General features: G+C 61.4%; 59 protein-coding genes (2 of these 59 cut by a window edge). 21 read left to right on the top strand and 38 right to left on the bottom strand.

Going from position 1 to position 57671, the window contains the following annotated elements; genetic code table 11:
• Positions 1-353, top strand: the 3' end of a protein-coding gene (locus tag CAY35_RS03190) for an aspartate dehydrogenase domain-containing protein (protein WP_109303256.1). It extends 538 nt beyond the left edge of the window; only the last 353 of its 891 coding nucleotides appear in the window; its start codon lies off the left edge, out of view; the stop codon is at positions 351-353.
• A 29-nt stretch (positions 354-382) separates the two neighbouring features.
• Here the strand turns inward: CAY35_RS03190 and CAY35_RS03185 are convergent, their stop codons facing one another.
• The 5 genes from CAY35_RS03185 to CAY35_RS03165 all read right to left on the bottom strand — a co-directional run bounded on the left by CAY35_RS03185 (position 383) and on the right by CAY35_RS03165 (position 4339).
• The gene (locus CAY35_RS03185; protein WP_109303255.1) at positions 383-1165 is read right to left on the bottom strand and encodes a hypothetical protein; all 783 of its coding nucleotides are present in this window, start codon (positions 1163-1165) and stop codon (positions 383-385) included.
• Positions 1166-1215: 50 nt separating this feature from the next.
• On the bottom strand, positions 1216-3147 hold the full coding sequence (locus CAY35_RS03180) for a heavy metal translocating P-type ATPase (protein WP_109303309.1): 1932 nt from the start codon (positions 3145-3147) through the stop codon (positions 1216-1218).
• Between the two features lie 261 nt (positions 3148-3408).
• Entirely contained in the window at positions 3409-3681 is a 273-nt protein-coding gene (locus CAY35_RS03175; RefSeq protein WP_109303254.1) for a type II toxin-antitoxin system Phd/YefM family antitoxin, read from the bottom strand.
• Positions 3678-3983, bottom strand: coding sequence for a helix-turn-helix domain-containing protein (locus CAY35_RS03170; protein ID WP_109303308.1), 306 nt, complete (start codon positions 3981-3983; stop codon positions 3678-3680). Before CAY35_RS03170 ends, CAY35_RS03175 begins: the two co-directional genes overlap by 4 nt.
• 5 nt (positions 3984-3988) lie before the next feature.
• Entirely contained in the window at positions 3989-4339 is a 351-nt protein-coding gene (locus tag CAY35_RS03165) for a type II toxin-antitoxin system RelE/ParE family toxin (protein WP_109303253.1), read from the bottom strand.
• A 205-nt stretch (positions 4340-4544) separates the two neighbouring features.
• Here CAY35_RS03165 and CAY35_RS09560 point away from each other — a divergent pair, with 205 nt between their 5' ends.
• Entirely contained in the window at positions 4545-4703 is a 159-nt protein-coding gene (locus tag CAY35_RS09560) for a hypothetical protein (protein ID WP_181377466.1), read from the top strand.
• Between the two features lie 42 nt (positions 4704-4745).
• The gene (locus CAY35_RS03160) at positions 4746-5159 is read left to right on the top strand and encodes a hypothetical protein (RefSeq protein WP_109303252.1); all 414 of its coding nucleotides are present in this window, start codon (positions 4746-4748) and stop codon (positions 5157-5159) included.
• Between the two features lie 9 nt (positions 5160-5168).
• On the opposite strand, the gene CAY35_RS03155 is transcribed toward CAY35_RS03160, so the two are convergent.
• From CAY35_RS03155 to CAY35_RS03130, 5 genes are all read right to left on the bottom strand, one after another.
• A complete protein-coding gene (locus CAY35_RS03155; protein WP_181377469.1) occupies positions 5169-5438 on the bottom strand; it encodes a Txe/YoeB family addiction module toxin in 270 nt (89 codons plus the stop codon).
• A 15-nt stretch (positions 5439-5453) separates the two neighbouring features.
• A complete protein-coding gene (locus CAY35_RS03145; protein WP_109303249.1) occupies positions 5454-5771 on the bottom strand; it encodes a PIN domain-containing protein in 318 nt (105 codons plus the stop codon).
• Positions 5768-6001 carry a FitA-like ribbon-helix-helix domain-containing protein gene (locus CAY35_RS03140; protein WP_109303307.1) on the bottom strand — a complete coding sequence of 78 codons (234 nt, stop codon included), beginning with the start codon at positions 5999-6001 and terminating at the stop codon, positions 5768-5770. Before CAY35_RS03140 ends, CAY35_RS03145 begins: the two co-directional genes overlap by 4 nt.
• 149 nt (positions 6002-6150) lie before the next feature.
• Positions 6151-7182: an LLM class flavin-dependent oxidoreductase gene (locus CAY35_RS03135; RefSeq protein ID WP_109303248.1), complete on the bottom strand. Its 1032-nt coding sequence runs from the start codon at positions 7180-7182 to the stop codon at positions 6151-6153.
• A gap of 79 nt (positions 7183-7261) precedes the next feature.
• Positions 7262-7744, bottom strand: a complete 483-nt coding sequence (locus CAY35_RS03130; RefSeq protein WP_146191904.1) for a hypothetical protein — start codon at positions 7742-7744, stop codon at positions 7262-7264.
• Positions 7745-7962: 218 nt separating this feature from the next.
• Here CAY35_RS03130 and CAY35_RS03125 point away from each other — a divergent pair, with 218 nt between their 5' ends.
• The 3 genes from CAY35_RS03125 (at position 7963) to CAY35_RS09995 (ending at position 9154) form a co-directional block, all read left to right on the top strand.
• A complete protein-coding gene (locus CAY35_RS03125) occupies positions 7963-8106 on the top strand; it encodes a ribbon-helix-helix domain-containing protein (protein ID WP_109303246.1) in 144 nt (47 codons plus the stop codon).
• Entirely contained in the window at positions 8103-8675 is a 573-nt protein-coding gene (locus tag CAY35_RS03120; RefSeq protein WP_109303245.1) for a hypothetical protein, read from the top strand. The genes CAY35_RS03125 and CAY35_RS03120 overlap by 4 nt, the downstream gene beginning before the upstream one ends.
• A 311-nt stretch (positions 8676-8986) precedes the next feature.
• The gene (locus tag CAY35_RS09995) at positions 8987-9154 is read left to right on the top strand and encodes a ribbon-helix-helix domain-containing protein (protein ID WP_219930437.1); all 168 of its coding nucleotides are present in this window, start codon (positions 8987-8989) and stop codon (positions 9152-9154) included.
• A 172-nt stretch (positions 9155-9326) separates the two neighbouring features.
• On the opposite strand, the gene CAY35_RS09990 is transcribed toward CAY35_RS09995, so the two are convergent.
• Complete coding sequence (locus tag CAY35_RS09990) at positions 9327-9443, bottom strand: HepT-like ribonuclease domain-containing protein (RefSeq protein ID WP_181377465.1); 117 nt, start codon at positions 9441-9443, stop codon at positions 9327-9329.
• Between CAY35_RS09990 and CAY35_RS09550 the strand changes: the two genes are divergently transcribed.
• Positions 9430-9714: a hypothetical protein gene (locus tag CAY35_RS09550; RefSeq protein ID WP_181377464.1), complete on the top strand. Its 285-nt coding sequence runs from the start codon at positions 9430-9432 to the stop codon at positions 9712-9714. The genes CAY35_RS09990 and CAY35_RS09550 overlap by 14 nt on opposite strands.
• On the opposite strand, the gene CAY35_RS09985 is transcribed toward CAY35_RS09550, so the two are convergent.
• The 8 genes from CAY35_RS09985 to CAY35_RS03070 form a co-directional block, all read right to left on the bottom strand.
• Positions 9647-9799 (bottom strand): hypothetical protein, encoded by a 153-nt coding sequence (locus CAY35_RS09985; protein ID WP_375231746.1) that lies wholly within the window; start codon positions 9797-9799, stop codon positions 9647-9649. The two genes, CAY35_RS09550 and CAY35_RS09985, sit on opposite strands and share 68 nt — an antisense overlap.
• A gap of 213 nt (positions 9800-10012) precedes the next feature.
• Positions 10013-10321, bottom strand: coding sequence for a HigA family addiction module antitoxin (locus CAY35_RS03100; protein WP_219930436.1), 309 nt, complete (start codon positions 10319-10321; stop codon positions 10013-10015).
• A complete protein-coding gene (locus CAY35_RS03095; protein WP_109303242.1) occupies positions 10308-10589 on the bottom strand; it encodes a type II toxin-antitoxin system RelE/ParE family toxin in 282 nt (93 codons plus the stop codon). The genes CAY35_RS03100 and CAY35_RS03095 overlap by 14 nt, the downstream gene beginning before the upstream one ends.
• A gap of 349 nt (positions 10590-10938) precedes the next feature.
• Positions 10939-11625 carry a DUF305 domain-containing protein gene (locus CAY35_RS03090; protein ID WP_181377462.1) on the bottom strand — a complete coding sequence of 229 codons (687 nt, stop codon included), beginning with the start codon at positions 11623-11625 and terminating at the stop codon, positions 10939-10941.
• A 48-nt stretch (positions 11626-11673) separates the two neighbouring features.
• Positions 11674-13908: a copper-translocating P-type ATPase gene (locus CAY35_RS03085; protein WP_109303240.1), complete on the bottom strand. Its 2235-nt coding sequence runs from the start codon at positions 13906-13908 to the stop codon at positions 11674-11676.
• A 51-nt stretch (positions 13909-13959) separates the two neighbouring features.
• A complete protein-coding gene (locus tag CAY35_RS03080) occupies positions 13960-14286 on the bottom strand; it encodes a heavy-metal-associated domain-containing protein (RefSeq protein ID WP_109303239.1) in 327 nt (108 codons plus the stop codon).
• A 114-nt stretch (positions 14287-14400) separates the two neighbouring features.
• Positions 14401-15528, bottom strand: a complete 1128-nt coding sequence (locus CAY35_RS03075; protein ID WP_109303238.1) for a sensor histidine kinase — start codon at positions 15526-15528, stop codon at positions 14401-14403.
• Positions 15525-16247 (bottom strand): response regulator transcription factor, encoded by a 723-nt coding sequence (locus tag CAY35_RS03070; protein ID WP_101630591.1) that lies wholly within the window; start codon positions 16245-16247, stop codon positions 15525-15527. Before CAY35_RS03070 ends, CAY35_RS03075 begins: the two co-directional genes overlap by 4 nt.
• A gap of 403 nt (positions 16248-16650) precedes the next feature.
• Here CAY35_RS03070 and CAY35_RS03065 point away from each other — a divergent pair, with 403 nt between their 5' ends.
• The 3 genes from CAY35_RS03065 (at position 16651) to CAY35_RS09945 (ending at position 19545) form a co-directional block, all read left to right on the top strand.
• Positions 16651-17226, top strand: coding sequence for a CueP family metal-binding protein (locus tag CAY35_RS03065; protein WP_035755524.1), 576 nt, complete (start codon positions 16651-16653; stop codon positions 17224-17226).
• A 71-nt stretch (positions 17227-17297) separates the two neighbouring features.
• Positions 17298-18773, top strand: a complete 1476-nt coding sequence (locus CAY35_RS03060; RefSeq protein WP_035001090.1) for a multicopper oxidase family protein — start codon at positions 17298-17300, stop codon at positions 18771-18773.
• A 334-nt stretch (positions 18774-19107) separates the two neighbouring features.
• Complete coding sequence (locus CAY35_RS09945) at positions 19108-19545, top strand: type IIL restriction-modification enzyme MmeI (protein WP_309136521.1); 438 nt, start codon at positions 19108-19110, stop codon at positions 19543-19545.
• A gap of 102 nt (positions 19546-19647) precedes the next feature.
• On the opposite strand, the gene erm is transcribed toward CAY35_RS09945, so the two are convergent.
• Together erm and CAY35_RS09800 are read right to left on the bottom strand one after the other, a co-directional pair.
• Positions 19648-20502: a 23S ribosomal RNA methyltransferase Erm gene (gene erm, locus CAY35_RS03050; protein WP_065422277.1), complete on the bottom strand. Its 855-nt coding sequence runs from the start codon at positions 20500-20502 to the stop codon at positions 19648-19650.
• 349 nt (positions 20503-20851) lie between these two features.
• Positions 20852-21064 carry a recombinase family protein gene (locus CAY35_RS09800; protein WP_232219261.1) on the bottom strand — a complete coding sequence of 71 codons (213 nt, stop codon included), beginning with the start codon at positions 21062-21064 and terminating at the stop codon, positions 20852-20854.
• A 344-nt stretch (positions 21065-21408) separates the two neighbouring features.
• Here CAY35_RS09800 and cmtR point away from each other — a divergent pair, with 344 nt between their 5' ends.
• A complete protein-coding gene (gene cmtR, locus CAY35_RS03040) occupies positions 21409-21768 on the top strand; it encodes a Cd(II)/Pb(II)-sensing metalloregulatory transcriptional regulator CmtR (protein WP_034973773.1) in 360 nt (119 codons plus the stop codon).
• Entirely contained in the window at positions 21765-23657 is a 1893-nt protein-coding gene (locus CAY35_RS03035) for a heavy metal translocating P-type ATPase (protein ID WP_109303237.1), read from the top strand. The genes cmtR and CAY35_RS03035 overlap by 4 nt, the downstream gene beginning before the upstream one ends.
• A 78-nt stretch (positions 23658-23735) precedes the next feature.
• On the opposite strand, the gene CAY35_RS03030 is transcribed toward CAY35_RS03035, so the two are convergent.
• On the bottom strand, positions 23736-24776 hold the full coding sequence (locus CAY35_RS03030) for an NAD(P)/FAD-dependent oxidoreductase (protein WP_258265602.1): 1041 nt from the start codon (positions 24774-24776) through the stop codon (positions 23736-23738).
• A 12-nt stretch (positions 24777-24788) separates the two neighbouring features.
• A complete protein-coding gene (ychF, locus tag CAY35_RS03025; protein ID WP_109303236.1) occupies positions 24789-25868 on the bottom strand; it encodes a redox-regulated ATPase YchF in 1080 nt (359 codons plus the stop codon).
• A gap of 249 nt (positions 25869-26117) precedes the next feature.
• On the opposite strand from ychF, the gene CAY35_RS03020 reads away from it, so the two are divergent.
• A complete protein-coding gene (locus tag CAY35_RS03020) occupies positions 26118-30752 on the top strand; it encodes a lamin tail domain-containing protein (protein ID WP_109303304.1) in 4635 nt (1544 codons plus the stop codon).
• A gap of 170 nt (positions 30753-30922) precedes the next feature.
• Positions 30923-32125: a DNA recombination protein RmuC gene (gene rmuC, locus CAY35_RS03015; protein WP_181377461.1), complete on the top strand. Its 1203-nt coding sequence runs from the start codon at positions 30923-30925 to the stop codon at positions 32123-32125.
• Between the two features lie 22 nt (positions 32126-32147).
• Here rmuC and CAY35_RS03010 read toward each other — a convergent pair whose 3' ends face one another.
• Complete coding sequence (locus CAY35_RS03010; protein ID WP_101630596.1) at positions 32148-33233, bottom strand: 4-hydroxy-3-methylbut-2-enyl diphosphate reductase; 1086 nt, start codon at positions 33231-33233, stop codon at positions 32148-32150.
• Between the two features lie 3 nt (positions 33234-33236).
• A complete protein-coding gene (locus tag CAY35_RS03005) occupies positions 33237-34136 on the bottom strand; it encodes a hypothetical protein (RefSeq protein WP_109303234.1) in 900 nt (299 codons plus the stop codon).
• 126 nt (positions 34137-34262) lie between these two features.
• Between CAY35_RS03005 and xseA the strand changes: the two genes are divergently transcribed.
• Positions 34263-35597 carry an exodeoxyribonuclease VII large subunit gene (gene xseA, locus CAY35_RS03000; RefSeq protein ID WP_109303233.1) on the top strand — a complete coding sequence of 445 codons (1335 nt, stop codon included), beginning with the start codon at positions 34263-34265 and terminating at the stop codon, positions 35595-35597.
• Between the two features lie 68 nt (positions 35598-35665).
• Entirely contained in the window at positions 35666-35935 is a 270-nt protein-coding gene (locus CAY35_RS02995; RefSeq protein ID WP_109303232.1) for an exodeoxyribonuclease VII small subunit, read from the top strand.
• 22 nt (positions 35936-35957) lie between these two features.
• On the opposite strand, the gene CAY35_RS02990 is transcribed toward CAY35_RS02995, so the two are convergent.
• Both CAY35_RS02990 and CAY35_RS02985 read right to left on the bottom strand, forming a co-directional pair.
• Positions 35958-37187: a pyridoxal phosphate-dependent aminotransferase gene (locus CAY35_RS02990; protein ID WP_109303231.1), complete on the bottom strand. Its 1230-nt coding sequence runs from the start codon at positions 37185-37187 to the stop codon at positions 35958-35960.
• A 100-nt stretch (positions 37188-37287) separates the two neighbouring features.
• Positions 37288-38118: a hypothetical protein gene (locus tag CAY35_RS02985; protein WP_109303230.1), complete on the bottom strand. Its 831-nt coding sequence runs from the start codon at positions 38116-38118 to the stop codon at positions 37288-37290.
• 180 nt (positions 38119-38298) lie between these two features.
• On the opposite strand from CAY35_RS02985, the gene CAY35_RS02980 reads away from it, so the two are divergent.
• Complete coding sequence (locus CAY35_RS02980) at positions 38299-38949, top strand: 5-formyltetrahydrofolate cyclo-ligase (protein ID WP_181377460.1); 651 nt, start codon at positions 38299-38301, stop codon at positions 38947-38949.
• 99 nt (positions 38950-39048) lie between these two features.
• The gene (gene cpaB / locus CAY35_RS02975) at positions 39049-39789 is read left to right on the top strand and encodes a Flp pilus assembly protein CpaB (RefSeq protein WP_109303228.1); all 741 of its coding nucleotides are present in this window, start codon (positions 39049-39051) and stop codon (positions 39787-39789) included.
• Positions 39790-40050: 261 nt separating this feature from the next.
• Here cpaB and CAY35_RS02970 read toward each other — a convergent pair whose 3' ends face one another.
• The 4 genes from CAY35_RS02970 to CAY35_RS02955 all read right to left on the bottom strand — a co-directional run bounded on the left by CAY35_RS02970 (position 40051) and on the right by CAY35_RS02955 (position 47345).
• On the bottom strand, positions 40051-44061 hold the full coding sequence (locus CAY35_RS02970) for a DUF4011 domain-containing protein (RefSeq protein WP_146191903.1): 4011 nt from the start codon (positions 44059-44061) through the stop codon (positions 40051-40053).
• A gap of 189 nt (positions 44062-44250) precedes the next feature.
• A complete protein-coding gene (gene guaA, locus CAY35_RS02965) occupies positions 44251-45798 on the bottom strand; it encodes a glutamine-hydrolyzing GMP synthase (RefSeq protein ID WP_219930440.1) in 1548 nt (515 codons plus the stop codon).
• A 90-nt stretch (positions 45799-45888) separates the two neighbouring features.
• The gene (locus CAY35_RS02960; RefSeq protein ID WP_109303302.1) at positions 45889-46401 is read right to left on the bottom strand and encodes a DUF3817 domain-containing protein; all 513 of its coding nucleotides are present in this window, start codon (positions 46399-46401) and stop codon (positions 45889-45891) included.
• A gap of 2 nt (positions 46402-46403) precedes the next feature.
• Positions 46404-47345, bottom strand: a complete 942-nt coding sequence (locus tag CAY35_RS02955) for an SURF1 family protein (protein ID WP_181377457.1) — start codon at positions 47343-47345, stop codon at positions 46404-46406.
• Between the two features lie 110 nt (positions 47346-47455).
• Between CAY35_RS02955 and CAY35_RS02950 the strand changes: the two genes are divergently transcribed.
• On the top strand, positions 47456-48166 hold the full coding sequence (locus CAY35_RS02950) for a YoaK family protein (protein WP_101630607.1): 711 nt from the start codon (positions 47456-47458) through the stop codon (positions 48164-48166).
• A gap of 46 nt (positions 48167-48212) precedes the next feature.
• On the opposite strand, the gene CAY35_RS02945 is transcribed toward CAY35_RS02950, so the two are convergent.
• The 4 genes from CAY35_RS02945 to groES form a co-directional block, all read right to left on the bottom strand.
• On the bottom strand, positions 48213-49355 hold the full coding sequence (locus CAY35_RS02945; RefSeq protein ID WP_109303225.1) for a GuaB3 family IMP dehydrogenase-related protein: 1143 nt from the start codon (positions 49353-49355) through the stop codon (positions 48213-48215).
• 108 nt (positions 49356-49463) lie between these two features.
• On the bottom strand, positions 49464-50978 hold the full coding sequence (gene guaB, locus CAY35_RS02940; RefSeq protein WP_375231740.1) for an IMP dehydrogenase: 1515 nt from the start codon (positions 50976-50978) through the stop codon (positions 49464-49466).
• 167 nt (positions 50979-51145) lie between these two features.
• Positions 51146-52741: a chaperonin GroEL gene (gene groL / locus CAY35_RS02935; RefSeq protein ID WP_101630610.1), complete on the bottom strand. Its 1596-nt coding sequence runs from the start codon at positions 52739-52741 to the stop codon at positions 51146-51148.
• 74 nt (positions 52742-52815) lie between these two features.
• Positions 52816-53112: a co-chaperone GroES gene (gene groES, locus CAY35_RS02930; RefSeq protein ID WP_101630611.1), complete on the bottom strand. Its 297-nt coding sequence runs from the start codon at positions 53110-53112 to the stop codon at positions 52816-52818.
• Positions 53113-53397: 285 nt separating this feature from the next.
• Here groES and CAY35_RS02925 point away from each other — a divergent pair, with 285 nt between their 5' ends.
• Together CAY35_RS02925 and CAY35_RS02920 are read left to right on the top strand one after the other, a co-directional pair.
• Positions 53398-54714, top strand: coding sequence for a class I SAM-dependent methyltransferase (locus tag CAY35_RS02925; protein ID WP_181377456.1), 1317 nt, complete (start codon positions 53398-53400; stop codon positions 54712-54714).
• A 36-nt stretch (positions 54715-54750) separates the two neighbouring features.
• Positions 54751-55899, top strand: coding sequence for a glutamate--cysteine ligase (locus CAY35_RS02920; RefSeq protein ID WP_109303223.1), 1149 nt, complete (start codon positions 54751-54753; stop codon positions 55897-55899).
• 25 nt (positions 55900-55924) lie between these two features.
• Here the strand turns inward: CAY35_RS02920 and tsaD are convergent, their stop codons facing one another.
• The 3 genes in view from tsaD to tsaB are tightly spaced (each overlapping or abutting the next) and all read right to left on the bottom strand, a layout consistent with a single transcriptional unit that may run on beyond the window.
• Positions 55925-57037 (bottom strand): tRNA (adenosine(37)-N6)-threonylcarbamoyltransferase complex transferase subunit TsaD, encoded by a 1113-nt coding sequence (gene tsaD, locus CAY35_RS02915; RefSeq protein WP_109303222.1) that lies wholly within the window; start codon positions 57035-57037, stop codon positions 55925-55927.
• Positions 57034-57588: a ribosomal protein S18-alanine N-acetyltransferase gene (gene rimI / locus CAY35_RS02910; RefSeq protein WP_109303221.1), complete on the bottom strand. Its 555-nt coding sequence runs from the start codon at positions 57586-57588 to the stop codon at positions 57034-57036. Before rimI ends, tsaD begins: the two co-directional genes overlap by 4 nt.
• Positions 57585-57671, bottom strand: partial view of a tRNA (adenosine(37)-N6)-threonylcarbamoyltransferase complex dimerization subunit type 1 TsaB gene (gene tsaB / locus CAY35_RS02905; RefSeq protein ID WP_181377455.1) — the final stretch only. The gene runs 651 nt beyond the window's last position; only the last 87 of its 738 coding nucleotides appear in the window; its start codon lies off the right edge, out of view; it ends in the stop codon at positions 57585-57587. Before tsaB ends, rimI begins: the two co-directional genes overlap by 4 nt.

The following is a 57671-nucleotide window of genomic DNA, read 5'->3' as shown; positions in this document are numbered from 1 at the left end:
CCGAACAGCTCCGGGGCGGTTCCGCGATCCGGGACGGCAAGACCACTGAGCCGATCGTTCTCTACGAGGGTGACGTGGCCGGGGCTATCGACAAGTTCCCGGCGAACCTCAACGTCGCCGTAGCCCTCGCCCACGCAACCGGAATGTGGGAAGACACAGTCGTGAAACTCATCGCTGACCCAGCCGCCAACCAAACCAAACACACCATCACAGCTGCTGGCGCATCGGGCACCTACCAATTCGAGATCACCAACAATCCCCTACCGGATTCCCCGGCAACCAGCGGGATCGTGGTGGACTCAGTCATCACAGGCATCCGGACCATCGCCGGCGAGTCCGGAGTCAGCGTCTAAGCGGCGGGCACCGTCACCTGCCGGCACACTCACCAGCCGTAGTCCTTTAAGCGTTGCTCGTTACGCTCAACGATCTCGAGCATGTACCGCACCGCTTGTTGCTCTTCGCGGAAATCCCGCACGGCTTGGGTACGGCCGCGCTCCACAACGTACACGTGGTAGGCCCCATCAGACTTTTCGAGCACGGTAGCCCCCTCGTGCGGCTCACCATCCACCACATAGGCATCCGGCCGGGACGCGTGCTTGTCGATGTAGCGGCGCAAGTCATACCTGTCCGAGCAAGTGAAAGCATCGACCTCGAACTGATCCCGCAGCAGCCGCAAACGCTTTTTAGCCAAGCCGTCCCGGTACACGATCGTAATCATCGCCGTGTATTCGCCCGTGCTGCGATCAACTGAGACAACATCCTCACGGCGCAACTCCATCCAGCCACGAAACGCGCGGTACACCACCAGTTCGTTCATGCCCGCATACAGCCTGAACGAAGCGAACATATAGGCGAGCAAGATGAGCGCGACCCCGAGCGCCAGATAACCAGCGCCCGTGAGCATGTGCGTCGTCGGGTCCTCCCCCTCGGGACCGAGCAGATACATCCACACAACTTGCACTACTTGCGCTGCGCCAAACAGCCCCGGTAAGAGAACAAAGGGCAGCCGGTACTTCTGTTCCTCACCCGCATCAGGTTGTCTACCGACGGTCGGCTTACGATGCCTGATGTACAGCAAGAATGCGATCGTCGCGGCCGGGATCCCGGCCGTGATCAACAGGTGCGGCACCAGAGCAGGCCAGACCTCGCGCAGAATGTCGTTCACGAACCTCACTCTAGCGAGCGTTCGTGGGTTGCGACCAGGTTTGGCGTACCCTACGAAGCTTGCGTGTGCGCGTGACCGTGGCTGTGGCCGTGATTGTGGATGTGCGGCTGGTGTGCGGCCCGCAAGCCGTTCAAGATGACAAGCACCTCGGTGAGTTCGTGTGCGAGCACCACCGCCGCGAGGCTCATGACCCCGAAGAACGACAGCGGCAACAACAGCACGATCAACGCAAGCGACACCGCAAGGTTCTGGTTCATGATGCGCCGGCCGCGGCGTGCATGAGCGAAAGCCCGCGGAAGCAACCGAATATCCGTGCCGGTGAAGGCGATGTCAGCGGACTCGATCGCAACATCGGCACCGCCCACGCCCATCGCAATACCGATGTCAGCCACGGCGAGCGCAGGAGCGTCATTGATGCCGTCGCCGATCATCGCAACCTGGCTGAGCTCCTCAACCGCCGCGACCTTGTCTTCCGGACGCAGTTCAGCACGCACGTCCGTGATGCCAGCTTGGGCCGCGATCGCTTTTGCGGTGCGAGCATTGTCGCCGGTCAGCATCGTGATCCCGATGCCCTGCTTCTTCAACGCGGCCACCGCATCGGCCGCCCCTTCACGGAGCTCATCGCGCACGCCGATCACCGCAACAGCCTCGCCGTTGACATGCAGGACCACGGTGGTCATGCCGGCCTCTTCCAGCTCGGCGGTGTCAGTGGCGAGCGGACCGGGGCTCAGCCATCGTGGGCTACCGATGGCGATGCGGTCGCCGTCAACCCAGCCTTCGATGCCGCTGCCGGCTTGCTCCGTGACGTCCGTCGCGGTGGGGACGACTGGCGCGGCGGTGGTGATGGCGGTGGCGATCGGGTGGGAGCTGTGTTGCTCGAGGGCGGCGGCCCATTCCAGGGCGACGTCCATGGTCACGCTCGGGACGGAGCGGACAGCGGCGACCTGTGGTTTGCCGCGGGTCAGGGTTCCGGTCTTGTCGATAGCGATGTGGCGGATGGTTCCGAACCGTTCAAACGCGGCACCGGATTTGATGATCACGCCGTACTTGCTGGCCCCGCCGACAGCGGCGATCACGGTGAGCGGGACGGCGATCGCGAGCGCACACGGGGACGCCGCCACGAGCACGGTGAGTGCGCGGGTGATCCACAGCTCTGGGTCGCCTAGGAGTGAACCGACTACGGCGATGAGTGCCGCGAGGATCAGAACACCGGGGACGAGCGGGGTGGCGATACGGTCTGCGATGCGGGCGCGTTCCCCGCGTTCGCTTTGCGCTCCCTGCACGAGGGACACGATGGTCGTGAGCGAGTTGTCGGTTCCTGGCGCGGTGGCCTGGATTTCGAGTGGCGTTGTGGTCGCGATGGAGCCGGCGCTGACGTGTTCGCCTTGTTCGACGCTGAACGGCATGGATTCGCCGGTGATGGCGCTGGTGTCGATGTCGGTGCGGCTGGTGAGTAGGAGGCCGTCGGTGGGGACGCGTTCGCCTGGGCGGATGAGGATGTGGTCCCCTACCGCGAGGTCTGTGGTGGGGATGGTGATGGTGGCTTCGCCCCGGCGGATGGTCGCTTGGTCTGGGGTGAGGTCGAGGAGGGCGCGCAGGCTGCCTTGGGCTTTGGCCATCGCTTTTTCTTCGAGCGCTTCAGCGATGGAGAACAGGAATGCGAGGGCCGCGGCTTCGCCGACGTAGCCGAGGATCACGGCACCGACGGCGCTGATGGTCATGAGGAGCGCGACGCCGATCTTGCCTTTGATTAGGCGTTTGAGGGCGTCGGGTACGAAGGTTGCCGCGCCGATGATGAGGCTCGCCCAGTAGAGGGCCTGTTCGGCGGTTTCGTGGCCGAGTAGGCCGGTGATGAAACCTGCGACGAGGAGCAGGCCCGAGGTGAGTGGCACGAGGATTTCGATGTCCCGCCACCACGGGACAGTTTTGACCTCGATGCCTTCCATGACGATGTCGCCATCGCAACCGCACGCTGAGCTCATGTCACCCTTCTCCTTGACGAAAACCGGCTGAAGAACCTGGACGGGCATCCGGTTCTTAAACAGCCGGTGAACCTGATTTCAGGATAGCTCCGAAGAGGTGTGGAACGGGCATTTATACGTGATGCGAGGCACATCGTAAGAAACATGTGTAACTTACTTTTTTGCGCGAGTTACAGCTGAAAATGACAGTGATTTTCAAGACAGTGATTTTCAAGAGGGGTTTGCGGGGTGCTTGCGGGTTAACCCCATGAGCGTAGTGAGTCACCAGTCGAGCTGCTCTGCCCCGACGTCGATGCCTTCCTTACGTGCCGTTCGGATCGATTCAGCTAGGGACGGGATCGAAAGCAAGAACAAGCTCTCCTGGAGAGATCGCCAGTCATCATCCCCTAGCAAAACAGCCCTGTTAGGCCTCCCTGTGGCTGTCAACGGTTCGGACGATTCGTTGACCTGAATGATCAGGCTATCCAGGTTGTCCCTATCGACGAGACCAAAGGCAGGCGCGCGGTCGACGGCAGGCCGATCAGGTTCAGTCATGCCACCCGGAAGTGCCGGTCACCCAACACGTATTCAAGCGTCAAGCTGCCCCCAACAGCTTCCAAATACTTGCGAACCGTTCCGACTTTCGCGCTATCGATATCGCCGTTCTCTATCTTGGAAACCTGACGTTGTCCTACGCCGATGCGCTCAGCAAGCTGAGCCTGCGTCAAACCGGCCTGCTCCCTCAACTCACGAAGCCGATATGCGCGCATCTCATGAATCATGCGTGACTTATGCGCTTCAACAAGCTCGCGATCTACAGGATGATCGGCTAGAAATTCCCTCAACGACAGAGCCATCTTGCTCACTCTCTCCTCAAATTGCGCAGGTGTTCGTCAAACATATCGTCGGCCAGCGGGATATTCTCCTTATACCAACGCGTCCATTTGCCTACCTTGTTGTCAGCAAGCAACATGATGGCCTTACGCTTCGGGTCAAAGGCGAAAATAATACGTAACTCAGAACGACCCGACGATCCCGGCCTAAGCTCTTTCATGTTTCGATGCCTAGATCCGGACAAGGTATCGACCAATGGCCGCCCAAGGTTAGGCCCTTCCCCTTCGAGCAGCTCGATCGCAGCGACCACTTGCGCGCGCGAATCGGTGTCCAGCGTAACGAGCCATTCCTTAATTCGCTCAAGATCTACGCTCCACATGAAACAACTATAGACCCTACATGGTCTATCTGTAAAGCGCCCCCTGCCGATACACCCCTCATCAGCGACCGCGATACAGATCGAAAACGCTTCGTTGAGTATTAGAAGGATCGTATGTAGGGTCGGTCACATCGCTCTGTGCGCTGCGGACTAGACCTAGCCCGCGCTCTGACCAGTTGACCGAACCGATAGCCCCGGAGTACACGTGTCTAAGAAACTCGCATCTGCTTTCCTCCTCAGTGGCGCCCTGTTGCTTACTGCCTGCGGCGGCGGCTCAGGTGACGCTTCCAACGATGGCGGCAATGCATCCGCTGAAGCCACCACGGAAAACAAAGCGGCGGAAGAGAACAAGAGCGACAAGTAGCTCTTCGAGATCGGCGAAACCGTCGACATCGATGCAGCTGTTATGGACTACTCCATCATGGTGAAGTCGGTTGAGTTCACGAAAGAGTTCCAGGGCGTGGCCTATGACGAATTCGTCATCAACGCACCTGATGACTTGAAGCTTGTAGTCGCCAACGTGGTCATCACCAACACCAGCGATGAGCCGATCATCCCCGAAGAACGTGTCCTCAACCCCAAGCTCACCACAAAAATCGCGCATGAGCAGGACATGGGGCATGCCCCCGGCGATGACTTCGTGTTCGACTTCGCAGAAGAAGAGCTTTCCAAGGAGCTCACACCGGGCGAACAAGTAGAAGTCCCATTAGTGACGACTATCCGCGAGGATGAGATCACCGACCCTGAGGGTCGTGTTTTCATCCAGTTGGACGTCATCTCTATGGAAAACTCGCATTCCGTCGTAGTACCGAAGCAGTAGTTCGGAACCTTAATAGTGGTAGCGCGCTTGAAGGATCACAAGATCGCCGCCACCCACGAGGTAAACCAGACGATGCTCGTCGGTGATACAACGTGGCCATGAGCCTTGCGCTCCATACTTCAGCTGTTCGGGCTTACCAATTCCAGAAAAAGGCTCGCGGAGATACACATCAATGAGAGTGTTGATGCACTTCAGCGCCTTGCAATCGGTAGCCTGCCAATGCTTATAGCCCTCCCAGGCCAACTTGCCCCAGGCGAGACGATCTCGACAGCTTCGCAGTCGAGATTCACACGCTCAATGAGCGGGAACAACGTCTTCCGCGCCTGCCGCCTCACGCAAGGCCAGCACCTCCGCGTACTGCACCGCCGCATCGGCATCGAACGCGAGAATCGAGCGGCTCCCCTTGTACGGCGCTACCGCTTCCTCGACCCCGCGTGCCAGCTCGTCTTTTCGCTGCCCCTCCGGCAACCTCCGGATACCAGCAAGCAATTCAGCAAGGGTGATGGACGTGATCGCCACCTCTCCTGCCAGCGACGCGAGCCACTCGAGAACACGAGGGTCCGGCGAGGGCGGGAAGATCTCCGAGACAACGTTCGTATCAAGGATGATCATTCAAAGTCCGCCGCCCGTGCGACATCATCGCGCGTCGGAATCGGTAACTCATCGACCCCATCGACATCCCGCGCCACATTCAGAAGGGTCACGCCGATGTGCATCCTCAGCGCCGCTTTCGTCAGGATGGCGCGAACCTCAGCTTCCATGGATCGTCCGTTCGCCTTCGCCTGGGCCGCGATTTGCTCCTTCACATGGTCACCAAGACCACGCACGATAATAGACGCCATCAGCACCACCCCTTCTGCTATCAACACTGAGAGCGCGAGCGGTGTGCCATAGAAAGAGAATAAGAGGCGCCGGAGGGACCATGCTGTCCAGTCTGCCGCGCCATGACCTCCTGCATGTCGACGTTGACGCAGAAGGTCTGCGGGCGGCATCAAGGATTCGACGGTGCGTTCGCCGGCTCCCAGCCAAGTTCAGGCGCAACATACTTCGCGAACGACTCGAGCACGTGCAGGTTGTACTCGGTGCCGACCTGGTTGGGAATCGTCAACATGAGCGTGTCCGCCGACATCACCGCCGCGTCCGCCCGCAACTGCTCAACGAGCTTGTCCGGCTCGTCCGCGTAGGTACGGCCAAACGTCGACGTGAAGCCGTCAATGACACCCACCTGGTCACGGCCCTGGCCACCCCTGCCGAAGTAACGACGGTCAAGGTCGCTCACGATCGGGAACACCGAACGGCTAACCGACACGCGCGGCTCCCACCCGTGCCCGGCCTCGGCCCAAGCGTCGCGGTACCGCTGGATCTGCTCAGCCTGCAGGTCGCCCAGGCTCGCGCCGGTCGCCTCGGTGAGCAGCGTCGAGCTCATGAGGTTGACCCCCTGCTGCGCACTCCACACGGCAGTGTCCCGGCTTCCGGCACCCCACCAGATGCGACGATCCAAGCCCGGCGAATGCGGCTGGATACCGAGCCGGCTACCGACGGGGAACTGCTTCGGATCGGCATCGACCACCTTCTCGCCGCGGATCGCCGCCATGAACAGCGGGAACTTCTCGCGCGCGATGTCCGCACCTCGCGGGTCGGTCGAGCCGGTGTAACCGAATGCTTCCCACCCACGATGGGCGGGCTCCGGCGACCCGCGACTCACACCCAGGGCGACGCGCCCGTCGGCAATGAGATCGAGTGCGGCTGCCTCCTCGGCGAGGTAGAGCGGATTCTCGTAGCGCAGGTCGATCACGCCGGTGCCGACCTCGATGTGCCTCGTCCGCGCCGCGATCGCCGAGAGCAGCGGCATCGGCGAGGCCGCCTGCCTGGCGAAGTGGTGCACCCGGAAGTAGGCGCCGTTAACACCCAGCTCATCGGCTGCGACGGACAACTCGATGGCGCTGTGCAACGACGCCCGAGCGTCGAACGGGTCACCTTCCGGGCCGTGGTGACCAAAACTCAGGAATCCAAAGCGCTTCACGATCCTCCTAGTTGAATGCCCAACAGCATAGCGGGTACGCCTCACCAGACCGGTCGCAGCGAATCCGCGCTAAGCAGCATTAATAGGCAGACCCAGAAAGCGACGTCCGTTCTTTAGCGGCACCCCTGCGTCCTATCACCGCGACAACAACTCCCACGATGTAGGACACAATCACCCCAAGGGCACACAGCAAAAACAATAGTGAGGAAAGCTCTAACGCCTCCCGCCCAACAAACTGGGTGAAGGCGGATTTCACGCTCTCTTCGGTGTCACCGCCATCGACCAGAAAGAATCCAGCAAGGAAGAGAAACACCGTCATCGCGATGAAGACCCAAGACTCGCGCCATCCGAAGGTCTTATACGGCCTTTCCTTCACGCTGCGCACGGGGATAAACCACAGAGCAAGAAGCGCAACTGCAACGATCACCCCAAGTGGAACTGTATAGAACACCATCCAGCCACCCACCCCAAACATCACCCGCCCCAGGGCAAAGAACGCCGCCCCTAACAGACTCAGGACAAGCGCCGCAGCGGAGCTGATGTGGACATTCCTGTAGCTCATGCACCACATCTTACTTACTAAACCAGGCGTAACCCGTCCCTACTCAAACAGCACTCCCACCGAGCATGGTTCGTACCTGACTTCGGTGGCAGGGCACCACGAGGATGCCGTCGCGGGTCCGAACAGCCTGCGTCCCCGTGGCGAGCGTTAGCCCGGCAGCCGAGGCGCCACTCCAGTGCAGCGCCCACGCCATAACCTAGTATGCTAGCATCCTATCCATGGCCGAGAAGTCCCAATTCAACGTCTATCTGCCGCGCGAGCTCGTCACACAGGTGAAGCACCGCGCCGTAGATGAGAACACCAGCCTGTCCGCGCTCGTCGAGAAGGCACTGACCGAATACCTGCAGAAGGAGCAGTCATGATCGTGCACCCCGTCATCACCACCCCGAACCCGGAGCGATGGATCGCACTGCTGAAGGCGCTCGGCGCCTCGGTGTCCACGCACGACGACGGCACTCACCTGGCCGAGTTCGCCGGCGGTCGGCTCTCGGTCGCCTCCGGAGACTCCCCCAGCGTGGAGTTCGGCCTCGAAGAGGTCCGAGGCGAGCGGCCGGTGAAAAGCGGCGCCGTGCAGGTGGCCCCGCTACTGTGCACACCGCAGGTCGAGAAGACCGCGCAGATGCTCGCGGGCCAGGGGCTGCAGAGGCGGCTGACCTCGGACAGCGGCGACTGGGCAGACCTGGTCGGCGACGGGATCGTGGGTGTGCACATCGGCAGGGAGGAGTCCACGGTGATTGCCTTTGAGGCCGCGGATGTGGGGGCCTTGAAGGAGCCGCTGGAGGGGGCCGGGTTCCGCGTGGCCCTGGTGGATGAGGCCTACGGCCGGACCCTGCACATGGAGCATCCGGACGATCCCCGCCAGGAGGCTGAGATCTGGATCAACGAGACTCAGACCGACACCTACGGGTACACGCGGCACGAAGAGGACTGAGCCGGCCGCCGTCGAAAAGCCCTCAGGGACAAGGACTCACACGTTAAAGCGGAACTCCACCGAGCTTCGACACTGAGAAGTGTCTGCAGTCAGCGACTGTCAAGCCAGTCCGCCTGCTATCAACAGTCCTGGCGTGAATGGGGTGCGCTGGAAAGATAGAAGCGAGGCGCCTGATACTGAAGAAGCGACGTCTCACTAGCCGGCGCACTCAATTCCGTATCACGATTAAGAATATGAGGACGATTAATGGGCAACAGGTTAGCGAAGAACAAATCGATGAGTGGGTAGCGGAAGCCGAGGACGGCTAAGATGTGGAGACGCTTCGCCGTCGAGGCAGGAAACCTCGCCACGAAAATGCGGCTAAAGTTATCTCCATTCGCCTTTCACCCAGCGAAATTTCAGACCTGGATAAATACGCGGCCGCCCACGGATGGTCGAGATCCCAAGCAATCCGAGAAGCTTTACGGAATGCTGTCTGAATGGAAGTCCGCCCAAGCGCCACAAAACACGGAATCAAACCAGAAGACTCCATAACTACTGCAACAACAGGATGCGTCTTCGAAGCTCCACCGGGTTGAAGCAGCAGGTAGAGCTTCTCGATCATGGTGCGTCTGGGTCGTAGTCCTCTTTGGTCACGATTCCGGGGCCATGTCAGGCCTCGAGCAACACCGCCAACCTGGCAGCGAGAGGAGACGGCCGTGCATCCACCACCACCCAAACGATCTCGTGGTCCACGGTGCCATACTCGTGGGCGATGATGTTGCGCATCCCAATGATCCGCTCAAGGTCCGGTACTTCGGCAGTGGCCTTGGCATCCCATAAGTGGGCCTTAGACGTCGGCAACATAGACAGTCTCCGCCCGACCGAGGGCCGACTCACGAAAGTAAGGATTGCGGATTGCTCGCTTCACGACCAGATCGACATCGCGCCTAACGATGGCGCGAAGATCGTGATGCAGCGCGCAGAAGTCCTCAAACGGATCGGGCCGGCCGGGAAGGAAATCGACGAGGAAGTCGATGTCGCTGTCCGCGCCAGTTGACGACGAGACGCTCCAGCCGATTCCCGGGCGGGATTCGCAGATCATCGAGGTCTCTCGCCGCGTGGATCAGCTCGAGCTTCCGCATGGCCGCCCGCGAATAGCTTTCCAGCAGACTCAATAACGCGAGGGTGAAAGTTCTTCAACAAAACTCTGCAGAAGGAGGACATCGATTCGTTCTTCGCTGAGCGAGGAATGAGCTTGATGCTCGCGGTATGACCATCAGGTCAGTGGATGATTACAGCTAGAAGCGCAGGCGTCAAAGACGAAACTCATTAGGGCTTGGATTGAATTGCCAAAGCTACGCCGAGGCAGCTTGGACCGGCTGAATCTGCTCAACCTCGGCACGGACTTTGTCCTCGGCCACATCTAGGTCGTACTGCGCTTGCAGCCCCAGCCAAAACTGCGGGCTCACCCCAAAATACTTCCCTAAACGGAGAGCAGTATCGGCAGTAACAGCCCGCTTCCCGTGAACGATCTCATTGATCCGGCGCGGTGGAACACCGATGGAAACAGCGAGTTTGTGCTGCGTGACCCCCATCTCCTTGAGGAAGTCCTCCATGAGAATCTCACCAGGGTGTACTGGTGGAAGCTTGTCAGTGATAGTCAACGACCTCGGCCTCCTCTGGACCAGCTGCCGTCCACCGAAAGCAGATCCGCCACTGGCTGTTGATGCGAATACTGTGTTGACCCCGCCTGCCCCCTTTCAACGCCTCGAGACGGTTTCCCGGCGGAATCCGCAGCTCCTCGAGGCTTTGCACGTACGCAAGCTGCCGCAGCTTGCGCAGTGCCACCGAATGGATTCTGGAATCAATCGAGCGCACCCGCTCTCGATTCCACAACCGCTCGGTGTCCTTGTTGGCGAATGACTGGATCATGCTTCACCCTACCCCCCATAACGCCACACGTCAATAACGCTACACGTTAAACCGGAACTCCACACCAACGCCGTGTCCACTACTCGGGGGACACCCCCAACAAACAATGCTGCCCTGCCGGCAGACCAGGGCGGCCGTGTGAGTATCGGACAATAATGCGTAGTCCTCCAAGGGTCTGGACACAGGAGCTTTCCCTTCCTCAGTGGTGCGACCAGAGGGAGAAAAAACATCCACCCCGGTGCACCCGCTGCGGTGACAACGACCCATCGCCCACAGCAGGTGGCAATCGTCACGGTTATCCCTCTTTTTCAGATGCCTGTCCTCGGGATCAGAAAAAGACGGGGACCTGTCATAGGTCAGTGAGCATCTGCTGCATCTGGGCGATCTCGGCCTCCTGGTCGTTGATAATTTGTTCGGCCAAGGTGATCGCATGGGGATTCTGGCCGTCAGCAACCTCGTCACGGGCCATGTCGACCGCACCTTCGTGGTGGGCGGTCATCTGCTCCAGGTAGAGGCGGGCAGCCTCGGTGCCCTGGGCCTCCTCAAGGGCTGTCATGTCCTCCTGGCTCATCATCCCGCTCATGCTACCCATCTCGCCGTGATCCATTCCACCCATCTCGTCCATGGCCCCCATGCCCCCAGAGTCGGTGACCGGCTGCTGGCCCCAGGCCTCGAGCATGGCGTTCATCCGGTCAATCTCCGGTCCCTGGGCGTCAATAACCCCTTGGGCAAACTCCACGACCTGGGCGGGGATACCCTCCTTGACCAGGAGCATCTCACTCATCTCTACGGCCTGCTGGTGATGGGGGATCATCATCTGGGCAAACATGATGTCCGCGTCGTTGTGATCGGCGGAGGTCTCCCCGTCCGCCTCAGTCGTCGCCGTGGTGGTCTCGGTCGTCTCAGCGGTAGTCGTCGCAGTGCTGGTGGCCGAGATGGTGGCGTCGGTGTTGTCTGACTCGGTGGTCTCACCGCAGGCGGCCAGCGCCAGGGTGGAGGCCACGGCGAGAGCGGAAAAAACAAGGGTGCGCTTCATGGTGGAGCCTTTCAGGGTCATATGGGGGTAGTGGAAAGAAGTGGTGGATCAGCGGACGGCGGTGGATGCCGGAGTAGGCGTGGTGTTTTCCTCCTTCGACTCGGTCGGAGCCAGGTGGGCCGGATCCAAATCAATGCGGCGCAACAGCTGGGCGTTCAGGGCCACCACAATGGTCGAGGCAGACATCAAGATCGCGCCCACGGCCGGGGACAGCACGAACCCGATCGGGGCGAGCACGCCGGCGGCCAGCGGCACGGCGAGGATGTTGTAGCCAGAGGCCCAAATGAGGTTCTGGATCATCTTGCGGTAGCTGGCCTGCGAGAGCTCAATCATCGACAGCACTGCCCGCGGGTCATCACTGGCCAGGACCACCCCGGCAGATTCCATGGCCACATCCGTGCCGGCCCCGATGGCGATACCGACCTCCGCGCGGGTCAGAGCGGGGGCGTCGTTGACACCGTCGCCGACCATGGCCACGCTCAGGCCACGCTCCTGTAACTGGGTGACCTTGGTGTCCTTGTCCTGGGGCAGGACCTCGGCGAAGACCTCATCGATCCCCAGGTCCTGGCCAACTGCCTGGGCCACCTGCTGCGCGTCACCGGTGATCATCGCGACCTTCACCCCGCGGTCCTGCAGGGCTTTCACGGCGGCGCGGGATTCGGGGCGGATCTTGTCTTCGACGGCCACCGCACCGATGATCTGACCGTCGCGGACAATATGGAGCACACCGGCCCCACGCCCGGTCCAGGCGCTGGTGGTGTCGGTGAGCTCGGCCGGGGTGGTGAGGTTGAACTCGCGCAGCATGTTCGGCCCGCCCACGAGGATCTCAGCGCCATCGACAGTGGCCCGGACTCCCCTGCCGGAGGCGGCGCTGAAACCAGTTGCACGGATTTGCCGACGGGAGGCCTCGGGATGGGCGGCCGCGGCCGCCACGATGGCGCGGGCCACGGGGTGCTCGCTGTCGGCCTCCGCGGCGGCAGCCAGGGCCAGCAGCTCGCCCTCGGTGACGCCGACAGCTGCCGCGACATCGGTGACCGCGTGTGCATCCTCGGTCAGGGTGCCGGTTTTGTCGAAGAGCATCACGTCGATGGTGCGCATCTGCTCGAGCGCCATTCGGTCCTTGATGAGCACCCCGGATTTCGCGGCCCGCTCGGTGGAGATCGCAATGACCAGCGGAATCGCCAGGCCCAGGGCGTGCGGGCAGGCGATGACCAGTACCGTGACCGTGCGCGCCACGGCATCGTCCGGGCTGCCGATGATGGCCCATACCACCGCGGTGATCAGAGCGGAGATCAGCGCGAACCAGAACAACAACGCCGCCGCCCGATCCGCCAGGGCTTGGGCCCGGGAGGAGGACTCCTGGGCGTCGGCAACCAAGCGTTGGATTCCGGCCAGGGCGGTGTCCCCGCCGGTAGCCTCCACCCGGATGCGGACGGTGTTGTCGGTGGCCACGGTACCGGCGACCACCTTGTCACCAGTGTCGCGGAAGACGGGACGGGATTCGCCGGTGATCATCGCCTCATCGAATTCGGCGGCTCCGTCGAGGATGGTTCCGTCGGCCGGCACCCGGGCACCGGCCCTCACCAGCACGACGTCGTCGACGACCAGCTCGGAGATGGCCACGGTGCGGGTGGTCCCGTCGATGACTTTCTCGGCCTCATCCGGCAGCAGCGCAGCCAGCGCGTCAAGCGCGGAGGACGCGGCCCCGAGAGCGCGCATCTCCAGCCAGTGGCCCAGCAGCATGATGGTCACCAACAGGGCCAGCTCCCACCAGAAGTCCAGGTCAAAACCGCCCAGCCCCAGAGTGGTGACCCAGGAGGCAACAAACGCCACGGTGATGGCCATGGCGATCAGGAGCATCATCCCGGGTTGGCGGGATTTCAGTTCGTTCCATCCGCCCTTGAGGAAAGGCGTTCCGCCGTATACAAAGATGATCGTGCCCAGCACCGGGGGGATCCAGGTGGACCCGGGGAATGCCGGGAGGTGGTAGCCGAGCAGCTGGGCGACCATGGGGCTGAAAATAACGACGGGAATGGACAGAATCAGCGACCACCAGAAGCGTTCCCGAAACATTGCGGTGCTGTGTCCGGCGTGTTCGCCGTGACTATGAACGTGGTGGTCTTCGTCCATGGCGGAGTGCGGGTGATCGTGGGGCATCGCCTGGCCGTGGGTGTCGGCATCTGCGTGGTGTTCGTGGCTGGCATGATGCGGGTGGTGGGTGTGGTCTGTTTCCGGAGCGGGGTGATCACCATGGTGATCACCGGAATGGTGGGGAGTGCTCATGAGGTTCCTTCCGCTCAACCCGGTCGGGGTCGAGATGATGGGTAAAACTGATCAGGATAAGACGGTGCAGCCGGCCTCTTCGATGGCCCGGCGAACCATCTCCGGAGGTACGACACCGGTGACCGTGACGGTGGAAACACCACCAGCAGCGAGATCAACCTGGACGTCGTCGACCTGGGGGAGGCCCTGAAGGGCCTGGGTCACGCTTTTCGCGCAGTAGCCGCAGGTCAGGCCGGTGACCTGGTAGCTACGGGAGGCCCCTCCTGCTGACGAGTCGCTGGCGGCAGGGATGGAGGCGGTGTCGGCATCTGAGGCGGGTCCGCAACAGCTGCAGCCGCGGGAGGCCATCGGCAAGAGACGGGGCGGGAAGGTGATCATGGGAAGGCTCCTTCGGTTCGGTGGGGTGCGGCAATTCCGCTCTCCAGCATATACCCCCCCGGGGTATATTTTCAAGGAGTGGAGGGCACGGCTCTCACGCGGGGCAGGGTGTGGTCACCGAGCAGCCCCCTCACTGTCGGGAGAGGACAGCGGGAGGCGGAGGGCAAACACCGCTCCGCGACCGGGTCCGGGGGAGGTGGCTGTGAGAGTGCCGCCGTGGGCCTCGATCAATGCCTTGGAGATGGTCAGACCGATACCGGACCCGCCGTTGTCCCGGCTGCGGGCGGCATCCCCCCGGTAGAAGCGTTCGAAGATGTGTCCGAGCTGGCCAGGTGGGATGCCCTCGCCGTCATCGGCGACGTGGATGAGCGCGGTGGACGCCCCCTGGCGGTGGACGCTGATCCGGACCTGCCCGCCGGCCGGGGTGTGCCGTAGCGCGTTCGACAGGAGATTGCTCATCACCTGGCCGAAGCGTTGCCGGTCCACGAGCACTCGGGCGGTGTCCGTAATGGTCTCGACGTGTAAATCGACGCCTTTGTCAGCATAAGCTTCCCCCGCGGCAGCAGCGGCGGTATGGAGCAGATCCCCGAGCCCTTCCTCCGCCAGGTCCAAATCGATCCGGTGTTCCTGGGCCCGGGAGACATCGTCAATGTCCTCCATCAACCGGGTCAGGCGGGTGAGTTGGTCAGCCATGATCGTGTGGTTGGCATTATTCCAGTCCACGACCCCGTCCTGGAGACCATCGAGGTAGACCGTGAGCACCGATAAAGGGGTGCCCATTTCGTGGGCCAGATCAGAGAGCATCTGGCGGCGGACCTGTTCGGTGTGTTCCAGCCGGTCGGCCATGGTGTTGAAGGCATGCGCCAGGGTGGCGACCTCGGGGCCTGCTTCTCCGTCGGGCACGCGGATACGGGAGTTACCGGCCGCCAGGCTGGTAACGGCGCGAGTGAGATCCTGCAGGGGGGTGCGCAGACGACGCGATGACCACAGGCTGGCCAGTAGGGCGCTGATCAAGGCAGTGGGCAGGGCGACGGCCAGGGTGATCAGGTTGGCGTCCCGGTAGGCCTGCTCGGCATGGAATAGCTCCAGCGAGGGGTCCTCCCGGCCGGCCATCAACATATGATCATGGAACAGGGGCGGGCCCACCGTCGTGGCCACGGCCGCGGCCACCAGCAGGCTAATCACCACAACCAACACCTGAGCGGCCAGGAAGCGGAAGGTCAGGCCGGGTCCGTGATTCATGGCTGCCCCACCCGGTAGCCCACGCCACGTACGGTGTCGATAAACCCCCGGCCCCGGGTGTCGGTGCCGAGCTTGCGACGCAAGTTGCCGATGTGGACATCGACGATGCGTTCATCACCGACCCAGGTGGTGTCCCAGACCTCGGTGACCAGATCGTGCCGGGTCAGCGCCTGGCCGGGGCGCAGGGCCAGGGCAACCAGCAGCTCGAACTCCGTGCGGGTGAGCTCCACGGTCGTCTCCCCCACCCGCACCTGATGGGCGACGGGGTCAAGAATGAGGTCACCAACGATCAAGGGGCTGGTCACCTGCGGTGGGGTGATGCTGGTGCGCGGGCGGCGCAGCACCGCATGCACCCGGGTCACCAGTTCCCGGATGCTAAAAGGTTTGGTGATGTAGTCATCCGCCCCCAGGGTCAAAGCGCTGATCTTGTCGTCCTCGCTGCCACGCGCGGTGAGCATGAGGATGTAGCAGTCCGAGAAGGTGCGGATCCGTCGGCATACCTCCAGACCGTCGAGTTCGGGCAGCCCCAGATCCAGCACCACAACATCGGGGGAAAAGCGACGGGCCTCGTCCACGGCCTGGGTGCCGGTGTGCGCCTGGCGGGTATCGAAGCCGGCCCGGATGAGGTACGAGGCCACCATCTGAGCCAGGGGTTGTTCATCATCGACGACCAGCACCCGCCCCAGGGACGTGGCGGTGGTCGGTGTGCGGTCAGCCATAGACCCCAGTATCGCTCGGGGCAGGGGGAATACCACCCTCGCTCAGTGCCCGGCGGGGAAATCTTCATCAAATCTTCAAACATCACCCTTCAACCGCCGTCACCCCTGTGCCCCACCCCGGGCCGGTGGCATCGCCTCTCCTCGTCGGTTCAGCAGGCGCCACCAGGGATTTCACTGCCTGCACCGCATACCTGAGGCGGGTAGAAGGACATCACCCACGGCTGTGGAGAGGTGTCCCGGTGGTGACCCAGCCCACCGAACTCACCCCCTTTTCGCCCTGTTATAAGGCTGTGAGCAGGGTTTTTGATTTCTACTCCGTCAGGCGCCCGTGCAAGATAAAGGTATGGCACCGACCTTGAGGTGGTGTCTTCTCACAGTGTTACCACGATCCAAGGAGATTGACGTGAAACGAGCAGCGATCGCAGCCGCCGCCCTTGCCCTCGCCCTCACGGGGTGTTCGGCCGCCGACCCGGAACCCACGGCCGACGGGACGGTGTCCCAAGATACATTCTTGACTACCCATGGCCTGGCCGACTTGGACGCGGTGGAGATCATTGATCACCTCGACCGGCAGAAGGTCACTGAGCGTCCCACGGATCTGATCGCCTCAGTACGTGCCGATGAACTGCTGCTCTCGAGCGGTGACCAGGAAGTCGTGGTCGATCTTCCCGACAATCAGACGTATGTCTCGATCGCACCCTATCTCAACTCCACCCACGACTGCTTCTACCACAGCCTCACGACCTGCCAGGGGGAACTCGACAATAAGGACATCCAGGTCACGATCACCGATGAGGCGACCGGTGAGGTGCTGGTGGACGAGGCGACAACCACCTTCGACAACGGGTTTATTGGCTTCTGGCTTCCCGATGATGTCACCGGCCTGATTGAGGTCAGCTACCAGGGGCGTACCGGCACCACGGAGTTTTCCACCACCGACGACGGTGCTACCTGTTACACAGACCTGCGCCTGACGTGATAGCTCAGCAGGGTCCTCGCCTGCGCCTGTCTCCCGTGTCACTGAAATCTTGCACCAAGAAAGGTTAAATCATGACGAACACGTTTTCCCGACGACAGTTTCTGCTCGGCGGGCTCGTCCTCGCCGGCACCGGGGCCTTGGCCGCCTGCACCAGCGACCCTGGACCCGCTGCCTCGGCACCAGGTTCCTCCCTTCGCCCCACCCCCACTGCGCTCGGTGAGCCGACGGTGCGCCGGACACTGACCGCCCGGCCCCTCTCCCTGGATATCGGCGGCATCGAAGCCAAGACGTGGGGATACGTCTCTGACACCGGGGATGCGGCCATTGAGGCCACTGCCGGCGACGTCCTCCAGGTCGATATCACTAACGAACTGCCTGAGAGCACCTCCATCCACTGGCATGGCATCGCACTCCACAACGCAGCCGACGGTGTGCCCGGCATGACCCAGGACCCCATTGAACCTGGCGCGTCTTTCTCCTATGTTTTTGAAGTCCCCCACGGTGGCACCTACTTCTACCATTCCCACACCGGCCTGCAGCTTGATCGCGGCCTCCACGCCCCACTGATCATCCGTGACCCGCAAGACGCTGAAGACCAGGACGTTGAGTGGACCATCGTGCTCGACGACTGGGTCGATGGCATTCAGGGCACTCCCGACGATGAGCTCGACAAGCTCACCGGAATGGGTTCGGGCGACCATAACGGGGGTATGGGAATGGGAGGTCACGGCCAGATGATGCACGGCACCCCGGACCGGGTACTGGGCGGGGATGTCGGCGATGTGATGTATCCGCACTACCTCATCAACGGACGTATCCCCCGTGCTCACCGGACCTTCGAGGCTCGCCCGGGCGACAAGGCCCGCCTGCGGTTTATCAACTCCGGCGGTGACACCATCTTCAAGGTGGCCCTCGGTGGTCACCGCATGACCGTCACCCACACCGACGGCTTCCCCGTCCAGCCCCGGGAGACCGAATCGATCTACCTGTCGATGGGCGAGCGTGTCGACGTCGAGGTCATCCTCGGCGACGGCATCTTCCCGCTCACGGCTTTGGCGGTGGGTAAGGACGACCGCGCCTTCGCCGTCATCCGCACCGCCGGCGGCCAGGCCCCCCACCCCGATGTCGACTTCCCCGAGTTGTCGTCCACCGGACTGCTCCTGTCCTCCCTGAAGCCAGCAGACCGTGCACTCCTACCCGAGGACACACCAGACCGAGAAGTCAGCATCGACCTGGGCGGGCAGATGATGCCGTATGAATGGAGCATTCTCACCGACGGCCAATCCTCCTCCGCGACCGTGCAGGAGGGCCAGCGCCTGCGGATGGTCATGCGCAACAGGACCATGATGCCCCACCCCATGCACATCCACGGCCACACGTGGGCGCTGCCCGGCAGCGGCGGACTACGCAAGGACACCGTCCTTCTCCGCCACGGTGAAACCATGATCGCCGACCTGATCGCTGACAACCCCGGTGAGTGGGCATTTCACTGCCATAACGCCTATCACATGGAAACCGGGATGCTCAGCTCGCTTCGCTACGAGTAACCCCCACAGCAGGGTATCGAGCGAGATGCGAAGGTAAATGGCAGCACGTGTTGTTATACGACTAACACTAGCGCGCCTTAGGTTACGTTGAACTTGAACTCCACGGAGTGTCGGCGATAACTAACCATTTGATGCGCGCGTGCGGAATTAACAACGAAATACCGCTAAAACAGACAACATATGGGGTGCACAGAAACACATATAGGTTCTGCGGAAAACCTATAGGGCGCGTCGCTAAAAACCGCTGTGCGCGGAAAACATAAAGGGTTTACGGACCCGGTCCCAGACCCCTCAATACTCTGAGCCGGAAGAATGGAAAGTGGAAGGTTGATGTATCCCCGCTATTTATTTTTTCCGTTTTTCGGAGTACATCGGGAGCTACAACTGCGGACCAGCTCTGTGTGAACTAGATGAGAAGGCGCAGCAGCGAATCATCGACGCTGGACAGTTGGTGCTGCGGGCACGCGAGCGGCACCCCCGGCGGTCACTCGCGGAGCACTACAACCCGTTATCGATGGACCCAATTCTGCTCAAGGCTCACAACAACTTGGACCAGGAAGTCGATAAGGCTTTCGGTGCGGCACGCAAACTCACCAACGAGCGCCACCGCCAGGAGCTACTGTTCGCCAGCTACGGGGAGTTGGCGAGGGGCTATGTCTCCTCGCTTTCATCAAAATCGAAACCACCAGCAGGGTCGTTCCCCGTGCGGGTGATTTTGATCGGCCCGCTGCCGGGTGTAGAACCCTGTCGCTGGCAACGCCGGGAACTATGACTGTGCCCGACGAGAACACGTCACTGTCATAACGCGGTTCACGGTAGACGAGCATGGGTCGTTCACTACTACTGGTGGATTTCGGTTTTGGTGGTGGGGGGATTACCGCCGCCGGCCTCGTTTTTTCCGTTGAGGAGGGCGTTGACTACTTCCCGATTGTGAAATGGGCCGATGGCGCGGTGGAGAGAAACCAGTCACCTGGAAGAGATCGATCCAGTCGCTGGTGCGCAATCTGGGAGGTAGGGTTGCGGGGTCGATTCCTCGCGAGCGCAACCATGATTGTGTCTCTGAACGTGATGAAAACAACCCTGCCCTTCGGAGAATTTCCCCTATCCCGCGTCCCCGGGCGGTGAAAACGGTGTGCACCATCGCCTGAAAGGCTTTGCGCTGCTCTATCGGGATCTTCGGGTCACCCACCCGGCGGATCACTAAGATCCCCCCGTCAACGTTTGGCTGTGGCCGGAAAGCAGACCTTGGTACTCGGGAACCAAGGTGAAATGTGAACCATGGGGACCACTGAGCCGTCATCATTGTGCTTGCGCCTACCCCGGCCCGGCGGCGAGCGACTTCCCACTGCATGAGGAGTACAGCGTCAGTCCATGCCGGCGCATGCAACAACTTTCGAAGAATGGCAGTAGTGAGGTGAAAGGGAATGTTTCCCACAATGACGCAGGGAGTGGCGGGTAACGGGAAGTTAAGGAAATCATCATGGACCACTTCGACCGACGCCGAGGCGGTCTTTTTTGTGAGTTTGGCAGCTAGTTTTGCGTCTACCTCAACTGCCGTTATTGGCCTCCCCAAGCGGGATAGCGGGTGAGTGAGGGCACCGCTTCCTGGCCCGATCTCAATGATGGGGCCAGAGGATTGTTTTACAAGATCGACGATGGAGTTGATGATCTTGTGGTCTGTGAGAAAATTTTGGCCATGTTCGTGACGGCCGTATCCGTATGTAGACATCAGGTGTGCTCCGTGGAGTTGAAACGAAGCCGGGCATGGCAAATGGCCGCCCGGCTAAAGGACCGGAGCGGTTTCTAACCTGCGGGAGGGAGAAAACCGCCTTAGCGGCTGGTGAGCGGCCGCATGAAAACGGAACCTGAAATCAACATGGGCCTATCGTATCCAATTAATCTCGCAGGGTCCAATACGGTGAGAAAGAAGACAACCGCACCGCAACAGTGCAAGACCTCTCTGGATTGGAATTTGTCCTACTTTCGGCTCGTCGTACAGACGCCACTGGCGTATTTTGTCTCTGGGCAACGAGGGGGAGTTACCCCCACCTCCGGATGTTTTTAAGGTGCACCCCTGATTACGCTGTGGTGCGGGAGTAATTTTGTCCGACCGATCGGACTATCCACCGACGTGGGGCGGGTAGTTCGAGGTCCCAGCAGATGATCGCGTCGATTTCGCCGCGTTCAAAGGACGCCACCATGGCGTCGTAGTCGGGGCGAGCCACATTCTTCTTTGACGCGGAAATGGACTGATCGACGTAGTTATGTCCTATGTCCAACGTGCAAGCCACGCTGCTTTGCAATGGCTTCACAGTCCTGACGCTGCCGGTCGATGGTGAGGCCATCCACGTCAGCGTCTCGTGAGATACGAAGGTAAATAGGAGCGCGTGTTGTCAAACGCTATTAATAAGGCCCTTAGCTACACATTGAACTTAAACTCGACGGTATGTAGTTGCAAAGTTACTTTCTCGAGAACCTCGCCGCCCACGTCGCTCCCGCGTTGGGTGGCAGCCGAACCACAAAGGATCAGTCATCTGCTATCCCATCGACTAATTCTTGCAGGTCGCAGGACCTTCGCGTAACTGTCAGTTCAGCGCATTTTGAATAGTTCAGCACACGATGTATTGTTCAGCACATGCTGACCATTGTTTCACGCCTCGACGTCATGAACCGGCTCGGCCGGGCCATGGCGGATCCGACGCGCTCCAGAATCCTGATGACACTACTCGACGGCCCGAGCTACCCGGCCGTGCTTTCGCGCGACCTGGACCTGACCCGCTCGAACGTCTCGAACCACCTGACCTGCTTGCGTGACTGCGGCATCGTCGTCGCCGAGCCGGAGGGCCGCAAGACACGCTACGAAATCGCCGATCCGCACCTCGCGACAGCGCTCAACGCGCTAGTGAACGCGACGTTGGCTGTCGACGAAAACGCCCCGTGCATCGACCCTGAGTGCTCGGTGCCCGGCTGCGACGGAAAAGGAGCGGACGCATGAGTTCAGCATGTGGATGCGAACACGAACCAGCCACGGAGATCGAAGATCTCGATCGGCCATGGTGGAAGGACCCCGAGTTGCTACTGCCGATCTTCTCCGGCGTAGCCCTCTGCATAGGATTGGCACTGGGCTGGTCCGGGCTAGAGACACCCGCGACAGTACTGTTCTGGGTCGGCCTGCTGCTAGGGGCGTATACGTTCGCGCCCGGCGCTATCCGGAACCTTGCCACGAAGCGCAAGCTCGGCATTGGTTTGCTGATGACGATCAGCGCGGTCGGCGCGGTGATCCTCGGTTACGTCGGGGAGGCCGCGGCGTTAGCGTTCCTGTACTCGATCGCCGAGGCACTGGAAGACAAGGCGATGGACCGGGCCCAGGGCGGACTGCGGGCACTCTTGAAGCTGGTACCGCAAACCGCGACGGTGCTGCGCGACGGCACGGCGGTCGAGGTCGCCGCGAAGGACCTCGTGGCTGGCGAGCTGATGCTCGTGCGCCCCGGAGAGCGGATCGCCACGGATGGCATCATTCGGTCCGGGCGCTCCAGCCTTGACACCTCAGCGATCACCGGAGAATCCATTCCGGAGGAGGTAGCGCCCGGCGACGAGGTGCCCGCGGGAGCAATCAACTCCGCCGGTTCGCTGGAGGTCGAGACGACCGCAGCTGGAACGGACAACTCGCTGACCACACTCGTGGACCTAGTCGAGCAGGCGCAGGCGGAAAAGGGCGACCGCGCCCGGATCGCCGACCGGATTGCCCGCCCCCTCGTGCCCGGGGTGATGATCCTGGCGGTGCTGGTCGGCGTGATCGGCTCGCTGCTCGGCGATCCTGAGACGTGGATCACCCGTGCACTGGTGGTCCTGGTCGCAGCGTCGCCGTGCGCGCTGGCAATCTCCGTGCCGCTGACGGTCGTGGCCGCGATCGGCGCGGCCAGCCAGTTTGGCGTGGTCATCAAGTCCGGCGCGGCGTTCGAGCGACTCGGTGGCATCCGTCACCTGGCGGTGGACAAGACCGGAACCCTTACCCGCAACCAGCCCGAGGTTACCGGCGTGGTCCCGGCAGACGGATTCGATCCGGCGCAGGTGCTTGCTTTCGCGGCGGCAGTTGAGCAGCAATCGACGCACCCCCTCGCTGCGGCGATCGCGGCAGCGGTGCCCGAAGCGCCCGCCGCCCAGGACATCAGCGAGGAAGCCGGACATGGCATCGGCGGCACTATCGAAGGTCGACGGGTGCTGGTGGGCAGCCCCCGGTGGATCGACGCCGGGCCACTAAAGGCAGACGTTGAGCGCATGGAGTCCGAGGGCCAGACCTGCGTCCTTGTCACCGTCGATGACGCCCTTGCCGGGGCGATCGGGGTCCGCGACGAGCTGCGGCCCGAGGTGCCCGAGGCCGTGCAGACCCTGCGCACCAACGGCGTGGAAGTAAGCATGCTCACCGGCGACAACACTCGCACCGCCCGGGCGCTGGCTGAAATCGCCGGAATCGACGACGTGCGCGCCGAGCTGCGCCCGGAGGACAAGGCGAGCATCGTCGCCGAACTCTCATCCAAGACGCCGACGGCGATGATCGGCGACGGCATCAACGACGCGCCGGCACTGGCGGGCGCTACGGTGGGCATCGCGATGGGAGCGACTGGCTCCGACGCCGCGATCGAGTCCGCTGACGTCGCCTTCACCGGGCACGACCTCCGACTGATCCCGCAGGCTCTGCAGCACGCCCGCCGAGGCAGCAGGATCATCAACCAAAATATCGTGCTGTCTCTGGCCATCATCATCGTGTTGATGCCGCTGGCGATCAGCGGCGTGCTGGGCCTGGCCGCCGTCGTGCTGGTCCACGAGGTCGCCGAAGTCATCGTGATTTTGAACGGTCTGCGGGCTGCGCGAGCGAAGCGCTGAGCCACACTTTCGCCCAGCGCGCTGGATCTCCAATGCGGATCTTGGAAGGATCGAGCTACTCAGGGACCAAGCGTCATCTCAAAACTTTTGACGCCCAGCTTCATCGACACGGCCCGCGACTACCTGGGCGGTGTGTTTGGTAAACGGCCCGACACCCATCAGGGTTGCCGAGCCGTCGCCGGTCCAATTGCCGTAGCCGACGAGATGCAGATTCTGCACCGCGGTTTCGCGGCCACGCATGAGGTGACGGAATGGGCCGAGAGCCGGACGGAAACCAGTGCACCAGATCAGATGGTCGTGGTCGAGCTCGCTCAAGCTATCGAAGATGGGGGTAGCGGTGAGTTGGCCGGAGTTGCGGAGCTCACGGAGATGAGGAAGCGCGACAATGTCCCCGAGGTTCGGGCCGGAATCGCCGCCGAGAATCCGGCGGCGGCTGCGGAGAAAGAGATCGCGGCCATCGACATCATCAGGCATCCAGCGCGGTTGCTCACGTGTGAACCATGTGACCTCCGACGTCCCGAGGAGGTCCGCGGCGATCTGGGCCCCCGAGTTCGCCCCACCGACCACCGCGACCTTCGCGCCGCGGAATGGTTCGGGACCGGGGTAGGTCGACGAGTGCCACTGGCGTCCTTGGAAGGTACCGGGATAGTGGGGTACGAAGGGCGCGGACCACGTGCCTGTGGCCGCGATAACGTGTTCCGCTGTGAATTGACCGGCGCTCGTATCTAGGTAGAACATCCCTTCGTCACGGGACACGCTGTGAACGTGCACTGGACGCCGAGCCGGGAGGTCATAGCGTTTTTCGTAGCTTTCCAGATAGTCGATGACATGACTTGCCGGCGGGTACCCCGGGTACCGCGGCATAGGCCAGCCGGGCAGGTTGGAGAACTCCGCGGCGGAGAAAAGTGTCAGTGAAGGCCACGTGTGCAACCACGCTCCACCGGGTTCCTCTTGGTTGTCCAAGATCAGAAAGCCCACTTTGAAGCGCCGCAGGTAGTATGCCGTGGCTAGGCCGGACTGGCCACCGCCGACGACGATGGCAGTGTGATGCTCCGTGGTGCTTCTCACCTCATCGGGCAAATGCCCACCCAGTTGTGTATCCGCGACTGCCTCCTCCACAACCGTTCCTCGCTACACGTTAAACCTAAATTCAACGACGTCGCCGTCCTGCATAATGTATTCCTTGCCCTCGAGGCGCACACGGCCCGCGGCCTTCGCGGCCTGCATCGAGCCGGCCTCGATCAGGTCGTCGAACGAAACAACCTCGGCACGGATGAATCCGCGCTGGAAGTCCGTGTGAATCACGCCGGCCGCCTCAGGTGCGGTAGCGCCCTGCTTGATCGTCCACGCGCGCGTCTCCTTCGGGCCCGCCGTCAAATACGACTGCAAACCAAGCGCCTCATAGCCAGCCTTCGCGAGCTGTTCCAGGCCAGACTCCTCAATGCCGGCGTCAGCGAGCATCTCCGCCGCATCGTCCTCATCAAGTTCCGCAAGCTCCGCCTCAAACTGTGCGTTCAAGAACACCGAAACCGCAGGCGCAACCGACTCCGCAAGCGAAGCCTTCAGCTCCTCATCGGCAAGCCCATCGTCATCCAGGTTGAACACGTAAATGAACGGCTTAGCGGTCAGCAGCTGCAGCGGCTTCAGCTCGTCCAGATCCACCTCATCGCGGGCAGAGAACAGGGTGCGGCCATCGGACAGGATCTTCTCCGCCTGTTCAACCGCCTCAACGTAGGCCTTCTCGACCTTCTTGTTCGTCAGCTCCTTCTGCAGACGAGGCAATGCCTTCTCCACAGACTGCAAGTCAGCCAACGCAAGCTCAGTGGTGATGACGTCAATGTCCGATGCGGGGTCAACTTGCCCGGAAACGTGGACGACATCGGAATCCTGGAAGCCGCGGGTCACCTGGCAGATCGCGTCAGCTTCACGGATGTTCGCGAGGAACTGGTTGCCGAGGCCTTCGCCCTCGGACGCACCCTTCACGATGCCCGCGATATCAACGAAAGACACGGTCGCCGGGAGGATCTTCTCCGAACCGAAAATCTCCGCGAGCTGAGGCAAACGCGAATCCGGGAGGGGCACCACACCCACGTTCGGTTCGATCGTCGCGAACGGGTAGTTCGCCGCCAAAACATCGGCACGGGTCAAAGCGTTAAACATAGTGGACTTGCCCACGTTCGGGAGTCCAACGATTCCAATAGTAAGAGCCACGCCCTCCATTCTACGTGGCGGTGAGCAAATGGACGGCCGCGACGGCCCTAAGCGCCCTGAAACCGCCCCGAGCTCCCCCCACCGACGGAAGCTAATAGCCCTTCCAGGTTGCTTTCAGGTTACGCAGAGCTGTCAGAAAATACGGCAAGTAGTCACCAGGAAGCACGTTCGGTTCACCGCGGGGTAAGGAACGGCGAGTACAGCTAGTCGTGTCCACTGAATATGACACTCGTACCGAAAGTGAAGGACATGACACCCTCGAGGTTCACCGAACACCGCAGCAACGGTAAAGCCAACAAGGTTCTTGCCGCAGCGGTCCTCAGCTTCTCACTCGCTTCTGCCCCGATCCTCGCGCCGGCCACCGCATCCGCTGCACACAACGCAGCACACGCGGCCCGTGCCGATCGCTCAGTCCAGACCGACACCGCCACTGCCCCGCTCGCCATCACCGAGCTCGACAGCGGCACCGACAACAACACAACACACAACTACCCATTCGTTGAGCTCACCAACCCAGGCACCAAGCCCGTCACGATCGGCGAAGACGGCCTCAAGCTCAGCTACATCACCGAAGACACCGCCGAAACCGCCGACGATGTCGAACTCACCGTCAGCGAGCCAGTCACCATCAAGCCAGACGAAAAGGTCGTGCTGTGGCTGACCCCAAAGCGTGAAGACGCTTCCGATGAGGCTGCTGATGCTAAGGCTAACGACGGGGCTGCAGCATCCGCTGAAGCAGAAGTCACTGAGAAGGAGATCGCGGACTTCAAGAAGGCCTGGGACCTCAAAGACTCGACCCGCGTTGAAGTCGCTAGCGGCCTCGAAGAGGACGCAGAGAAGGACTTCGGTCTCCGCATCTCCAACGCCGACGGCAAGGAACTCACCCGCGCCTTCACCGCAACTGAATCCGCGGAACCGACTGAGAGCGCAGAGCCGACTGAATCTGAAAAGCCATCCGACACCGAGGCGCCTTCCGAGAACGAGGCGCCTTCGGAATCTGAGGCACCATCCGAGTCCGCTACCCCATCGGAATCCGCTACCCCATCGGAATCAGCCACCGCATCGGAATCCGCTGAAGCCAAGCCACAGGCCGCACCGTCAGAGGCACACCTCGGCCAGCTGCTGATCACCGAGCTCGTCCCAGACTCCACCAACGTAGGCGGAGCAGACGGATACGAGTTCATCGAGATCTACAACCCAACCAACCGCGCCATCAACCTCCGCGACTACCAGCTGCACTACCTGTACATCCTCAACGACCTCACCATCACCAGCTCCGCCGAATGGCCCATGGAGCCACAGGATGCGGTGGTTGAACCAGGTAAAACCGTTGTCGTCTGGGTCAAGAACGGCCCTAACGACAACCTCACCGCGGAAGACTTCGCGAAGAACTACGGCGTCAACGTTAAGGACCTCACCCTCGTAGAAGTCCACTCCGCCGGCATGGCCAACGGCGGCCCGCGCGGTATGGAGCTGCGCACCCGCACCGGTGAAAAAGTCCACCGCGTCAACTACAACACCACCGACAAGAAAGACCCGGCCAAAGACCAAGGCCTCCACTACGGCTACAACACTGAGGACCCAGGCAACTCGACCATCCTCGAGAAGAGCCCTGCAACCCCTGGCAGCGTCAAGCCAGAACAAGTTCCTGGCAGCGCCATCGAGGTACCCGAGGACACCGAAGCCCCGGTCATCAAAGACCAAAGCCCTAAGTCCCTGGCACCAAACACCGACGCCGAACTCAAGTTCAGCATCACCGACAACGTTCAGGTACGCCGAGCAGAGCTCAGCCTCTCCAACAACGCGGACAAAGAGCCACAGGTCCACAACCTGACCACCAACGGCGACGGAACCTACACGTTCACCATCCCGCAAGCAGACCTCGTCGGTAAGCGCTACTTCGAATACACCGTCACCGCAACCGACGGCACCAACGAAACCACCACCGAAAAGGTCCGCGTACCGCTCGACGGCGTCAACACCGACCCGCTGCGGCTCAACGTTGAAGACGGCCAGTTCGTGCGCGGAACCGTCCCGATCTCCGTCGCATCCGACAACCCAGGCGAAAAGCTCGGACTCTGCGTAAACGACACCGACCTGACCGAAACCCACGCATCCCTCGAAAAAGAACCAGTCTTCGCTTTCGAAACCTCCCAAACGGACACGTTCTTCCGTAACGGTGTGCTCGTCGACGGCGAAATTCTGAACATCTTCGACGAAGGCACCTACTCCGAGTGGGCCACCATCTCAACTGACATCCCACTCAACCACGTAACCGCCGGCAAACCACTCCAGGTCGACATCGCTGCCGGCACCAAAGCCGCGCCAGGCCCGGACCCGAACGAAAACAACGACGACTTCGTGGTCCGCAACGTACGGCTCATCCTCCCCGACGGCCGCACTCTGCGCGCACCAAACTGGGACGACCCCGCCAAGATCATCCAGATGGGCGACTCCTCCGGCAAAGTCGAAGTGCTGGAAGCGCTCTTCACCATCCCAGAAGACGCCTACAACGCCCACGCGGCACAATGGGACTCCACCACCGTTGCCGACGGTGAACACACCGTATGCGGCACCGACTCCAACGGCGAGCGCGTAGAACGCACCATCAAGGTCGACAACACCGCACCCGCCATCACCACATCCGTGAAAGACGGCGAAGAAAAACGCGGCGCGTTCACCGTCGACTTCGAAGCAACCGACGCAGGCTCCGGACTTGACAGCATCGAAGCGACCCTCGACGGCGAAAAGATCGGCACCGGCACCGAGCTCTCCAGCGTGACCATGCCAGCCGGCACCCACACCCTGGAAATCACCGCCAAAGACAAGATCGGCAACGTCTCCAAGCGCACGCTGACGTTCACCACGCCAGTCGAACAACCTAACGGAGCGATCTCCAACCGGGCCGGCGCAGTACTGAGCATCTGCACCCCAGGTTCACTCTCCGCCCGCGTCTCCGACCCGAGCGGCGACCCACTCACCGTGTCCTTCCGCGAAGGCCACACCGTAAGCCTCGAAAACGAGACCCTCACCGCAGTGAGCGGAACCGTCAACAACGCCAACCAGACCGAACGCGAAGGCGACGCGCTCAAGGCTGGCGGAACCACCTCATCGGACTCCGAGCTTCCATTCCACGCGTTCACCACTGACGTACCGGGAGGCGCAAGCGACGACTCCCTCGTGCGCGTCGCATGGGAAGGCACCACCGACCCAGGTGCACGCGTCCGCCTGCTCGTATGGAACACGGCGGCCAACGCATACCAAGAAGTCGATGTGGCACTCACCGACAAAGAAACCGGCGAAGCCACACTCGAAGCGATGGTGCCGCTCGGCGAGCACGCAGTGGACGGCGAAATCCGCGCAGTCGTGCAGCACTCCGAAGGCTGGGCCGGACCTAACCTCTCCGGACGCGACAGCGCCGTAGAGCCATACCACCCAGAAGACACCCCACGCGACCAGTACGACTTCACGTTCGCATGGGAAACCGACACCCAGTACTACAACGAGTCCTTCTACGACCACCAGATCGCAATCCACAACTACCTTCTGGAACGTCGCGAAGCACTCAACCTGCAGTACCTCTTCCACACCGGTGACATCGTCGACAAGGCCGAGCAGCAGTTCCAGTGGGACAATGCCAACAAGGCATACAAGATGCTCGACGAAGCCGGCCTCCCATACGGTGTGCTCGCCGGTAACCACGACGTGGGCCACATGAGCAACGACTTCACCGAATACTCGAAGAACTTCGGCGAAGACCGCTACGCACACAACCCGTGGTACGGCGGTTCATACCAGAACAACCGAGGCCACTACGACCTCATCACCGCCGGCGGGCACGACTTCATCATGCTCTACATGGGCTGGGCCCCAGGCGATGCCGAGATCGAATGGATGAACGAAGTGCTCGAGGCCTACCCAGAACGCACCGCGATCATCAACCTCCACGAATACATGCTCACCACCGGTGGCCTCGGCCCGATCCCACAGCGGATCTACGACGAAGTCATCACCCCGAACGCCAACGTCCGCGCCGTCATGAGCGGCCACTACCACGACGCCTACACGCGCGTGGACCGCTTCGACGACGACGGCGACGGCAACCCAGAGCGCACCGTGACCCAGATGCTGTTCGACTACCAGGCACTGCCAGAAGGCGGCCAGGGCTTCCTGCGGCTCATGCACTTTGACAACAAGGGCCAGCACGTCAAGGTCCGTACCTTCTCGCCATCGTTGAAGCAGTACAACGCCGACGACGCAACCCTTGAACCAGAGCACCAGGAATTCACGATCAGCTACGACGCGCTGGGGCTTGAGCAGACCACCAAGTCTCTCACCACGGCCAAGGCACGCGTCGACGTGCTCACCGCCAAGGAACTCGGCTCCGTTGAGGACGTGGAGTCCGGCACCGAGGCCAAGGTTTCCGTTGAGAACCTCGCTGAAGGCGAGCACACCATCTACGTTCTGACGACCGACCCATACGGCGCTAAGCACTACTCCGCGCTACAGCGCGTCACCATCGAAGGCGGCGACTGCCACGTAGAGGAACCAGAGAACCCAGGCACCGACGTGGATCCGAACAAACCAGAGGATCCAAACAAGCCGACCAAGCCGAGCGAACCGGGCGTTCCAGGCCAGCCGCGTCAGCCGGGCCAGCCAAGCCAACCGGGCCAGCCTGGGGCTCCGGGACAGTCTGGCCAGACGGGCGTTCCGGGCTCCAACAACGGTGCCGGCTCACACACCATCGGGCACTACCGTCCGAACCAGCCGGCCCCTGGGCTCGCTGCAACCGGCGCGAACGTCATGACCCTCGGCCTCGCTGCTGCCGCCCTCACGATGGGTGGCATGGCCATGGCTTGGATGCTGCGCCGTCGCACGCGCTAACCCTGCGACATAGGCGGCCCGCCAGGGTTAGCCGATAACAACGCGGTGGCTCCTTCCATGCGGAGGGAGCCACCGCTGTTTTGTGGGGTGTTATGGGCGTCTTTCACGGTTGAGGCTCTGCTCAGTTTCAAACTGTCAGGGGGTCCTGAGAAGCTCGATGCATGGAGGTTATGTCTGTACTTGTCGCAGTTTTCGCCCTGCTGATCGGGCTCGTGTTGGGTGCGTTCGCAGCGTTGCGTTGGGGACCTGGCTCTGCGGAACGGGGCGAGGTGGAACGTTTGCAAGCGAGCGTGAATCAGTTACAGCGCGGGCTCGATGAAGCGCGTGCTGCGGAGTCTCGCGCGCGGGAAGAAGCTGCGGGTGCGCTCGGGCGTGCGAACGTATTGGAACGTGCCCAAGCCGAATACGAGGCGCAGAAGGCGGAGCAAGAGCAGACCGAAAACCAGATCCTGCGCACGCTCGCGCCGATGACGACCAAGCTCCATGAACTTGGGATCACGGTCAACAGCATGGAGAAGCAACGCAACCGGCACGATGCAACCCTCCAAGAGCAGTTGCGCAGCCTCATGGAGCACGACCAGAAACTGCTCACAACCACAACGGCCCTAGCCGGTGCGCTCAAAGACAGCTCCAAACGCGGAACTTGGGGAGAAATCCAGCTGCGGCGCATCGTCGAGCTGGCCGGGATGGCCCGCTACGTCGACTTCACCGAGCAAGCCTCGGTACGGGCAAGTGGTGAAGCGCCCGGTGGGCGTCCCGACATGGTCGTGCACCTGCCAGGCAACGGCAACATCGCCGTCGACGCGAAAGCGCCGTTCCCAGACGCCGCATCATTCGCCGATCAACGTGAATACGAACTCAGCACCGCGAAAGTGCTCGAAGACCGGATCAAAGAACTCAGCAAACGCTCCTACGAAACCGTGCTCGACGGCAGCCCGGACGTCGTCGTGTGTTTCGTGCCAGCAGAGTCAATGCTCTCCCGCGCACTTGACGCACGCCCGCAACTACTCGATACCGCGTTCGCGAACAACGTTGTACTGGCCTCCCCCAACACGTTGCTCGCCATCCTCAAGGGCCTCGCCGTGTCATGGCGTCAGCACCAGCTCACCGATAACGCGACCGCCCTCTATAAAGAAGCGAAAACGCTGCACCAGCGCATCGGAGTGGTCATCGGCCACTTCAACGAACACGGGAAAGCACTCAACCACAGCGTCGAAAGCTACAACCGGATCCTCAGCTCAATGAACGTCCGGCTCATCCCAAGCCTGCGCCGTATCCAAGAACTCGATCCCGCCATCGGAGCATCCAACGCCGAACAGGACCTTACAGCCCTCGGCACCAGCGCAAACCCGGCGCCACACATCAACGACTAAGTGGTTGGGCGTGTGTCAAAAACTACGTGGTCGGGCGTGCTCCACGGCCACCCAGAACACGGGAATCATCGCCGTCCTCACGCAACTTAGCGCGAAGCTCCTTAGGCAACGAGAACAGAATGTCCTCCTCCGCCGTCACAACCGGCTCAACATCGGAATAACCGTACTCAGCCAGAAGATCCAAAACCTCCTGAACCAAAACATCAGGAACAGAAGCGCCCGAAGAGACACCCACCGTGGCGACGCCCTCAAACCAGGACTCATCCACCTCACGAGCGAAATCCACCAACTCCGCACGCTTAGCGCCATACTGCAACGCAACCTCAACCAACCGCACCGAATTCGACGAATTCGTAGAACCCACCACGATCACCAAATCAGCGCGCGGCGCCAACTCCTTAATCGCAGACTGACGGTTAGTCGTCGCATAACAAATATCGTCCGACGGCGGATCCTGCAGATTCGGGAAACGCTCCCGCAAAACCTCAACAATCTCCATCGTCTCGTCAACCGACAACGTCGTCTGAGACAACCAACGCAACGAATCAGGATTCTTCACCTGAACCGTGCGCGCCTCCTCAACGTCATTCACCACCGTCGTCACTTCAGGGGCCTCACCATACGTGCCCTCAACCTCTTCGTGACCATCATGACCAATCAGCAAAATCTCCTGACCAGCCTTCGCGAAACGCACAGCCTCACGGTGAACCTTCGTCACCAACGGGCACGTCGCATCAATCGTGCGCAGATTCCTCTCCGCAGCCTCCTGATGCACAGCCGGCGAAACACCATGCGCAGAGAAAATCACCATGGCACCCTCAGGCACCTCATCGGTCTCCTCCACGAAAATCGCGCCGCGCTCCTCCAACGTCTCAACAACGTGGCGGTTATGCACAATCTGCTTACGCACATAAATCGGCGGACCAAAATGCTCCAAAGCCTTCTCAACCGTGATCACCGCACGGTCAACACCCGCGCAATAACCACGCGGCTCAGCCAAAAGCACACGCTTAGGCCCACGAACCTCAGCCGCAGCCTCAACCTCTTCACGAGAACGACGCACACGCGGAACCGGAGGCAAACCCAAAGAAACAGCAGCAGTCGACATACTTCAGTATTCTACCGGCCGCCTACGAGCACGGCCTATACCCAAACCAACCAAAGCCAACACAACCAAAACCCCACCAGCAATCAGCACCGGCAAACCAACCGAACCCGCAACATCCTTAATCCCCAAAATAAACGGGCGAGCCAACGGCTCCGAAACCACGCGAGCCGACGTATCCAACATCCCCGTCAACCCCATCACCAGCGCGCCCATCGCAACCGCCACAAACCCAGCCGCCATGAACACCACCGCACGGCGCTTCGCAACCAGCAACGCCAAAACCAAAGCCGCTGCCGAAACCACGGCATACGCCTCCCAATGAGCCGACTGCTTCACCTGCGACGTCAACATCGGCACACCCACTGCAGAAATCGGGATCCGCTCCGCAATGCTGAACCGCATACGCCACTCATCCCCGAACACGGCGCCCGAAGCCGGCACCATGGAACGCAACGCCGGGAACCGCTCCGCCAGCTGATCCACAACCTGATCAACCTTCGCGTTCACTTGCTTCACGAAAGGATCCAAAACCAATGGGATCTCGCCGGCAGAAGCCTGCCCGGACCGCACCTGCTCAACGTAAGCAGCCCGAGACTCATCCAACGTCTCCAACCACGCCGCATGCGCCTCAGGGCTATCCAAAACCGCATCGACCACCTTGCCCAGCGGCTCCTCAAGCAGACCCTCCAACTGAGCATTCTCGACATGAATACCCTGGAACAGCTTGTCATTCGCGTTCTTCGTGAGCCGCTCCCGCACCTGCGGATCATCAATCACCGGCCCATACAGCTTCTTGACCTCATCCGGGTGATCCAAAAACCCATCCACCCGGAAACCCGACCACGCCAACGCACCACACACCGCCGCGGTAGCCGCCAACAAAACAGCCAAAACATTACGCACAGATCAACATCCCATCTCAGGGCCCTACGGTGTGGACAAACACAATCCTATCCACATAGCTTGCCCCAACCCCATGGACATCAGGTCTAATGGTGTGTAACAACAACGGGAAGGAAACACACGGGCATGACTCAAACACCCGATGCGCCCCAAACACCTGGCGAGGCCGCCGCAACCGACGCGTCGCTTCAGCTTCCAGACGCCGCATCCGTGCCTACCCCCGACCCGCAACGAACCCTCGCCAGCACCGCCGCGGAAACCACCGACGAAAACCCGTGGCCGCTCAGCTACTTCGCGAACAACCTCAAAAGCCACATCGAACGTGTCTCCAACACGTGGGTCGAAGGCCAACTCATTGAGGTCAATCACCGCCGCGGATCCGTCTTCGCAACCATGCGAGACCTCGAAGAAGAAGCGTCGCTCTCGCTTGCGATCTGGGGGAACGTCGCAGGCTCACTCGAAACCCGGCCCGAAGTCGGGCAACGCGTCGTAGCCCGCATCAAACCCAACTTCTGGCTCAAAACCGGCCGCCTCTCGATGCACGTCACCGACATGAAACCCGTCGGCGAAGGTGAGCTGCTGCTGCGGCTTGAAAAGCTCCGCCGCTCACTAGCCGCGGAAGGCCTCTTCGCACCCGAACGCAAGAAGCCAATCCCCTTCCTCCCGCAACGGATCGGCCTCATCACAGGCGCACATTCCGATGCGGAAAAGGACGTCCTCCGCAACGCGGAGTTGCGCTGGCCTGCAGTTGAATTCGAAGTCCGGCACGTCGCCGTCCAAGGCACACGCAACGTACCTGAGGTCCTCGCGGCCCTCGAAGACCTCGACGCTGACCCGCGAGTCGACGTGATCGTGATCGCCCGCGGTGGCGGCTCCCTTGAAGACCTCCTCGGTTTCAGCGACGAACGCATCATCCGCGCCGTCGCAGCCGCGCAAACCCCCGTCGTCTCCGCGATCGGTCACGAGAACGACCGCCCCATCCTCGACGATGTGGCCGACCTCCGCGCCTCAACCCCCACCGACGCCGCGAAACGCATCATCCCCGACGTCGCCGTGGAGAAAGCAACCATCCTCGAAGGGCTAGCCCGCATCGACGCCGCAATACACACGATGCTGACCCGAGCCCGAACAGACCTCGCCGACCGCCGCTCCCGGCCTGTTCTACAAAACCCTGAACGGATGGTCGAGGAACGCCGCAGCGAACTCTCACAGTGGGAGGGCAGGCTTGAACTATCAACGCGCGGTGCACTGACCCACTCGCGCCAAGAGATCACACATCTCCTCGACCGGGTGCGCTCACTCTCCCCACAGAAAACCCTTGAACGCGGCTACTCAGTGCTCCAAGACAGCACAACAGGACGCGTCATCATGAACACCGACCAAGCACCCGAAGACACCGAACTCACCGCAAGGCTCAGCGACGGAACACTGACGCTGACCTCCCGCGGAGCACGCAACTAAGCCGAGCCCTTCTAAACCGAAACCCGCCTGAACTGCCCGTCTGAACTGAAACCCACGAAGGAATCCCTATGACTGAGAACCCAACCGAACGCCCTGACGTATCCACGCTCTCTTACGAGCAGGCCCGCGCCGAACTCATCAACGTCGTGCAGCGACTCGAAGCCGGCGGCGCAACCCTCGAAGAATCCCTCGAACTGTGGGAACGTGGCGAACAGCTAGCCCAGCGCTGCCAGGCATGGCTCGACGGCGCACAAGCCAAACTCGACGCTGCGAAAGCACGCCGCGAGGAAACACCAACGTCGGCCGCCCCATCCGAAGACGGAACGGCCCACGCCTAAAACAAGTAGCGCTACCGGCTAGTCAGTAACGGACACCGCGCTCACGCAGGCCCTCGAGGTATTCCTCGATGCGGTCCAGCGCTTCATTGAGCAGATCCACGCCCGGCAAGAACACGAGCCGGAAGTGATCGGGGTTCGGCCAATTGAAGCCGGTACCCTGCGTCACGAGGATCCGCTGCTGACGCAAAAGATCCAACGCGAACTGCTCGTCGTCCTTGATCGGGTACACCTCAGGGTCAAGGCGCGGGAACAAGTAAAGCGAACCATCAGCCTGCTGCGCCGAAACACCAGGGATCGCGTTCAAACGGTGATACGCGACGTTACGCTGCTCCAGCAAGCGCCCACCCGGCAGAATCAAGTCGTTGATCGACTGGTAACCGCCCAGTGCCGTCTGGATCGCGTGCTGCGCGGGAACGTTAGCGCACAAGCGCATGTTCGCGAGCAGATCGATACCCTCAATGTAGTCAGATGCGGTGTGCTTAGGGCCAGAAATCGCCATCCAGCCAGCCCGGTAACCACACACGCGGTAAGCCTTCGACAACCCAGAGAAAGACAACGTCAAGACATCGTCCGAAAGCGCCGCCATGTTGTGCATCTGCGCGCCGTCATACGTGATCTTCTCGTAAATCTCATCCGCGAAAACCACCAGCCCATGCTTACGAGCAAGCTCCAAAATCCCCTCGAGCACGTGCTTCGGGTACACCGCGCCAGTCGGGTTGTTCGGGTTGATCACCACGATGCCCTTAGTGCGAGGCGTGATCTTGCTTTCCATATCCTCGAGGTCAGGCATCCACCCCTCTTCCTCGACACACAAGTAGTGAACCGGTTTACCACCCGACAACGACGTCGCGGCAGTCCACAGCGGATAGTCCGGCGCAGGAATCAGAACCTCATCGCCCTGGTTCAGCAACGCGTTCAAGCTCAGCTGGATCAACTCAGAAACACCGTTGCCAAGGTAGATGTCATCGACCCCGATGGTCTGGATGCCCTTGGTCTGGTAGTACTGGCTGACAGCAGTGCGGGCAGACAAAATGCCCTTCGAATCCGAATACCCCTGCGCGTGCGGAAGGTTCCGGATCATGTCAACCAACACCGCATCGGGCGCCTCAAAACCGAACGGCGCGGGGTTCCCGATGTTCAGCTTCAGGACACGGTTGCCCTGCTCTTCGATACGTTGCGCTTCCTTAAGCACAGGCCCACGGATGTCATACAGAACATTGTTGAGCTTGGCTGACTGTTTGATCTCCGACATTCTTCTATCCAATCATGCTGAAAAGGCGTCGATCACAAACGTGATCGACGCCTCTCCAAGATTACTCCGATGTGTCATGCATCGGGACTACTAACGTGGCTTATGCCCGACGACGGTTCATGATGTCGTCCAGATCCAACGCGTTCTGGTGACGTTCACGCTCAGCACGTGCGCGCTCAGACTTGCGGATCGACGTGACCTCTTCAGGTTTCTTCTCCTCAACCTGGAACGGCTCAGGCTTCTCGCGGCGAGCCTCAGCCTTGGAGGCGTAACCAGGTGCCGGAAGCTTATTCGGAACCCAGCCCTTACCGGCCTTCGTCGCCTCAGCAACACGCTTCGCTTCCTCAGAGCCCGACGCCTCTTCCGCGGCTTCTGCCTCAGACGTTGCGTCGGCTTCTGCCTGAGCATCGGCGTCTGTTTCAGCTTCCGCAGTGGTTTCCGCATCGGTAGCTGCAGGCTCAGCGCCGCCGTCGACACCGCCGTCGACATCGAACGGGGCGTCGTCCGCTTCCGCCTCGGCAACGGCCTGCTCAGTATTCTGTTCAGCGGTCTCCGTCTCTGCGGATTCCTGCGCGTCGTTCAGCTCATCAGAAGCTTCGGTTTCGGCCGCGACCTCCGAAGCATCGGTCGCAACCTCAGACTGTTCGTCAGTCTCAGCTGCTTCCTGCTCGTGCTGCGCGGCAACCTCTTCAGCCGCACGCTTCCAGGCTTCCTGACGACGCTCCTGAACAGCCCACGTACGCAACGTAACTAGCGTTCCAAAAGCGATCAGGACGCTAGCCAGCGGCCACCACCAGCTCATCGGAGTCAGAGCGGCAAGCACCAAGAAAACAGGCGCCCCCACCAAAGCCAGGGCACCAATCGCGGCTACACTGAGCCGGCCCCAACGGATTTTGAGGCGTCCTTGCGAGCGCTTTGCGTCGGCGGTCATGCGCCCTCCTTGGTAGATATCAACGGAAGTCTGAACGGTTTTCTTATATAACGCTAACGACATAAACCCCAAGATCACGGGAGTTTTCGCGGTGTGTTGGCACTAAACTACATCAATGTAACTCTTATTTGGTGAGACTGCCTGCAAACCATCCCTCATCGACATTCTCGGAGCATTCCCGTGGAAGACACCACAGCCAATCTGCCTCAGGCCGGCCCGCACGCCATTGTCTCAAGCATCGCGAAGAAGGCCCTGCGTTCCCACATCAGGTCCGTTCGTCGTCAACGTGGCGCCGATGCGCGAAAGGCTGCCGCTGAAGGTTTCGCGTGCCGCTCCGCTGAGGTCATCCGAGTGGCGCGGCAAGTAACGCCAGAAGGTGCTGTTCCAGTTGTGCTCGCATATTGCGCGGCAGATACCGAACCCGATGTTGCGCTTGCGATGCGGTCCCTGCACGACGCGGGTCTGCGCGTTGCGGTTCCGCGGAGCTTGCCTGATGCGTGCATGAGTTGGGTCCGGTGGCATCCTGATCTTGAAATGACCACCGGATCAGTCGCGCCGGTTCCTGAGCCGGTTGGCGGCGAAGAGCTTGAACTGCCGACGCATCCGATGGTGGTCGTATTGCCGGCGCTGGCCGTGGATGGGGCCGGGCTACGGCTCGGGCAAGGCGGCGGATTCTATGACCGGTTTGTTGAAACCCTTCCAGCCGGCTCGGTTCTGGTCGCGGCGGTGTTTGAGGATGAGGTCTACCCCACCGGCGAGGTCCCTGCCGAGCCGTGGGATGCGGTAGCCGACTACGTGTGGACGCCTCACAACCTGCATCCGCTGCGCTAACAGCAGTTTCTGTATCCACACATTGCCTTTGAACAGGGCTCATCCACAGATTTCTTGGCAGTTCCCCGGTGAAGTTCCGGACGAACAAGACTGGGTTCCATGAACCTGTTGTCCCGGCCCCGCTCCCCTCGGAACCAGTCCAATCGCCGAGAGCGCTCGTCACCGTCCACCCAACGCTTGGCACGGCCCCGCCGCACTCCGGCGGAATGGTGGCACGCCCATCGACGTCTGGTGGCCGCGGTGAGCGCTTTCTGTTGCGTAGGCCTGGGGCTCAGCATCGTATCTGCCCAGGCCCCTCCCCGAGCGAGCGTTGTTGCACCAGCCCATGCGATCGCAGCCGGACAATCCGTGACTGCTGATGACCTCACGACGGTTGAGCTGCTGGGCTCCGCTCCGGACGGTGCCCTCACTCGCACATCCGATGTTGTGGGGCAAACTCTTGCTGTCGACTGGCCGGCGGGTGTCCCGCTTCATGAGTCCGCAGTCGCTGGCTCTGAGATGCTCCGCGAAGTCAGCGCGGGGCACGTCGCCGTGGGTGTGGCATTGTCGAACACGGTTTCCGCAGGTTTTGTGCGACGCGGCGACTACGTTGACGTTGTACTGACCCGCGCGGATGAAGTAGGTGATGTCCACACCGACGTGGTCGCAGCCCGCGCCAAGGTCTTGTGGGCGGGATCCCCCGATACCGCCGCCGATTGGTTGCCTATAGGTAAGCAGGATGCCGACGGCGCCATCGTGGTCTTGGAAGTCACCGAAGACCAGGCGCCGGTGGTGTCCGCGGCTCACCAGCGCGGAAGCGTCACCTTGGTGATCCGCAGGCCCGGCGAGAGCGAGCGGTGACGTGCGCGCGAGTCTTAAGAAGCCGGCCCGCTCCAATGCGGCGGCCGCTCAGCGAGAAGTGCAGCATCCCCTGGCTGTTCTTCCTCGTCCTGGGAACGTTGTGAAGGCCCAACCACGTGAGACACCCCCTCACGCAGCGCCGGGTTCGTGGGAAGGTCAGCTTCCCACGAACCCACGAGATCAGCAGGCTTTCCGCCCAGCCGCGTCGGCGGAACCGACGCGACCCTACGACGCCGCGGCCCTGTCATGAGAACAGCCCTGTCACGATTCCTGCGCGGACGCATCAACGCCGCGCTGTGCATCAACACCGAGCTGCGAAGCGATGCTCCGTGCGACTGCATCAGGGTCCTTGAACACGTCGATCGTCCACAACTGAACAGGCTTCCATCCTCGACGCTTCAGAGCCGCCGGTACGGTACGCGTACGGCTACGCACCGACTGCCGCGCATACTCCGGCGAGGAATCCACGGAAACCGCGAGCGGACGACGCTCGTGCCATACCGGGCCATACACCGCCAGATCCACTCCGAAACCCGGATGCTGGATAACAGTAAGCCCGTAGCCACGCAGACGATCAGCCAAGTCCGCCATCAAAGCGCCGCCATGCCCGTCACGGCAAGCAACCGCATCGGACGCCTTCTGATCGACGCCAGCCGCCGGCCGCGCATCAGTCTTCGCAGACCTCGTCTTGAACCCAGGCTTCAACAACTCATACGTACGAGGTTCTTCAACCGAACGCATCAGACGAGTCAGCAACTCCATACCGGATCGCGCCGGGGTCTGCTCAGCCAACGGGCCGCTATGAGCCAAAACCATGCGCTCTTCAAGCTGGTCGAGAGGCAAAGCGCACACGAGGTACAGCCACGAACGGGCCGCGGCAACGCTCGACATCACGAACCGCAAACCATTACGGCCATTCAGCTCACCGAAATGCTGAGGCTGGCGGCCCTGCGGACTGTTCGCGAAGCCAAGAGAGAAAATCACCGAGTCACGACGCAGGCCATCAACGCGATCCGCAGACGTCACGATGAAGGGCTCATGGCGACGCTGGAACGACGGCACCGCGCTTGGATGATGCGGAAGAGCATTACTAATGCCACGAGCAATCTCCTGTGCATGTTCAGGAGTGCCCGCAACGACAGCGAGCGAACGCTCAGGATGCTGCGTGAGTTGCTCGAAGACCATCCGCACAACCTTCTCAACCTCAGTCGAGGTGGACGTCACCGTCCCCTGACCTGCAGTTGCACGCGGATCCTCAATCCTTACCAACTCGACAGACGCATCAACCGTTGCCGGGGTCGGGAAAGCTTTCAAACCCTGCTCATACTGAGGTCTCAACGTCTCAACGAAACGGTCGTCCAAAACCCGCGTGTTCTGAGTCAAGCTACGGCGCAACGTCACGCGACCAAGCGCCTCGAAAGCACTCAGTGGCGGCTCTTCCCCCTTGCCAACGGTCAACGGCTTGTCGACCTCGACATTCAACCGGGCAGGCACACCCGTGTTCGGGTCACCGATCGCCACGACCTGATCGACACGGCTGATTGTCGTCAACGATGCCTCGAGCGCAAGCGACTCCGCATCCAACAAGATAGCGGCATCGAAACGCGACCAACGCGGCAAAACCGTAGGCAAATACAGCGGCGCACCAACCCACACGGGAGTCGCCGACCCCACAACAGCCGGGGCCAAAGCCGCAAGCTGCTGCGGCGTAGGATCGCCCACCTTCAACAAAGCACGCATGTCCCGCGCACCCACACGGTGATCAGCAATCGCGGCTTTCCAACGACGCGAAAGAGCCTCCCGCACCCGCGCCGAACCCTGCTGAATGTGCTGGGCATCCGCGCGCTCAAATTCGGCACGGATCTTCTCCAGATCCCGCGAATTCTGCAACGCAAGATAGTCATCGCCCGAAATCATCGCTTCCAGAACCGACTGCCACCACGCAAGCTCAAGTTCCGGCGCCAACGCGTCAGCCTTCACATGACGCTCAGCGAAATCATCCAGAAGCTCGCCGAGCCCCTTCTCACGCAACGTCTCCATCAGAAGCGTGCGCTCAGGGATCGTATCCAGATCAGACTTCTTCTCTTGCAACAACGCCAAACGTTCCTGCAGCGCGTCGGTCGGCAACGAATCCAACCGATCCTCATCCTCAGGAAGCACGGCCTGCAACTGATTCAAGCTCGCAGAAACCGACCGGAACGTCTGCAACACACGCTCCAAACCAGCCGGAATCGACGGGTAGCGGCGATCCGTTGCGAGTTTCTCCCACTCAACCCGCTGCTCACGCACCTGGGTCAACGCCGTATGCAAATCATCGATGTGCACGCCCGGGCGAACATACTCTTTAGCGACGCGACGCAAACGCGAACGCGTCATCGCGGACATCTCAATACCGCGATCACGTCGCCACTGAGCCGAGGCCGTAGCCGCGATCAAATCATCAACAGGCTTGTCGAAAATATCCGGCTCAAACAGATCCAAGCTACGGCGAACAGCAACCAGAAGCCGCAGCGTATCGCCCCACTGCGCGAAAGACTCAACAGGCTTGATGCGGGTCGAAGACGCCGTCTCTTCAAGAGTTCCACACAGCTCAGGAATCGACTCGGCAAGCTCGCCGACCAGCTCAACCGCGGCCTCAGCCTCACCCTGGTTCCGCAAACGCGAGCCATACCAAGGGCTCTCAACAGACTCCTGAGCGAAACCACCCAACTCAGCAATCCGCTGCAACTGCTCAACCACAGCCCCGCGGTCCGTCATCACATCCAAAACAGAGCGCTTCAAACGCACCGTCGTCGCGGGAGCATCGGCCTCAGAGGACAGACGCGCAAGCTCCTGCATAGCTTCCAGCGGCGAAGCGCCCCAACGCGAACGCACCGAATGCAACGAACGAATATGCTCGACCAGCTCGCCACGGCGAGCCCGCGCCACAGAATCGTTCGTCGACGTATCCGTCTCGCCCGCGCGCTCGTTACGCAAAATCGCGTCCATCAAACGCTCACGCAACGACTCCGGATCGGAATTCCGGTCAAGCTTCAAAAGCAGCGTCTCAAGGCTCACGTCCGCGAACATCGCCGTGACCTGCTGCATCGTGGACTCGCGCTCAGCGACAATGAGTACCCGCTTGCCGTCTGCCGCCAAACGCGCAGCCGCGTTCACAGCAAGGTTGATGCGATCCGTTCCCGGAGGTGCGCTGACCGTAACCGACTTACCTTTCGACACCGCATCCAAAACCGCATACGCATCGTCATCAACATCGGTCACCAAAAGCTCGTCCGCCGGATCGCGGTCATCGGCCCCCGGGGTTTCGACATCATCCAGCAAGGTCGGAGCAACCTGAACCTCTACAGGTTCCTCAGCGTCTTCCTCAGCGTCGCTCTCGGCATCGTCCTCCGACGCGGCGACGTCCGCGGACGCATCGTCATCGGTAGCTTCATCGCTGACGGTTTCGTCGGCAGACGCCTCGTCGTCAGCGGAATCCTCGTCATCAGCAACACCCGGCTCAGGCTCATCCGCACCCGTGATGTCAGCGACCTTCGTCGCCAGGTCATAGGAAGCACCCGCGTCCTCATCAACCGGTGCGAACTCATCGAGCAACGCGGCGATGATCGGGTGGTTCACCGAAACAACCGAAGGGTCCACCGGATCGCTCGCAGCCGGGAAGGTCGAAACGCATACTCGGTCCTCAATAACGATGGTCGCGCCAGCTTTCGCGGCGATGTCACGCAAAACAGTGACCGGACCCGAGGGGTTGAAGCGAGCCGTCATGTAGCCGGCCTTCAACAGGTCCTCAGGCCGCACATCGATACCATAAGAGCTCTTCAAGAACCGCAGCAGCGTTTCATTCGGAGTAGCGCGCCCCACCAGCTGCAACTCTTCATCGTCAACACCCTCGCGGCGCTGCAACGAAACACGGCCCAGCATCAGCGGCGAGGAGTAATACTCAGTGCGCCCCGAACGCAGCGTACGCCACGTCACCAAACCAGCCGCGAAATAACCCACATCAACACCGCGGGACTCCGAGATCTCACGCATGCGCGTAGCCATCGCACGAGTCGTACGACGAGCATTCTTGTACTGAACCGGGTCACGCAGAAGCGTCGACAAACGAGTGCGACGTCCCGTCAAAAACTGCGCCAAACCGGACGGATGCGCGTGAGTCAGTTCAACCGCGTTCTTCTCCGTCGGAACAAACCGCAACAAAGAATCCGTACCAGCCGAACCACTCAACGACTGAACCCAGTCACGAAAACGGGTCTCGGGGGTCTGCTGCACGCTCACCTGATTCCTCACTCCATCCATCACGGCACGTCAATACACAACGGTAGTTCACCCCACCGAGCAGAATGCGCAACGCCGCGGCATCCACACGCATCTACAACACATGTGACATACCGCGGCGCTACACAAACACCCGGCGCCGCAACGCTACAGCGCTACCGGCAGGTGTCCCCTTCTCGGGAATCACTCCCACTCGATCGTGCCCGGCGGCTTCGACGTCACATCGACAACCACGCGGTTCACACCATCAACTTCATTCGTGATGCGGTTAGAGATCTTCGCGATCAAGTCATACGGCAACCGCGCCCAATCCGCAGTCATCGCATCCTCGCTCGTGACCGGGCGCAATACGATCGGGTGGCCATACGTACGGCTATCGCCCTGAACACCCACCGAACGGACATCAGCCAGCAAAACAACAGGCATCTGCCACACTTCGCGGTCCAGGCCAGCCTTGGTCATTTCCTCGCGGACAATGGCATCTGCTTCACGCAGCAGATCCAGGCGTTCCTTATCCACCGCACCGATGATGCGGATGCCAAGACCCGGGCCAGGGAACGGCTGACGGTGAACAATCTCATCCGGCAAGCCAAGCTCCGTACCAACGGCACGAACCTCGTCCTTGAACAGCTCACGCAGCGGCTCAACCAGCTCGAACTCGAGGTCCTCCGGCAAGCCACCCACATTGTGGTGGCTCTTAATGTTGGCTGCACCCTCGCCGCCACCAGACTCGACAACGTCCGGGTACAACGTGCCCTGAACCAAGAACGCAACGTCCTCGCCCTCGGACTCAGCGACAATCTCAGCCTGAGCACGCTCAAACGTACGGATGAACTGCTCGCCGATGATCTTGCGCTTCGTCTCAGGATCCGTGACGCCCTTGAGCTTCTCCAAGAACACCTCGGAAGCGTCAACGACCTTCAACACAGCGCCACCATGAGCCTTACCGAAAGCCTGCTCAATGGCCTCCGACTCACCGGCACGCATCAAACCATGGTCAACATAGACACACGTCAGCTGATCCCCCACCGCGCGCTGAACCAAAGCAGCAGCAACAGCGGAGTCAACGCCGCCAGAAAGGCCACAAATCGCGCGCTTGTTACCGATCTGCTCACGGATCCGCGCAACCTGGTCCTCCACCACGGACTCAGCAGTCCAGTCCGGGCTCAAGCCAGCCGACTCATACAAGAAGTTCTTCAAAAGCTGCTGGCCATGCGTGGAATGCTGAACCTCAGGGTGCCACTGGACACCGTAAAGCTTGCGCTCCTCATCAGCGAAAGCAGCAACAGGCGTGCGCTCCGTGGAAGCCAAAACAGTGAATCCCTCGGGGGCCTCAGTCACAGCATCCCCGTGGCTCATCCACGCGATCTGCGCTTCCGGCAGACCATCAAACAGCGTGCATGCCTCGTCCTTCGAGGACACCGGAGTCGAACCATACTCACGCTGATTCGTCTGCGAAACCGTGCCGCCCAAAGCATTCGCCATAGCCTGGAAGCCATAGCAAATACCCAACGTAGGCAAGCCAGTCTCAAACAAGCCTTCAGGAACCTTCGGGGCACCATCGGCATAAACCGACGACGGGCCACCCGAAAGAATCAAGGCAACAGGGTTCTTAGCCAGGATCTGCTCAGTCGAAAACGTGTGCGGAACAACTTCCGAATACACGTTAGCCTCACGTACACGCCGAGCAATCAGCTGCGCATACTGGGCCCCATAATCGATCACGAGCACCGGGCGCGGATGCGGGGGAATTACTGCAGAAGTCACGTTCAAAGCCTATCGCGTTTAACTATGTGCTTAGTACCAAACCAGTGTGTGGGATCAGTAACGACGCAACTGCTGCGGGTTCTTCTCAAGTTCCGCAACAACCTGCTGATGCACCTTCTTCTCCATCACGAACGAAAGGAACGGAATCACACCGCCCAACGCGATCAGGATCAGCTGCTTCAAATCCCAGCGCATACGGGACCACAAAATGAACGTCGCGAGCAAATACACGACGTAAAGCCAGCCGTGAACAATCAGGACCGCAATCGAAACGTTGAACCCATCGACCACCATGCCCGGCTCAGCCAGAGTGAACACATTCGCTTCACCCGTGCGCAACATCGTGCCGCCCGCATACGCAATCAAATTGAAGGCATACTTGAGGACCATCTCGGCCACAAGCAGCAACAACATGACACCGGTCGTGTACGCCGCGATGCGGAAGAACACTGCCGCGCCTCGGATCTGAGTCTCAGTCCCACCGAAACCCTGCTTACGCTGCGGCATCGGATCGTCCTCCGGAATAGGGACATCCTCAGGACGCGGAACACCATTCTGCTCAGTCATCATTACCCGTTCTCTCTATTCTCCGACCCGGCGTTATCTTCCAGCCCAGCGTTACTTTCAGACCCGGCGTCATCTTCCGACCCGACATCGCCTAATTCGCGGCCCGACGCTTGAGCCGCCAACCGTTCCCGAGCCTCAGCCTGAGCCTGCGCAACACGAGCATCCTGCCGCTTCTGCCACGCAGCCAGCTCAGCCTCAAACTTCAACTCATTCTGGTAATCATCACGAACCAGACGCCACCACACAAACAACGAGAACACAGCGAACACGATCCACTCAACGCCGTAAAACACGTTGAGCCAATTCAACTGGTTCTCCTGCAAATACCCCGGCGCAACATATACATGCTTGAGCTGATCAACACCAGCCTTCACATCGTCCGGGCTCTGCTCAAACACCACCACAAAACCCGCATACGCATCGCGGTTCCACATGTTCGACAACCGAGCCGCCGAAACATCCTTCAGCACCGGCAACCCATGCAGGTCATCCTCCCGCCCTCTGGCGACCGGCGCCTCGGACGGCCAAAGACGGCCCGTCACCGTGACCTCATCGGCATCTGTTGCGGGCGGAACCTCAGACTTACCCGGTTGCCAGCCCCGAACCACCGGCATCACATCAGAAACGCCATCAACCTCAAAGGCCTGAACAACCCAGAAACCCTGCTCACCTTCGAAAAGACGATCCTGAACATAGGCTTGAGTGCCCTCGATGTAACGCCCCTTCATCGTCACAATCTGGTCAGCATCCGCATGCGTCATGTCCTTGCCAGGCTCAAAATGGCTCTCCAGCGGGACAGCGGTCTCGGACTGCTCCTGCGTAGTAGGCGCACGGTCCACAGAACGATCAAACTGCCACTTACTCAGCCACACAAACCCCGTCGACACCACCAAACACGCGAGTAGCAGGGCAAGCCACTTAGGTTGAAGAGCAGTCTTTAGCACGCCCCTTATCCTATCGAGCACCCCGCACGAGCCCTTAACCGGGGCTCCGTGAGCACCGACCCCGCGGAAATACAACCATTGTTAGATTCCAGCATTGTTAGAATCCAGCCGTGTCCATTTCCATCCGCAGGCGCCACATCGCCTACATGCTGGTGCTCACGTTCAGCTCAGGAATCATCGACGCGATCGGATTCCTCGCGCTCGGACGTGTGTTCCCCGGCAACATGACCGGCAACGTCGCGATCCTCGGCGTCACACTCTCCGGCGCCTCTGAACACTCCGCGCTACGCCCCGCGCTCGCGTTCGTGTTCTTCCTCCTCGGCGCCGCGCTCGCTGGAGCCTACCTACGCAGAGAACACCGCATCTGGTCCTTCAAAACAACCACGACGCTCGCGCTCGTTGGTCTCGGAATGTTGGCAACAGCGGTCTACACCTTCATAGCCGGCATCGCCACAGACCACGCTTTCAATGGACTATCCGGACACATCATCACCGCGCTGCTCGCATTCTTTATGGGCGCGCAAGGTGCGGCCGGGCGGCGCGTCGACATCAACGACATCAACACGATCGTCGTCACAAGCACAATCGTGGGCCTCGGCGCAGACATGTTCACCGGCGAAAACCGCCGTCAAGCAACCCGACGCCGCGCACTCGCCGTGTTCGCGCTCCTAGCGGGCGCCTTCACTGGCGGATTCTGCCTCATGGTCTCCCCCGAGTTCGGGATCCTCGTGACGGCACTGCTCACAATCGGCGTGGCAGTCGCCGGCGACGTTGGCCGGCGACGCTACCGCCGCCAACGCAGAACAGCCGTCGAGCTCTAGGTCCAGACCAAACGGCGTCCAGACCAAACGACGCAACGACCCCGAGCTACGAGTTGTACGGCGCCAGCACCATGTCAACGTGTTGGAACTGCTTGAGGTCAACGTAGCCGGTCGTGGCCATCGACGAACGCAACATGCCGGCAAGGTTCGACGTGCCGTCAGTGTGGTGAGACGGACCGTACACAACCTGCTCGAGCGGCCCAACCGTGCCAACAAATACGCGGTCGCCACGCGGCAAGCGCTCGTGAGCGGCTTCCATACCCCAGTGCCAGCCGTGGCCTGGAGCCTCCTCAGCGCGGGCCAAAGCCGTCCCCAGCATCACAGCATCCGCGCCGCAACCCAACGCCTTGACGATGTCACCAGACGTAGAGACGCCACCATCGGCAATCACATGCACGTAACGGCCGCCCGACTCATCCAGGTACGCGGTGCGAGCTGCAGCCACATCGGCAATCGCGGTCGCCATCGGAACGTGAATGCCCATCGCGCGGCGGGTCGTGCCGGTAGCGCCGCCACCGAAACCAACCAGAACACCAGCAGCACCCGTGCGCATCAAATGCAACGCCGGGGTGTAGCCGGCCGCGCCACCCACAATCACAGGAACATCGAGCTCGTAAATGAACTGCTTGAGGTTCAACGGCTCACGGCCCTCGGACACGTGCTCAGCCGAAACCGTGGTCCCGCGGATCACGAACAGATCCACGCCAGCCTCAAGCACCGTACGGTAGTGCTCCTGGGTGCGCATCGGCGTCAGCGAGCCAGCGACCACCACGCCAGCCTCACGGATCTCGGCCAGGCGCTCATGAATCAGCTCAGGACGGATCGGCGCCGCCAAAAGCTCCTGCAAGCGGCGGGTCACCTTCGGGTTCGAGCCACGCTGCTGCGCAGATTCGAGCGAAGCGATCTCCTCAAGCACAGCCTCAGGGTTCTCGTGGCGGGTCCAGATACCCTCCAGGTTCAAGACGCCCAAGCCACCCAGCTTGCCCAGGGCGATCGCCGTCTTAGGCGACATCGCCGAATCCATCGGCGCGCCCATGAACGGGACGTCAAAAGTGAACGCGTCAATCTGCCACTTAGTCGACACGTCCTCCGGGTCACGTGTACGACGATTCGGCACAATTGCCACATCATCGAGGGAATACGCGCGGCGGGCGCGACGATAACGGCCGATTTCAATCTCGCTAGTCACGCTCCAAGGTTACCAACAGCCCCGCCTCCGCATCGAAAACCGTTGTTAAACAACGATGGTGGCCCCGGCTTAGCGGGGCCACCATCGGTAACTGTGTGGAACAGCGCGTTAGTTGCGGCGGTAGTTAGGTGCCTCGACCGTCATCGCGATGTCGTGTGGGTGCGATTCCTTGAGGCCGGCCGCGGTGATGCGGACGAACTTGCCCTTTTCCTTGAGCTCGGCGATCGTGTGGCCGCCCACGTAGAACATGGTCTGGCGCAAACCACCCACGAGCTGGTGGATTACAGCGCCGAGCGGGCCGCGGTACGGAACCTGGCCTTCGATGCCTTCCGGGATGAGCTTCTCGTCGCTTGGGACGTCGGCCTGGAAGTAGCGGTCCTTGGAGTAGGACGTGTTCTTGCCGCGGGTCTGCATCGCGCCGAGCGAGCCCATGCCGCGGTAGGTCTTGAACTGGCGGCCGTTGACGAACACGAGGTCACCCGGGGATTCCTGGGTACCGGCCAGAAGCGAACCGAGCATCACGGAGTCAGCACCAGCAACCAGCGCCTTGCCGATGTCACCCGAGTACTGGAGGCCACCGTCAGCGATCACTGGGATGCCGGCCTTGCGGGCCGCCTTCGCGGACTCATAGATCGCGGTCACCTGCGGAACACCCACACCAGCGACCACGCGGGTCGTGCAGATCGAACCCGGGCCAACGCCAACCTTGATCGCGTCAGCGCCGGCGTCAATCAGCGCCTTAGCGCCCTCGTACGTCGCGGCCTGGCCACCAATCACATCGACGTGAGCCGCCGCCGGATCCTTCTTGAGGCGAGCGATCATGTCCAGAACGCCCTGCGAGTGGCCGTTCGCGGTATCCACCACGAGCGCGTCCACGCCGGCATCAACCAAAGCCATCGCGCGGTCATAGCCTTCACCGAAGAAGCCGACAGCCGCGCCAACACGCAAGCGGCCCTCGTCGTCCTTGGTCGCGAGAGGGTAGTCCTCGGCCTTCTCGAAGTCCTTGACGGTGATGAGTCCCATGAGCTTGTTGCGGTCATCAACCAGCGGAAGCTTCTCGATGCGGTGCTGAGCCAGCAGCTCGAGGGTCTTTTCGCGCGTCGTGCCTACAGGCGCAGTGATGAGCGGCATCGGGGTCATCTTCTCGGAGACCTTGATGCTTGACCAGTCGGCGCGAGGCACAAAACGGGTGTCGCGGTTGGTGATGATACCGAGCAGCGTACGCTTCTCGTCAACAACCGGGAGGCCGGACACGCGGTAGCGGGCGCACAGCGCATCGAGGTCTGCGAGCGTCGCGTCAGGGTTCACGGTCACCGGGTCGATGATCATCCCGGATTCGGAACGCTTCACGGTGTCGACCTGGCGAGCCTGGTCGTCGATCGAAATGTTGCGGTGGATGATGCCCATACCGCCCTGTCGTGCCATCGCGATCGCCATGCGGGCTTCGGTCACGGTGTCCATCGCCGCGGAGATGATCGGCACCTTGATGTCGATGCGGCGGGTCAGTTTCGTAGTGGTGTCCGTTTCGGAAGGGATCACATCGGTTGGCCCTGGCAGCAGCAGGACGTCGTCATAAGTGAGGCCTTCGAAGGCAAATGGGTTGAAGTCATCGCTTGAGCTCACGAGCGCACCTTTCAACGGCAGGTGATGGTTTGTGTCCATCTTAGAGCGTTGCTCGTTGCTGTTGGCAACGACGTGATGTGCGCAACTCAAAAGGCGGTTTAAACGGCGGTGGCCCGCCCGAGTGCGTCTCGGGCGGGCCACCAGATCATGAGGCCTGGAGGAAGGACTTAGTCTTCGTCTTCCTCGGCTGGCTTGTCCACGACCAGGGTTTCGGTGGTCAGGACGAGCGCCGCGATCGATGCCGCGTTACGCAGTGCGGAGCGGGTCACCTTGACTGGGTCGATCACGCCAGCAGCGAGCAGGTCTTCGTAGACGCCGGTCTTGGCGTTGAAGCCGTGGTTTGCTGGGGATTCTGCGACCTTGGACGCGATGACGGAGCCGTCGAAGCCGGCGTTCGCTGCGATCTGCTTGACCGGGGTCACCAGTGCGCGGCGGACGATGTCGACACCGGTAGCGGCGTCGCCTTCGAAAGCCTTGAGGTTCTCGTCCTCATCGAGCACGTGGAGTGCGTCGACGAGCGCGGTACCGCCGCCTGCGACGATGCCTTCCTCGAGCGCTGCGCGGGTCGAAGACACGGCGTCTTCGATGCGTGCCTTGCGTTCCTTGAGCTCGACCTCGGTTGCGGCACCAACTTTGATGACGCCAACACCGCCGGCGAGCTTCGCGAGGCGCTCCTGGAGCTTCTCCTTGTCCCATTCCGAGTCAGAGTTTGCGTACTCTGCCTTGATCTGGGCTACGCGCGCGGCGACCTCTTCGTCGTCGCCTGCGCCATCGACCAGGGTCGTGTTGTCCTTGGTCACGGTCACGCGGCGGACCTTACCGAAGACCTCCGGACCAACCTGGTCCAGACGCAGGCCGAGGTCCTGGGATACAACCTGGGCGCCGGTGAGGATCGCGATGTCCTGCAGCATTGCCTTGCGGCGGTCGCCGAAGCCTGGAGCCTTCACGGCAACAACGTTGAGGGTTCCGCGCAGCTTGTTCACGACGAGGGTCGAAAGGGCTTCGCCTTCGATGTCCTCAGCGATGATGAACAGCGGCTTGGATTCCTTCAAGACGTGCTCGAGCAGCGGGACGATGTCCTGCAGCGCCGAGATCTTGCCGGAGTTGATCAGGACGTAGGCGTCCTCGAGGACGGCTTCCTGACGCTCCGCGTCGGTGACGAAGTGTGGCGAGAGGTAGCCCTTATCGAACTGCATACCCTCGGTCACATCCAGCACGGTCTGGGTGGTGTTGGACTCTTCGATGGTGATGACGCCCTCGGTGCCGACCTTCTTGAAGGCCTCAGCGAGAAGCTCACCGATCTCATCCGACTGAGCGGAGATCGCGCCGACGTGGGCGACGTTTTCGTCCTGCACGTCGCGGGCGTTCTCAAGCAGGCGAGCCTCAACAGCATCGACTGCGGCTTCGATGCCGCGCTTGATTTCGCCAGGTGCCGCACCTGCCGCTACGTTGCGCAGGCCTTCCTTGACGAGGGCCTGCGCGAGAACGGTTGCGGTGGTCGTGCCGTCACCAGCGATGTCGTTGGTTTTGGTGGCTACTTCTTTAGCCAGCTGTGCGCCAAGGTTCTCGTATGGATCCTTGAGCTCGACGTCGCGAGCGATCGTCACGCCGTCGTTAGTGATGGTTGGTGCGCCCCACTGCTTATCAAGGACCACGTTGCGGCCGCGTGGGCCGAGGGTCACCTTGACAGTGTCAGCCAGGCGGTCAACGCCGGCTTCGAGGGCCTTGCGCGCTGCGTCGTTGAACGCAAGCTGCTTTGCCATTCGTTTTACTCCTTCATAGCCTCAACCGATTCCCGGGAGGCCGCTAGATCAAGAGTTTGTGAAGAAACGGGTGTTTACTTCTCGACTACTGCGAGGACGTCGCGAGCGGACAGAACGAGGTACTCCTCGCCGCCGATCTTGACCTCGGTGCCGCCGTACTTGGAGTAGATGACAACGTCACCTTCCTTGACATCGACAGGGATGCGGTTGCCCTTGTCGTCGACGCGGCCGGCACCAACAGCAACGACCTTGCCTTCCTGAGGCTTTTCCTTCGCGGTGTCTGGGATGACCAGGCCGGAAGCGGTGGTCTGCTCTGCTTCGAGCTGCTGGATGACGATGCGATCTTCGAGGGGCTTGATAGAGATCGACATGTGGACCTCTCCTTTGCGTAATAGACCTGTAGGTGTACGGGCCATACAACGCGTCCTCCGGGCGTCGTCGCGGGTGTCGACCGGAAGCAGCTGATGGCTTGCGCACTCGGATTTAGCACTCTCGGCTTCCGAGTGCTGATGCCTCCACTCTAGGAACATTTCTGGCACTCGGTCAAGATGAGTGCCAATTGTTCGCCTTGAGCGTGCTTCACCTGCCTCGCACGCGCATCATGCCTGCCGCACACGCTGCACACGACTCCCCCACATTCGTGACAAGCTGGAGGCATGGCATCCAGCAACAAACCGGACTCCATCACGTCTGACCCCACTGAGCCCATAGGGGCCGCTTTCACGCCTGAAGGCCAAGAGCTGCTCGCTCAGCTCTCCCCTGACCAGGCCGCAACCAAGAAGCTCGCAACCGACCTCACGCTGACTCTGCGCAAAGCCGGGCATTCAGCGGAGCTGGTCGCCGCCGTCGTGCATCAGCTTGAACTACGGTTCAAGGCGCGCGGCAAGTTCGGTCCGTTCGCTGAACGCATGATGCTGACGCAAGCGGGACTCGAGCAGGCCACGCGGCTTTCGGTTGCGGCGCGGCATGCCGGACGGATGCGCGATGCGGGGGTGCGGCACGTCGCGGACCTCGGTTGCGGCTTAGGCGCGGATGCGATGGCGATGGCGGCGTTGGGTATCGATGTGACCGCGGTTGAAGCGGATGAGGTCACGGCGGCCGCGGCGACAGTGAACACGGCGCCGTTCCCTAACGTCACGGTGGTGCATGGGCTCGCGGAAGAAGTCGATATTTCAGCGGCCGATGCGGTGTGGATGGATCCTGCACGTCGCGAAAGCACGACGTCCGGCACCAAGCGGCGCTGGGACCCGGAGGCGTTCTCTCCCCCGCTCTCGTTCGTGGAGCAGCTGGCTGACCACGGGCTTCCGATGGGCGTCAAACTTGGGCCCGGGATCCCTCACGAGTCGATTCCGGACACCGCGGAGGCGCAGTGGGTTGAACACAACGGCAGCGTGGTCGAAGCTACGCTGTGGTTCAATGCAGCGCGACGGGCGCAGGTTCGGCGCGCGGCGCTGGTCATCAAGGATGACCAGGTTGCGGAGCTCACCTCGAGTGCGGCCCACCCCGATCAGGACCCGGATGCGCTCGCCCTCGGCGACGACGTTCCCGTCCTCCCACATGACAGCGACCTGACAAACCCCGCAACCTACGCAACCTATCTTCACGAACCCGCCGGAGCCGTGATCCGCGCCGGCCTCGTAGCCGATCTCGCGGAACAACTCGACGCAACCGGCCTCGACCCGCACATCGCCTACCTCACCGGCACCACACCATCGACCACGCCGCTGGCCACCAGCTACCGCATCGACATGGTGATGCCGTACAAAATCAAGGCCCTGCGGGCCTGGGTGCGTAACAACCGCATCGGGCAGTTGACCATCAAAAAGCGCGGACTCGACGTCACGCCGGAAGAGCTGCGGAAAATTCTGCTCGGCAAAGGCCACGGCGACGGCACGGCCACGCTGATCCTCACACGCATCGGAAAGCAACGCGTGGTCTTCGGATGTGGGATCACGCCCGGTTCCGCCGTATGATCAACTAATTGCAGTAGGACCGATGCGAGGAGACCCATGAGCATCGAATTCACCCCATCCAAGCCCTCGACGCTGGGGATCGAATGGGAGATCGCACTCGTAGACCGCGACACCGGCGACCTCCGCCCGGAAGCGCCCCGCATCCTTGATGAGCTCGAAAAGCAGGATCGCATCACCCACCCCGACGGCGCTCCACGGCTCACGCGTGAACTGTTGCAGAACACGGTCGAATGCGTCACCGGCGTACACAACAAAGTTGCCGATGCGGTTGCAGACCTTGCATCAACGGCCCGCGATGTGAGCGATATTTTGGATCCGCTCAACACGTCCCTGTATTGCGCGGGCTCCCACCCGTTCGCGGAGCCGACGCTCCAGGAGGTTTCGGATAAGGACCGCTACTCGACCCTGATCGACCGCACCCAGTGGTGGGGCCGGCAAATGGTTATTTACGGCGTGCACGTCCACGTGGGTATTGACCATCGCGACAAGGCGCTTCCGATTGTCGACGGGCTCATCAATAAGCAGCCGCACCTGCTGGCGTTGACCTCGTCTTCGCCGTTCTGGGGCGGGACCGACACGGGCTACGGCTCGCAGCGTTCGCTCATGTTCCAGCAGTTGCCGACCGCGGGGCTGCCGTTCCACTTCTCCAAGTGGTTCGAATACGAGTCCTACGTCGCAGACATGCTCCACACGGGCGTCGTGGATGTTTTGGACGAGATCCGCTGGGATGCCCGCCCGGTCCCTAAGTACGGGACGGTTGAAATGCGGATCTGCGACGGCCTTCCTGACTTGGACGACATCGCCGCAGTCGCCGCGTACACACAATGCCTCGTGACCGAAATGTCTGACATGTTGGACGCCGGCTGGAGCATTCCGGTCATGACGCCGTGGTTCCGCGTCGAAAACAAGTGGCGTGCCGCCCGCTACGGCCGCGAGGCCATCATCATCGTGAACTCAGCCGGCGACGAGCTGCTGGTCACCGACCACATCGCCCAGGACGTCGAACGCCTCACCCCTATCGCCGAACGCCTCGGTTGCGCTGAAGAACTCAACCACATCACGACGATGATGCAGCAGCCATGCGAATACGAACGGCAACGCAACGTGGCTGAGGCTAACGGCGGCGACTTGGCCTCGGTTGTCAAGGACAACTCGGAACGCTTGCACGCCTCGCTTGATCGCTAACGCGCGGGTTGCGCTGGCAGGCGGCCTAGCCGTCCGCCAGCATTGACACCGTGCTGACGGGTAGTGAGGTGTCGGTTCCGAAGTCGGTTCCGGTGGGCCCTACCCCGTCCATCACGAGTTGAGCGCCGAGCGCGGCGATCATCGCGCCGTTGTCGGTGCACAAGGAGAACGGTGGGATCCGCAGCTCGATACCGGCGGATGCGCAGCGTGCGGCGAGCAGTTCACGCAAGCGAGAGTTCGCGGCGACCCCGCCTCCCAACAGCAGGGTTGTGAGGCCGTGTTCGCGGCACGCCATCACAGCCTTGGACGTGATGACGTCCACGACGGCTTCCTGGAATGAGGCGCACACGTCCTCGATCACGAGCTCTTCCCCGGTGGCTTCGCAGTGCTCAACATAGCGCGCCACGGCGGTCTTCAAACCAGAGAAGCTGAAGTCATAGCGGCGGGGGCCCGGTTCCTCGGGGGTGCCCATGAACTTGCCGGTCGTGAGCCCGCGTGGGAAACGGATCGCTTTCCGGTTGCCTTGCGCGGCGAGCTTGTCGATGACCGGCCCGCCCGGATAACTCAACCCCAGCAGGCGGGCGACCTTATCGTAGGCCTCCCCCGCGGCATCGTCGATAGTTGACCCGAGCATCGTGATGTCAGAAGTCAACGAATCCACTTTGAGGATCTCCGTGTGACCACCCGAAACCAGGACCGCGCCCAGATTCGGTGGAAGCTCGCCGCCGTCGAGCACACCAACGCCGACGTGCGCAACCAAATGGTTGACCGCGTACAGCGGCTTCCCCGTGGCCAACGCAAGAGCCTTCGCGGCGGAAACACCCACCATCAACGCACCTGCCAGGCCAGGCCCAGCGGTCACAGCGATCGCATCCACGTCGTCGAGCGTGAGTTCCGCGGTCTCCAAAGCGGAACGCAGCGTCGGGACCATCGCCTCAACGTGCGCGCGCGACGCGATCTCCGGGATGACCCCGCCGAAACGCACGTGTTCATCCACCGAGGACGCCACGGCGTTAGCGAGCAGCGTGGTCCCACGGACGATGCCGACGCCCGTCTCGTCGCAACTGGTTTCGATGCCCAAAACAACGGGTGCCGCGTCCACCGATTCGCGTACGGCTTCAACACTCACGGCGCTCATACCTTCCCTCGGATGTCTTTGTGCATAATCACGGCGTCCTCGCCCGCGCTGGACGCGTTCGCGATGCCGGGCGCGGCGGGCGTTCCACCTGGATAGTATCCGCGGCGGCGCGCGATCTCCTCAAACCCGTTGCGTTGATACAGCTCGATGGCGCGCTCATTCGAAGCGCGGACCTCGAGCATCATGTGGGTCGCGCCCCAGTCACGTGCCCGAGACTCCATGAGCCACATCAGGTACCTCGCGACCCCGCGACCAGAATGCTCAGGGACCACGCCAATCGTCTGAACGTCCGCGATGTGCGGGCTGTACTGCAGGCCTGCATACGCGATCAGCACGCCGGTTTCCTGCTCGGCCACGCCCCAGTATTGCCGCCATTCAGGGTGCGAAAGCTCCTCGCGCATCATGCGTTCATCCCAGCGATCCAGCGGGAAAAGCTCGGCCTCGAGCGGCATGAGTTCCGCGACATCGGCCGCGTCCAGCCGGCGAACGACGTACCCTTCCGGAGCCCGCGCCAGCTCAGCTTCGGTAGCGGGGGCTAAGTCGGTGCTCATCGTTGACGGCCTTGCATCGAGGCAGGGACCACCGCATCGGACTCCCGCAGATACCGCGCGATGGGCGGGTTAGCTGGCATGCC

Source organism: Pseudoglutamicibacter cumminsii (assembly GCF_003143995.1).
GTDB lineage: Bacteria > Actinomycetota > Actinomycetes > Actinomycetales > Micrococcaceae > Pseudoglutamicibacter > Pseudoglutamicibacter cumminsii_B.
This window is presented reverse-complemented; position numbering and strand designations above follow the sequence as displayed.

Excerpts from the sequence above, each read along its gene's own strand:
- CAY35_RS03020 (WP_109303304.1), top strand. The coding sequence starts at position 26,118 with ATGACACCCTCGAGGTTCACCGAACACCGCAGCAACGGTAAAGCCAAC.
- cpaB (WP_109303228.1), top strand. The coding sequence starts at position 39,049 with ATGAACCTGTTGTCCCGGCCCCGCTCCCCTCGGAACCAGTCCAATCGC.
- groES (WP_101630611.1), bottom strand. The coding sequence starts at position 53,112 with ATGTCGATCTCTATCAAGCCCCTCGAAGATCGCATCGTCATCCAGCAG.
- CAY35_RS03170 (WP_109303308.1), bottom strand. The coding sequence starts at position 3,983 with ATGGCTCTGTCGTTGAGGGAATTTCTAGCCGATCATCCTGTAGATCGC.
- CAY35_RS03085 (WP_109303240.1), bottom strand. The coding sequence starts at position 13,908 with ATGAGCACTCCCCACCATTCCGGTGATCACCATGGTGATCACCCCGCT.
- CAY35_RS03075 (WP_109303238.1), bottom strand. The coding sequence starts at position 15,528 with ATGAATCACGGACCCGGCCTGACCTTCCGCTTCCTGGCCGCTCAGGTG.
- rimI (WP_109303221.1), bottom strand. The coding sequence starts at position 57,588 with ATGAGCACCGACTTAGCCCCCGCTACCGAAGCTGAGCTGGCGCGGGCT.
- CAY35_RS03060 (WP_035001090.1), top strand. The coding sequence starts at position 17,298 with ATGACGAACACGTTTTCCCGACGACAGTTTCTGCTCGGCGGGCTCGTC.
- CAY35_RS03080 (WP_109303239.1), bottom strand. The coding sequence starts at position 14,286 with ATGATCACCTTCCCGCCCCGTCTCTTGCCGATGGCCTCCCGCGGCTGC.
- cmtR (WP_034973773.1), top strand. The coding sequence starts at position 21,409 with ATGCTGACCATTGTTTCACGCCTCGACGTCATGAACCGGCTCGGCCGG.
- CAY35_RS09985 (WP_375231746.1), bottom strand. The coding sequence starts at position 9,799 with ATGCGGAAGCTCGAGCTGATCCACGCGGCGAGAGACCTCGATGATCTG.
- CAY35_RS03180 (WP_109303309.1), bottom strand. The coding sequence starts at position 3,147 with ATGAGCTCAGCGTGCGGTTGCGATGGCGACATCGTCATGGAAGGCATC.
- rmuC (WP_181377461.1), top strand. The coding sequence starts at position 30,923 with ATGTCTGTACTTGTCGCAGTTTTCGCCCTGCTGATCGGGCTCGTGTTG.
- tsaD (WP_109303222.1), bottom strand. The coding sequence starts at position 57,037 with ATGAGCGCCGTGAGTGTTGAAGCCGTACGCGAATCGGTGGACGCGGCA.
- CAY35_RS02925 (WP_181377456.1), top strand. The coding sequence starts at position 53,398 with ATGGCATCCAGCAACAAACCGGACTCCATCACGTCTGACCCCACTGAG.
- CAY35_RS09550 (WP_181377464.1), top strand. The coding sequence starts at position 9,430 with ATGATGTTGCGCATCCCAATGATCCGCTCAAGGTCCGGTACTTCGGCA.
- CAY35_RS03070 (WP_101630591.1), bottom strand. The coding sequence starts at position 16,247 with ATGGCTGACCGCACACCGACCACCGCCACGTCCCTGGGGCGGGTGCTG.
- CAY35_RS02960 (WP_109303302.1), bottom strand. The coding sequence starts at position 46,401 with ATGACTGAGCAGAATGGTGTTCCGCGTCCTGAGGATGTCCCTATTCCG.
- CAY35_RS03160 (WP_109303252.1), top strand. The coding sequence starts at position 4,746 with ATGGACTACTCCATCATGGTGAAGTCGGTTGAGTTCACGAAAGAGTTC.
- CAY35_RS03175 (WP_109303254.1), bottom strand. The coding sequence starts at position 3,681 with ATGACTGAACCTGATCGGCCTGCCGTCGACCGCGCGCCTGCCTTTGGT.
- CAY35_RS09990 (WP_181377465.1), bottom strand. The coding sequence starts at position 9,443 with ATGCGCAACATCATCGCCCACGAGTATGGCACCGTGGACCACGAGATC.
- CAY35_RS02920 (WP_109303223.1), top strand. The coding sequence starts at position 54,751 with ATGAGCATCGAATTCACCCCATCCAAGCCCTCGACGCTGGGGATCGAA.
- groL (WP_101630610.1), bottom strand. The coding sequence starts at position 52,741 with ATGGCAAAGCAGCTTGCGTTCAACGACGCAGCGCGCAAGGCCCTCGAA.
- CAY35_RS03095 (WP_109303242.1), bottom strand. The coding sequence starts at position 10,589 with ATGATCCAGTCATTCGCCAACAAGGACACCGAGCGGTTGTGGAATCGA.
- CAY35_RS03010 (WP_101630596.1), bottom strand. The coding sequence starts at position 33,233 with ATGTCGACTGCTGCTGTTTCTTTGGGTTTGCCTCCGGTTCCGCGTGTG.
- CAY35_RS02985 (WP_109303230.1), bottom strand. The coding sequence starts at position 38,118 with ATGACCGCCGACGCAAAGCGCTCGCAAGGACGCCTCAAAATCCGTTGG.
- xseA (WP_109303233.1), top strand. The coding sequence starts at position 34,263 with ATGACTCAAACACCCGATGCGCCCCAAACACCTGGCGAGGCCGCCGCA.
- CAY35_RS03165 (WP_109303253.1), bottom strand. The coding sequence starts at position 4,339 with ATGTGGAGCGTAGATCTTGAGCGAATTAAGGAATGGCTCGTTACGCTG.
- CAY35_RS03090 (WP_181377462.1), bottom strand. The coding sequence starts at position 11,625 with ATGAAGCGCACCCTTGTTTTTTCCGCTCTCGCCGTGGCCTCCACCCTG.
- CAY35_RS03125 (WP_109303246.1), top strand. The coding sequence starts at position 7,963 with ATGGCCGAGAAGTCCCAATTCAACGTCTATCTGCCGCGCGAGCTCGTC.
- CAY35_RS03145 (WP_109303249.1), bottom strand. The coding sequence starts at position 5,771 with ATGATCATCCTTGATACGAACGTTGTCTCGGAGATCTTCCCGCCCTCG.
- CAY35_RS03130 (WP_146191904.1), bottom strand. The coding sequence starts at position 7,744 with ATGAGCTACAGGAATGTCCACATCAGCTCCGCTGCGGCGCTTGTCCTG.
- CAY35_RS03035 (WP_109303237.1), top strand. The coding sequence starts at position 21,765 with ATGAGTTCAGCATGTGGATGCGAACACGAACCAGCCACGGAGATCGAA.
- CAY35_RS02990 (WP_109303231.1), bottom strand. The coding sequence starts at position 37,187 with ATGTCGGAGATCAAACAGTCAGCCAAGCTCAACAATGTTCTGTATGAC.
- CAY35_RS02995 (WP_109303232.1), top strand. The coding sequence starts at position 35,666 with ATGACTGAGAACCCAACCGAACGCCCTGACGTATCCACGCTCTCTTAC.
- erm (WP_065422277.1), bottom strand. The coding sequence starts at position 20,502 with ATGTCTACATACGGATACGGCCGTCACGAACATGGCCAAAATTTTCTC.
- CAY35_RS03140 (WP_109303307.1), bottom strand. The coding sequence starts at position 6,001 with ATGGCGTCTATTATCGTGCGTGGTCTTGGTGACCATGTGAAGGAGCAA.
- CAY35_RS03120 (WP_109303245.1), top strand. The coding sequence starts at position 8,103 with ATGATCGTGCACCCCGTCATCACCACCCCGAACCCGGAGCGATGGATC.